The sequence below is a fragment of the Thermostichus sp. OS-CIW-30 genome, assembly GCF_054060215.1.
The window spans coordinates 1-57,392 of sequence record NZ_JBSSCZ010000025.1 but is presented as its reverse complement, the minus strand read 5'-3'; the positions used below and the strand labels follow the sequence as shown (position 1 = coordinate 57,392).

Here is a 57,392-nt window from a genome sequence, read left to right as displayed (position 1 = left end):
GTCGGAAGCAGGAACCCGCCGAGACGACTGCGCAAGGAGCCATCCATGCGCAGCGTGGTAGGAATCTCCGGCCTTCAGGCCGGGGAGGATGTCAAGATTCCCGTTTGCGACAGCTTCAGCCCCTTTCTCAAAGGGAGAGAGGAGTTGAGGCGATGCACAGCCCGACTGGGAATGCTCCTCTTGGCTCAATTGGCTGATGAACCAGAATCCAGCCCCTGGAGTTGCTCCCACTGGGCGGGGGTAAAGGTGCGCAGGGCTAAAGCATGTAGGCGGCCATCCTGCAGGTAAGCTTTCAGGGCCTCATTCACCAGCCGGTGCTGTTTGATCAGGGGCAAGCCCTGGAATTGTTCCGCCACCACAATGGCCTGGAAATGGTGGCCATCGCCGACCGTGTCTTCCACCTGTACTCTCGCACCGGGCAGGGCGGCCCGTACCAACGCCTCAATTTCTCGTGGATCCATGCGCTGTTGTTCCCGTTGTCTCGTCGCGTCAGCGTTGCGGAGCAATAGTGTGTCCAAGCTCGAGATCCCGCCTTGGATCTCGACCTGCTCATCCATTACCCTAGATGGTTCCGGGGCAAAACGGGATCTCTTCCGGCCCACTGCAGGCGGTGGCCAGGCTGGGATGGCTCAGCACCAAGACCTCGGTGATGGGACCGCGTTTGTGGCCCTGGGCGTTGATGGCACGGCTGGCAGAGATGGTCTGGATGGGGTAATCCCGGTACAGTTCCCGCACAAAGGGGCAATCGGAATTGGAGAGCAGCACCTGCACGCCTCGGTCGGCCAATGTTCCAAACACTTCTCGCAGGCGGATCTGTTCCGCTTCGCCGAAGGCAAACCGGCTGTAGGCTGTGAAGCTGCTGCTGGCAGAAAGGGGATAGTAAGGGGGATCCAAATAGACGAAATCCCCGGGTTTGGCTCGTTCGAGCACCTGCCAAAACGGCTGCACCGCGATCTCCACGCCTTGCAAAACTCGTGCCACGGCCCGTAGGTTCTCCGCGTCGCAAATGCGGGGATTACGGTAACGGCCCAAAGGGACATTGAACTCTCCCCGCGAGTTTTCCCGGTAGAGGCCATTAAAACAGGTCTTGTTCAGATACAGCAGGCGGGCAGCCCGTTGCGCCGGATCTTCAAATCGAGCCGCGCGGATGGTGTAGTAATAATCCCGGCTGTGGTGGGCTTGGTGGTGGCTGAGCAGGGCAATGATCTCCTCCACGTGATCCCGCACGCAGCGATACACATTCACCAGCTCAGGGTTGATATCCGACAAAACAAAGTGTCGAGAACCCGATGGGATCCCTTGGGCCAGATGAAAAAAGACCGCTCCACCCCCCAAAAAGGGCTCGTGATAGGTGTTCCAGGTGCGAGGGAAAAAGGGTTCGTATTGGCTGAGCAGTTGCCCTTTCCCCCCTGCCCATTTTAGGAAGGGACGCGCTTTAATGGCTGGTGCTGCCGGAGTGGGTTCGCAGGAGTCGGGCGCAGGATCTTCCCGCCGCAGGGCATGCCTACGTCCAAGAGAACAAGGGTGGGTCAGCGATCCGGATCCTCTTCCAGCAGCTTTTCTAGCGTCTCGATCCAATGCTCCAGCTCCTCCAGCGCCTGCAACACTCCCTCTGGGTCGCTCAGATCCGCCTGCAGCATCTGGGTGGTTTCTGCCAAAGTCAGGGATCCGGGCGGGCTGGCCAACCAACGAAGGTAGTGGGGCAGAAAGTTGCGCGGAGAACTGTGATAGCGGCGGTGACAGGCCAAGGCCACCAGGCTGGCAAGGCTAGCCTGATAGGCACTAAAGGGGTGGAGAAACAGCTCCGGCATCCCCACCCAGTAAAACTGGTGTTCCGGCAACAGTTCCACCGCATCTCCGCACAGCTCTTGACACAGCTTCAACCACTCTTCGCTCACCCAAAGAGGATAGGTTGCCACATTTTCCCATGCGGGGAGCCCCGACCGATAGAGAATCAGCTCCAGCCGACTGATCAAGCTCTGGTAAAACACCGCCTGCAACTGGGCTTCCAAATGGTGTATCAACAGGGCCTGGGCCAACTGGAGGCTGCCGGAGCGTTCCCGCCAGCGCTGCGGAGCAGTTTGCCCCTCTGGGTCGTAAAGAGCAGGCCTGCCCATGCGAGGGGATCCCACTGCTGAGGCAACCAGGTGATCCAGGAGTATTTGCTGCAAAAAGACGGTGTGAGCCTGCACCCCCCACGCTCGCGGCAGCAGTGCGGAACTCCCCTGCATCTCCTCCAGATCCAGCCAAACTTGGGGATCCTCAGGCCGGAGCCGCTGGCTGATGATAGCAAGAACCTTCAACAGGAGCTCGCTCCCGCCGGATCCCGTTTCTCCTGGTCTAGACGAGGACTCTGTTTCGCTGACGCGATTGGGCTTGTCTGCCTCGATTGCCGAGCCGACTTCTAGCAGCCAGGGTTTGGCCTGGGCCGCACACTCGGGGCAGAAGTCCTGCAGGGCTGCCCAGATTAGAGAGGTGGCCTCAGCAGAGGTCAGGGGCGGCACGGGATCCCCCCAGGGCGCATGCAGATCGCAGATGCGAATGGAACGTCCCATTGTTCTGCTTTTGAGGCGGTAATAGTGCTGGAACAGGTCAAACCGATCGCGGATCCCTTCCAATAGGTTCTCCAAAAAGGTCTGAGTCAGGCCCTGGCGGGCCAGATACAGCTCGGCAGCAGAGTCATAGCCCCGCCATTGGGCCTCCCACAGGTGGTCGCGGATCAGGGTGCTGAGGATAAACCCACCCAGATCGGCATGGGCTTCTAGGTGTTGGACTAGCCGCTGGTAGGCCACCCAGCGGATCTCCGCGCTGGCGTGAGTTTGTAAGCTCTGCAGCTGGACAAGAGTGTGCTCTGGGAGCGCAGCAGGCGAGTTCAGGGTCACTTGCCACAACTGCCGCCAAGCTAACCTTCCTGTTGGGTACTGTTGGTGGAGCAGGCACTCCAGAGGCTCCGGTTGTTGGTGACCCCGCTGCTGCAGGAGGCGACACAAAAACTGGCGAAAGGGGCGCAGCTCCGGCTCGGCACAAGCAGCGGCCAAGGGATCCGAGGGCCGATCCTCTCGCTCCTGCGGCGTCTCAGCTGCGGGTTCGCCGAGGGGAACGGCGGTCAGGGATTGCAGTTCCAGGGGGAAAAACAACAGCTGGCTCTGCAGGGAGATGACCCGCTCCAGATCCCTCCAGCTGGGGTCTGCCTTCGTCCAGGCCATCTCTGGTTCGGCCTCAGCCGGGATCGCTGTTGGGAGGCTGCTGCTCTCGCAACCCTCGGCAAGATGGGCTGCCAGGGCGAGCGCCTGCGTCAGCTCCGACAACTCCTGCAGCGCCACCGCCAGCTCTGGCGGGCTGAGCTGGACCACCTGCCCCCGGTAGCGCTGGGCAAACTGCTGCACCTGCTCCTCCAGTTCATTCCAGGTTAGGGCGCGCTTTTTCCCAGAGCCAGAGAAACGCTCGAAAGGGGGTTCAGCAGCAGGAAAGACCACCGGCATCAGCCTCCTAGAGATGGGGTCGTCCCTCTGTTGGCTTGTCGGCAGAGGGGTGTGCCCGCCTTTTGACCTCTGCCAAAGGGCAAATGGCTGGGGAAATCTGGGTTGGAGGTGCAGGCTGCGATCAGAGGGATCCGGATCCCTGCTATCCCCCCCTGGGGGTTCCCATCCTGGTCAGAACATAGCCTCACCGCTGCTGTACTGCGCAAAGGCGGCAGCAACAGCCAACCCAAGCCTGAGCCATTCGGCAAGCTCGGATCCGGGATCCCGCATTCATTAAAGACTGCGACTGCGAAAACCGACGTGCCTCCTTGGGGGCAGGAAAAACCTGAGATGATTGTGACATTCTCCTTGGGCAAATGCAGCCGGCAGCGTGGGGATCCCAATTTCGGCCAGGATACGTGTTGGGACAGAATAGGCCTGCGGCCACTTGTGCAAAGGGTAAAAGAACTATCCGAGGGAGGTGACAGCATTGTTTGCCCAAGTCACTGCTGCCGCTCTGCTGGGACTCCGGGCCGTGCAGGTTACGGTGGAGGTGGATGTGGGCGGTGGCTTGCCCCAGATCACCTTGGTGGGACTGCCCGATACTGCCGTTCAGGAGGCCAAAGAGCGAGTGCGGGCGGCGATCAAGAACTCCGGCTTTGCTTTACCCCAGCGGCGGATCATCGTCAACTTGGCCCCTGCCGATCTGCGCAAAGAGGGCCCCAGCTTCGATCTGCCCATTGCCATCGGGATCTTGGCGGCCTCCGGGGTGATCGAGGGGGAAGCGCTGGCCAACACCCTGATGGTGGGGGAATTGGCCCTAGACGGCACCCTACGCCCGGTGGCCGGGGTTCTGCCTATTGCCGCCAGCGCTGCCGAGATGGGGATCCGCCGCCTGGTGGTACCCCAGGAAAATGGGCCGGAAGGAGCGGTGGTGCAAGGGATCCAAGTGTATGGGCTGCCCTCCTTGGCGGCGGTGGTGGGCTGGCTGCAAAACCCAGAGGGAGTTGAGCCGGTGCGGATCCAGCCAGAACAGATGTTGCCAACCGAAACGGAACCCCTGCTGGATTTGGCCGATGTGAAGGGGCAAGAACATGCCCGGCGGGCTCTGGAGATCGCGGCAGCCGGCGGGCACAACCTGTTGCTGGTGGGCAGCCCGGGAGCGGGCAAGACCATGCTGGCGCGGCGACTGCCCGGCATTCTGCCCCAGCTGCAGTGGGAAGAGATGTTGGAGATCACCCGCATCTACTCGGCAGCCGGCCTGTTGCGGCAAAACCTGCACCTGGGACGCCAGACCCCCCTGATCGCCCAGCGGCCCTTTCGCGCTCCCCACCATTCGGCTTCGGCAGTGGCGCTGGTGGGTGGCGGCCCCTACCCCAAGCCCGGGGAAATCTCGCTGGCCCACCATGGCATCCTGTACCTGGATGAGCTGACGGAATTCCGGCGGGAGGTGCTGGAGGTGCTGCGCCAACCCCTGGAAGATGGCAAGGTTACCATCTCCCGCGCCCGCGTTTCCCTAGAGTTTCCCGCCCAAACCACCCTGGTGGCCTCCACCAACCCCTGTCCCTGCGGCTTCTACGGGGATCCCGTTCACCCCTGCACCTGTACGCCGCAACAGCGGGAGCGCTACTGGTCCAAGCTCTCCGGCCCGCTGCTGGATCGCATCGACCTGCAGGTGCGGGTCAACCGCCTTAAGCCGGAAGAAATTGTCCGCGCCCAGGGCGGCGAATCTTCCCAAGCGGTGCAGCGGCGGGTGGAGCGGGCACGACAACGGCAGCGGCAGCGCTTTCAAAACGAGCCTGGGATCCACTGCAACGCCCAGATGCAATCCCGCCACCTGCGGCAGTGGTGCTCCCTTTCGGATCCCTGTCGCAAGCTCTTGGAAAGCGCCATCCAAAAGTTGGCCCTGTCTGCGCGGGGGAGCGACCGCATCCTCAAGGTGGCCCGCACCATCGCCGATCTCGAGGGCGCGGAGGCCATTGCCCCCACCCACATTGCCGAAGCGATTCAATACCGCAGCCTGGATCGCGCTCGGCTGTAAAGCCCAAGCGCTCGGCGCCGCTGACGCGACCACCCCCAGCCCCCCTCCCAGATAGGGTTTCCCTCACTGCCAGAGCTCCGGCCTGTCCTACGGGATCCCACCCCCTGTTTTGTCGGGAAAAAGCTGTCCCCCCTGCACCTGAAGGATTTGGGCGGCTTTGAGCCAGCCGGCGTCAAAGGATCCCAGGTGGGTGGTGGTAACCAAGGTTTGCACGCGCTCCTGAATGGCTTCCAAGAGCTGGTTTTGCCGGTGCAGATCCAGCTCTGCCAGCACATCGTCCAAGAGCAGCAAGGGCGGATCCCTGACCACCTGCTCGATCAGCTCCAGCTCCGCCAATTTCAGAGCCAAAACCAGAGTGCGCTGCTGGCCTTGGGATCCATAGGCGCGGGCGGCAACTCCGTTAATGCACAGCTCCACTTCATCCCGATGGGGGCCCACCAGAGAGCTGCCCAGGGAGTGTTCGGCGGCGGCTTTGGCGCGGATCTCGGCCAAAAACTGGGCTTGGATCACTTCGGGGCTGGCCTGGGGATCCGGCAGGGGCACTTGGGGTCGATAGGTAAGGGTCAGGGTTTCCCGTCCACCGCTAATGACCCGGTGCCAGTGAGCAGCCAAAGGCTCCAGCCGTTGCAGCAGCCGGGCGCGGCGGCGCATGATCCGGCTACCGGTGGTGGCCAGTTGGGCATCCCAGAAGGCCATCTGCGAGAACTTGTCGCCGGCAGCTGCGGGATCCTGCTTCAGCAGGGCGTTGCGCTGCCTGAGGATCTGGCGATATTGCTCCACCAGGCCGAGATAAACCGGCTCCAGTTGCAGCAACACCCCGTCCAACCAATGGCGCCGCGTCTCCGGAGCGCCCCGCACCAGCTCCAGATCCAGGCTGGAGAACACCACGGCATTCACCTGTCCCAAAAAGTCCGCCTGGCGGCGCAGCACCTGCCCGTCCACCTTCAGGGATCGCCTGCCGCTGCTGCGCAGCTCCATCACCAGCTCATGGGCCACACCCAGCCGTTCAACCGTGGCGGCAATCTGGGCTTGTCGCTCCTCTTGGTATACCAGCTCCCGATCCCGGCTGGCCCGCCGCGAGCGCAAGGTGGCCAACAGCTCCACCGCTTCCAGCAGGTTGGTCTTGCCCTGGGCGTTCTCCCCCACCAGGATGGTTTTGGGCGCGTCAAAGGTGATCTCTTGATCCCGGTAGTTGCGAAAGTGCCACAGGTGCAGGAAACGCAGGTACACCAAGGGAGATGTAAAGACGCGATCAGTCAGTATTCGAGAAGAACAGCCCCCGCTCTGGGGGCTTTCACTTTAACCCAACTCCAGCAGGGGCCAGAGAAGATAGAGGGGTTAACCCCGGAAACTCAGCCAGCAGGGATCCCTTCTATCCCCAGTTCCGGGTAGGCCAGATCAGCGCCTGGTCAGGGTAGTCATCCCCCCGAGGCGCTCAGCCGCCAACAGGTGTAGGGCAGCGCGGGCGGAGTAGCGGGCAGCTTTGCTACGGCTGTAGTCGGCGAAGGTGTAGCTGCTGGGATCCGTATTCACGTTGCTCAACAGGTTCTGCACTTGATTCTGCAGGTCAGAGACGCTGCCGGAGTTGATGTTGGCGAAGGCCATCTCCGCTTGCAGCCGGCTGAGGTACTCCTGAGCCCGGAAAGGGGCCTCGAAGAAGGAACGGCCAGGGCGGCCCATAAAACCCAGCTCCGCCTCATAGAGAACTTTGGCTGCTTTGGCTAAGTTTTCCGCTGCTTTGGCCTGCTCGCGGGCGGCGAAGAAGTTCCCCGCCTCAAGTGAGGCTTGGGCGTTGGTGAAACTCTCCTGGCCGTGTTCCAAAAGGCGGGCAGCCTCTGGGGAAGACCCCCGCTGAGAGAGGAAGCTGGCTTCGGCCAGGTGTCGCTGCGCCTTAGCCAGATCGCGGCTGGCTCGCTCAAGATCCCGCGGGCGCTGCCAAGTTGGCTGTACCTGAAGGGGAGCTGTGGCTTCAGGAGCAGAGCGTCTGCCCCGCTGGGCTTGCGCCGGGGATCCCAGCACCAGGGGGGTGAGCAGAGCCAAAATCGGCAGAGAACAACCCAGAGCGCGAGCAAAAGAGGAACGAATCGTCATTGGTCATAGACTCCAATCGACAGGACAAGCCGGTTTGGGTTATCGCGGCTCATCTTGAGAATGGCGGAGAAAAATGACGTTGAAGATGACAAGGGCAGCTCTACCGTAAATATCGATCCCTCTCCCACTTGGCTGGCCACTCGCAGGGATCCCCGATGGGCGGTGACGATCTGCTGGGACAAGGCCAGGCCCAGACCGAACCCACCCGTATGGCGAGCACGGGTTTCATCCACCCGGTAAAACCGCTCAAACAGATGGGGCAGATGCTCGGGGGGAATGCCAATGCCTGTATCCTTGACGTGGAGGTAAGCGCGCTGGCGCTGGCTTTCCAGGCTCACCTGCACTGTGCCGCCTGCAGGGGTGTACTGCAGGGCATTGCGCAGTAGGTTCTCGATGGCCTGCCGCAGCAGGGCAGCGTTCCCCCGCACAAGCCAACCCCCAGAAAGATCCGTCTCAGGCAGGTGGCATTGCCAGTGAAGGCCAAGGGCCTCAGCTTGGGGGCGGTATTGCTCGCTCAGCTCCTGCAACAGCGCTCGCAAATTCAGAAGCGGCAGATCCTCCAGGGGCAGGGATCCCTGCTGGCGGGCCAACTGCAGCAAGGTATCGATCAGCACGCTGAGGCGGCGGGCACCGCTCACCACCTTTTCCAGGCGAGGTTGAGCTTGTTCCGGGGCCAGCAGAGCCATTTGAGCATTGCTCATCAGGGCGGCCAGGGGGGCGCGCAACTCGTGGGAAGCATCGGCAGTGAAGCGTTGCAACTGCTCGTAGGAGCGACGAATCGGCTGCATCGCCAGCCCCCCCAAGATCCAGCCGGCCCCGCCGATCAACGCCAGCGTCAGCGGGATCCCGATCCCCAACCCCCAGCGCAAGCGACCCAGGGTAAGTTGCAGCGGTTCCAGGGGCACCGCCAGTTGCAAGTAGCCCAGTAGCTTTTCCTCCTGCTGCACCGGCAGCGTGAGCTGGCGCAACAGTAAGCCGCTCTCTCCTTCCACCGTTTGGAAACCCAGTTGGAGATGGTGAGGCGGGCCATCCAAGTCAAACAGCTCCAGAGGAGGCCGGGATCCCGTGTACTGGCGCAGGGATCCCAAGCTTTCCCTTCCGGTGCCGGGAGCAGGATCGAACCAGCGCACATAGGCCAAGTGATGGTCGAGGGGTTGGGTTTTCCCCCCCAAAAAGGGCACCTCGTTCAACACCAACCGCCACTGCCCCTGGCGCAGCTCGTACTTAATGGCTGCCGCCATGATCCCGGCCTGAACCTGCAGCTCCTCGTCAAAAGCCTGCAACTGGTTCTCCACTTCCAAGCGGTAGAAGACGGCGGCAAACACCAGCAGGATCCCCCCCATGACCCCGGCAAAGCTGCGGGCCAAGCGACGGCGGCTGTGGTGAAACACCAGGGATCCCGTCCCTCTTGTCGCAGCCTTCTGCCCCAGGTGCGGCTGAAGGGGGTGTGCCAGGGAAACCCAGTTCCAGCCCAGCCATGGGAGAGAATGCTTGTGTTCAGCTCTTTTCACCTCCATCGCCACCCCCTAGAAACTGCTTTCATGGGTTCTCTTCTGGAGAGGCTATGCGCAGCCGGTACCCCTGGCCATACACCGATTCCAGCCAATCTTGGGCCTCCACCTCTTTTAACCGTAGCCGCAACCGCCGCACCAACGCAGCCACGGCATTGCTCTCCGGCTCACAGCCCCATTCCCACACCGCCTGCTCGATCTGGCCCCGACTGAGCACCTGGTTGGGATGGCGCATCAGGTATTCCATCAATTGAAACTCCTTGCCCGAAAGCTGTACCTGCCTCCCCTGCCGCTCTAGGGTCAGGCTGGCCAAGTGCAAGTGCAGGGATCCCAGGCTGAGGCTGTCTCCTTGCCATTGGTGGGAACGGCGTCCCAAAGCCCGCACCCGTGCCAGCAGCTCCACCAGATCCACCGGCTTGACCAAATAGTCGTCCGCCCCCGCATCCAACCCCTGCACCACATCCGATGTTGCGTCTTTGGCAGTTAACATCAGCACCGGCGCACATCCCCCCGATTGGCGGTATTGCCGACAGAGCTGGATCCCGCTTGGCCCCGGCAGCATCCAATCCAAAATCAGGAGATCATAGGCTTTCTCCTCCATCAGCCAGGCAGCCATCTCCCCTTCCTTGGCACAGTCAACCACGTGGCCGCACTTGGACAGGGCAGCCTGTAAAAGCTCCAACTGTTCCGGGTCGTCCTCCACCAGCAAAATTCGCATCGTCCTGTGCGCCGTTGACCAAGACGGCCAGTTCCCACTGCCCAGGCTAGGATGGATCACGGAAATAGCCCTCTGCAAGGGAGAGAACAACGGTGGGGTGGCCCAAAATCCATCGGTGGCAAGATCTAGGGTTTGATTTTTGGCTGGTGCTGCCCTTGGCAGGGCTTCTTTTTGTGGCGGGGGGAGAGTGGGTGACGGGCCAAGCGCTGAGCCGTCCTCGCCGGCTAGAGCAACCTTTGGCGATTCGCAGCCAGCAACAAGCCACCTTGGCTCTGGATATTCTTTCCATTCAGGCGGAGATCCGCCGCTCCCGTGGCTACACTAAGGTGGAGGTGACTACCACCAATCCCCACCTGCGCAAGCTGGAATTTGAATTTCCACAACTGGATCCAGACCAGGTGTCGGCTCAGATTGCCCAAGAGCTTGGCCTTGCTCCCGAGCAAGTGCAGCGCCTGACCCGCTATAGCTTGGACTAGAGCATGACTCTAGTCAATAATAAGCTCAACTATACTGAAAATAATGTATAATATGTTCAGTACGGATTACTACCAGTTGATCTTTCTGTTTACTTTCGAGTCTGCCAACATGGTAGCCAAAGCAAAGCAGAAAATTGGTAGTAAGACGACACGGAAACTGCGCTTTGGGTATTCTACTCAAAGCTTTGCGGGATACCGCCATTCTGTTTGGAAACAAACAGAATGCTATCGCTGCATAGTTGAACAGTGATGTTCAGCAGTGTTCAGCGTAAATGTATCAGACACTCCAAGTCCGTTCAAAAAATGCGGGCTAACTGCTCGCAGGCAACTCTAATTTTCTCCAAGCTACCGGGATTGACCAAGCCGTAGTAGTCAAATCCATAAACTTTCCCAGTTTGGACGGCTTGCAACCGATTCCAAAAGGGGCGGGAACGGAAAAACGCCAAGGGATCCGCCGCCTCCGGGTTGACCACCAGCAGAACTTCTGGGTTGGCTTCCAGGATGCGCTCTGCCGAAAGGGTGACGTAGCCCCGAAAAGGCCCTTGGCTTTGCAAGGTAGCGGTGAGATTGTCCGCGCCAAAGCGTTCCAGCAGATCCCCGGCCCAGCTTTGCCGGTTGGGAGAAAGAATCGGCTGGGTGCCCACCAAGAGCAAGGTTTTGGGTCGAACGCGGGGCAGTTCCTGGGGCAAAAGGGATCCATACTGCCGCAGCAAGGGATCGGGATCCGCCCCCAAAGCAGCAGCCAGGGTGGCAATCGTCTCTTCCAAAGCAGCCCAACTGTCCACGCGGGTGAGGTAGGTGGGGATCCCCAGCTCCTGCAGCCGTTCTGCCAGAGCCTCGTGAAAGCCACTGGCCCCCACCACCCAGTCCGGTTGTAGGGCCACAAGCTGCTCCAGGTTGGGTTGGTTGCCCAGCCCCAGGCGGGTCAAGCCTTGGAAGCGGGGATCCTCCTCCAACAAACGACCGGCAGGGATCCCCACCAACCTATCGGGGGCCAAGCGATAGAGGATATCGGCAGTCAAGGTGGTGAGGCTGGCTACCCGACGAAAAGGACTCTGTCTCGCTGACAGGAGTGGCTCCTGAGGGATCCGACCTTGGGCTTGGGCCAAACGCCCCATTCCCCAGGCCCCCACGCTGGCCAGACCAAAGGCGAACAGTTGACGGCGAGAAAGACGAGACAGCATAGACAATCTCCAAAACAATTCCCAAACAGCAATCAATTGAGGGTGAACTGGATGGGCACCACCACCCAAGACTCGATGGGGGCGTTGTTTCTCAAGGCCGGGCTGAATTCCCACCGCTGCACCGCCTCCTGCGCTGCCCTATCCAGGGCGGGAAACCCACTGGAAGAGGCGATCTCCACCTGCTGCACCTGCCCCTGGGCATTGACCTTGGCCCGCAGCAGCACCTGCCCCTGTTGGCCGAGACGGCGAGCTTGAGGAGGGTAGGGGGGCGGAGGATTGCGACCGGGGATCGGGCGGGCCAGGATGTCCGGCTGAGGATTGGCAGCCACTGCCGGTGGGGAGGGGCTGGGGGTGGGAGCCGCCGTTCCAGGTGTCGGGGCAAAGGAATGGAGTTGAGCTGCACCTGTCCTGCTAGGTGTCCCGGTTTCAGGATCCCTTGGCCCCAATCTGCTCTCGCTGCCGGGGGAAGGCGGAGCGGCGGCAGTCTTTACGCTGGAACGGATCCCTTGGATCAAGGGGGTAAAGCGGGGCAGAGGGGTGCTTGAGGTAACCGGGGCGGAGGTGAGTGGAGTCGCTGTAGAGGTGGGGGTAACCGCCGGAGTTGGGGTGGGCTGTTGTGGCGGAGGAGTGGGTTGCGGGGTGGCTGTCGGTAATGGGGTCAGTGGAGGAGTAGGGGTGGGTTCTGGCTTTGCCGTGGGAATGGGTGTAGGGGTCGGTGGAGGCGTAGGGGTCGGAGTTTGCAGGGCCAGCAAAGATTCAGCCTCCGGGATGGCTGGCATCTCGATCTCTTGGGGCACAGGCTCCGGTGGGGATAGATCGTCTGCAGGGGGCGATTCCGGGGCCGGGCCGGGCGGCTCTGCTGTTGGCTCTGGTGGGAGAGATTCTATGGATTCTGAATCCGGTTCGAGCAACTGTGGCTCGGGATCCTCCAGCAAAAGCGTGACTGGGATCCGGAGTTCTGCGTCTGATAAAGGCCGGGATCCCCACCAAGCCAGCCCCAGCAGCGCCATCAGGTGCAAGAGGAGGGAAATCAACCCCTCCCGGCGCAGCGGTCGGGGATCCCTGGCTCGCAGGTGGAGGACGGTCCCCGGCGGATCTTCCCCCTCCTGGCAAGCTGTCCAGAGGGCAGCCCAGCTATAGCCGGCCACCCAAGCCTCTTGCAGCAGCTCCTCGGCACACTCCAGCCAGCCGCTCTCTCTTGCGCCAGCCCAAAGCCACAACGCCAACCAAGCCAGCCCCGCCTCCCAGGCCATGCCCGCCTGCTGCCAATACCACCCCTGCAGTCGCCACAAAAGCTGGGGACAGGACTTCCGAAGAAGAGAGAGGGATCCCTTGGGGGTGCGGGCAGGTGGCTCGGCAAGCATCGGTTAGAGCAGGATCCAGAGTAAACACGGCCTCAGGTCTTGGCCCCTAAAACCGGGTGGAAAAACTGAGCGCAGCATGCCGTCCCGGCTGGGCCCGCCGTTCCACTTCAGGGCCGACAAAGAGAGAGCGGGTTTCGGAGTAGAGAAAATACTTTTCATCAAAGAGATTGAACACCCCGAAATTCAATTGCCAGTTGTCGTCCAGGTTGTAGTAGCCCAGCAGATCCACCACGGTGTAGCCCTTGGGCACAAACGGAATTTGAGGTGGAGCGTTGGGGTTCGGTTGCACTACCTCCCGTTGCGGGTCGCGGGGATCCGCCACCAGCGTGGCCACCAACCTGGCTCCCCAGATCTGGCTGGGATCGTCGTAGTGCAGTCCCAGTACTGCCGTCAGTGGCTCAATGGAAAGGAGGGGTTTGTTTTCGGTGAGGTTATCCCCCACCGCCCAGGCAAAGCTGCCATTGAGGCTCCAGCCGGTCAAATCGGGGCTGAAGAAGTACTGCCCGGTGGCTTCTACACCATAGATGCGGGCCCGACTGACGTTCTGGCTCTGAAAGAGAGTCACCGGTGGAGGTGGCGGGCTCCCTGGCGGGCCGGGGGGTGAAGGCTCGGATCCCACCTCCCGGAAAGCCTCGATAAAGTCGTTGTAGGTGTTGTAGTAGGCGGCCAAGCTAAAGCTGGCCTGGGGGTAGATCCCCCGCAACCCCACTTCAAAGCCTTGGCTAGTTTCCGGTCGCAAGTTGGGATTGGAAAGGGTGCGGTAGCGGAAGAAGGGGCTGACCAGGTTGGTGAAGCCGCTGTTGATTTCGTTGTACTGAGGGGCCCGAAAACCGGTGTTGTACTGGGCCGTAAAGGTGAGGTTGGGATTAATCCTCCACACCAGGCCCACCTTGGGAGAAATGGCATCGGCAAACAGGCTGGCGGCTTCTGCCCCACTTTTCAAGAAGGCTTCGTCAGGGCTGGGGGTGAGGCGGTAGGTGTCGTAGCGGATGCCGGGGATGAGGGTAAAGTTGCCGCCCCCAAAGTCGATCTCATCTTGCAAATACAGCCCAAAGCGCACGGTATCGGAGTCGGGAAAATCTTTGGTGGGAAAAGTGTCCGGGGGGATGTTTTGGGTGACTGCCCCGGTCAGCAGGTTGGTTTGGAAGCGGTTGCGGGGACGTTCGTTGCGGGTGGTGGAGATCTCCATTCCATACACCAAGCGGTGGGAGAGATCCCCGGTTTGGAAGCGGCTCTGGGCCTGTACGCTGGCTCCCAGAATGTTGCTGACCAGCTCGTTGAAGGTATCCCGACGCACAGGCACGGGCCGACCTTGTACCGTGAGGGTGCGTTCTTCCACGCTGGGCTCCTGGGTGCGGGCCGGCTGGTAGTAGATCTGGACGGTGGCCAGCTCAAAAGCGGGGGTATCGGGGTTGGCGTAGCGATATTCCAAGCTGAGGCGGCTGCGCTCGGTCTCAATGGTCTCCCTGAAAAAGCGGATGCCGGGATCCAGGTTGCGGGGCGAAAAGGTGGTGGTGGTGCGGTTGTGGAAGTATTCCGCCGTCAGGGTGAGGCTGTCAAAGGGACTGAAGCGATAGACCAGCTTGGCCAGAACATTGTCTCCCTCCACCGTCTGCCGATCCTTGAAACTGGGATCCGCCTGGATATCCGGCTCTCTGGCGTCGCGGCGAGTGTAGATGAGCAGGGCCTCTAAGTTATCCTGCCGACCCGCCAAGCTGAGGGTGTTGACGTACCCTTGGTTTTTGCTGTCGTACTGGCTGGACAGGCCCACATGGCTGTCCCGTTCCCCCAGCAGATCGGCTGGATCCAGGGTGGTATAGGTCACCACACCCCCCAGCGCGTCGCTGCCGTAGAGGGTGGAGGCGGGGCCGCGGATAATTTCTACAGTTTTCAAGGCCTCCAGCTCAAAGGTATCCCGGCCAATGGTGAAGGGGCCGAAGGAAAATCGCTCCGGCTGGCGGATCCCATCCACCTGGATCAACACCCGGTTGGCGTCGAGGCCGCGGATGTTGAAGTCCTGCAGGCCGTAGCGAACGCTGCGCCGCACGCTCACCCCCGGCTCGTAGCGCACCAGATCCTGAATGTTTTGAACCAGCTCCCGCCGCAACCGCTCCCGGTCGATGACGGTAATGCTGGCGGGCGAGTCGGCCAAGGTGCGCTCGGTGCGAGTACCGGTTACGGTGACCTGTTGCAGGTTAAAGATCGGCGTGCCTTCCTGCTGGAGAGCCCGAAGCTCGGCCTGTAGCCGCTCCACCTCTGCCTGATCCCCCCGCTGGCGGGCAGCTTCGATTTGCGCCTTCAGCTCCCTAATCTGCTCTGGCAGGGTGGTCGGTGCAGGGGTGGCCTGGGCCAACAGCGGCGGAGTTGTCGAATCAGGGATCCGGGCATTGGGCTGAGCCTGGGACAGGGATCCCCAGCCCACTCCCAAACTCAACCCCAAACTCACCACCCGCCACCAACGACCGTTCATGCGCATAACCTCTCAGACTCCTCAAATCCACCCCAGGAAAAACTCACTGCAAAACCGGACAAACCCTCCCTCAGCACCCTGACACCGGCAGGGAGAGGAGCCTTGCTGCCGCTGGAGCTGTGCTGCGCAGGGGGCAAAGCTGTGGCCCTACCGGAGTCGAGATCCACTCCACCTCCAGGCCAAACACCTGTCGCACCCGGCTGGGGGTCAACACCGCCAAGGGAGACCCCAGGGCCTGCATCTGGCCGGATCCCAGCAAGGCAATCTGCTCGCTGTAGCGAATGGCCAAATTCAGGTCGTGCAGCACCGTAACTACCGTCAGGCCCTGCTCCTGCTTCAGCCGTTGCAACAGCTCCAGCAGCTCCAGTTGGTGGCGCAGATCCAAAAAGGTGGTGGGCTCATCCAACAGCAACACCTGCGGCTCCTGCACCAAAGCCAGCGCCAGAAAAGCCCGTTGCCGCTCTCCCCCCGAGAGGGTTTCCACCCGCCGCAGCGCCAGGGATCCCAGTCCTGCTTGCTCCAGAGCCCACTCCACCCGCTGCCGATCCGCCGGCGTCAACTGCCACGCCCACCAGGGCTGGTGGGGAGAACGCCCCAGACTCACCAATTGCCGCACCGTTAGCCCTGCCGGGAGCCGCTGCTGCTGGGGCAAAAGAGCCAACTGCCGGGCCACCTGCTTTGGAGTGAGTTGAGCGTGCAGATCCCGACCGCCCAAGTACACGCGCCCAGCTTGGGGAATCAGAACCCGACTCAACAGTCGCAGCACCGTCGATTTGCCCGAACCATTGGGGCCGACAATGCTCAGCCATTCCCCCTGTTGCACGCTGAAGCTCACCTGTCGCACCACCGTCCGGGATCCGTAGCCCCCGCTCAAGTCCTCGACCTGCAGGATGGGCTCTCTCATCGCCCCGCCCCCTGCTGCCGCAGCAGCCAGCCGAAAAAGGGAGCCCCCATCACAGCGGTGACAATCCCCACCGGCAGCTCTATCGGGCCCAAACGGCTCAGGATGTCGGCACCGCTCAGCAGGGTCGCCCCTGCCAAGGCAGAAAGGGGCAACAGCCAGCGGTAATCGGATCCCACCCCCTGCCGCACCATGTGGGGCACCACCAAACCGACAAAGCCGATCACCCCCCCCACACTGACAGCGGTTGCCGCCAGCCAAGCCGCCACCAGACCAATCACCACCCGCGTCCGCGCCAGAGGGATCCCCAAGCTCACCGCCATCTCTTCCCCCAAGCTCAGCAGGTTTAAAGCCCGCGCCTGCCCCCATCCCAATCCCAAGCCGACCAGGATATACGCCCCGGCCACCTGCACCTCTGGCCAGCCCCGCCCGCTCAAGCTGCCGATCAACCAGGTGAGAGCCACCTGCACCCGGTCATCTGCCATCAACAACAAGGTGGAGCTAATGGCCCCAAACAGGGCGCTGACGGCCACCCCCGCCAAGATCAGCCGCTCCACCGCCAGTCCCGAGGGAGTACGCGCCAACCCGTACACCAACACGGTAGTCAGCACCCCGCCCACCCAAGCGGCCAGGGGCACCCAAGCCGTCCACTCTCCCAAGGTGAGCAACCCCACCGCCGCCAGGCCCGCCCCCGCCGAAATGCCCAGCAGGTAGGGATCCGCCAGCCCATTGCCCAGCATCCCCTGCAACAGGGCCCCTGCCATCCCCAGAGCCGCCCCCAGCAACTGGGCCAAGAGCGCCCGCGGCAGCCGCAACTGCCAAACAATCGTCTGCCGAATGAGATCCCCCTGCCCCCACAGGGCTTGCCAGAGTTCTGAGAAAGTCATGGGAACGGATCCCAAAGCAATCGAGACCAAAAGTACTAGGAAAATGAAACTCAATAGCAAACAGGTCAAACCGATTGGCGAGAGCAGCCGCTTTCTTTGCCCCCAGCCTCTGCCCCCCTCAACCTCTGTATACGGACACTCGCGATCGACCAGCACCGGGAAAACCTCTCGAGCTTTGCCCAGGAAGAGAGCCTTCTGGGGCCAAGAAACCCCCTCCGCCCGCAAGGGAGGGATGGAAAACCCAGCCAAGTTGGCCAGGCCTCCCTCCCGAGCTTTATTGAAAGTCAAACTCAACAAAACGTAGTCGCTAGAATAGCAAGGCTTCTTGGATGTTGCAAGTCAGTTTCAATAGCTTGTGCCTAAATTTCTCCCTCTTGCGCTTCAGGGCTTTTGGACAAGACCGGGCAGCGCCTCTGCCCAGCCATTCAGAATTACCTCAGGGGGGATCCAACTACCCTGAGCGAGGTCATGGCAACCAACCGCGAAATGGGAATCAGGGGAGAAGGGCTGGGGAAACGTCTCAAACTTCATCTAGACCTGGATCTAGAATGGCCCAAGCTGGTCGGCCCGAGTTGGCTAGACTCCGAACCTTCAGCCCATTGCTTGCCCACGTTTTGATGCCATGAGTTCTTCCGCCGAGCCTACTTGGGATGCCTTAGAGGTGGATCCCGCCCTGCTCACCCCCATGATGCAGCACTATGTGGAGCTGAAGCGGCAGTATCCCCACGCCATCTTGCTCTACCGCCTGGGGGATTTCTACGAGATGTTCTTCCAGGACGCCCAGCGGGTGTCGCGGGAGCTGGAGCTGGTGCTCACCGGGCGGGAAGCAGGGGCCATAGGGCGGGTGCCCATGTGCGGGATCCCTTACCATGCTTTCGACCGCTATGCCGCCCAGTTGGTGGCCAAAGGCTATGCCCTGGCCGTCTGCGACCAGATGGAGCCGGCAGATCAGGCCAAGGGCTTGGTGCGGCGGGAAGTAACACGGGTGATCACCCCTGGCACCGTCCTCGAAGAAGAGCTGCTGCAGGCGCGGCAGAATAACTACCTGGCGGCCATTGTGCAGCTCAAAGGATCAAGGCAAGCTCCCTGCCGCTGGGGCCTGGCCTACGCGGATGTCTCCACCGGCGAGTTCTGGGTGTGTCAAAGCGAGGGGCAAGAGCAACTGGAGCAGGAACTGGCCCGGCTACAGCCGGCAGAGGTTTTGCTGCCCACCGAGGAGGGGCTGGGACTAGGCCTCATCCGTCCAGGGGATCCCCAGAAGCCCCTGGGTCTCCCCAACCAATACGCCTATACCCTGCGCCCAGCCGAACCTTTTGAACTGGCGGTGGCGCGGGAGAACCTCATGCAGACCTACGGCCTGCGCTCTCTGGAAGGATTGGGCTGCGAGGGGCTGCCCCTAGCTATTCGAGCGGCGGGGGGGCTGTTGCACTATTTGGAGGAGACGCAAAAGAACCTAGTGCAGCCCTCTCCTCAGGGGGGCCATCCGCTCCTGCGTCCCCCTCGCACCTATCAGCTCACGGATTACCTCATCTTGGATCCCCAAACCCGCCGCAACTTGGAGCTCACCCAGACCATCCGAGAGGGGGCTTTTGTCGGATCCCTGCTCTGGGTGCTGGATCGCAGCCGCACAGCGATGGGGGGGCGCACTTTGCGGCGCTGGTTGCTGCAGCCTTTGCGGGATTCGGAGCAAATCCGCCTTCGCCAAGACACCATCCAAGAGCTTTTGGAAAACCCTTCTCTGCGGGCCCGCCTGGGATCCCTTCTGGACTCTCTGTACGACCTGGAGCGGCTGGCCAACCGCGTCGGATCGGGCACCGCCAACCCACGCGAGATGGTGGCCTTGGGATCCTCCTTGGGCAAACTGCCCCAGTTGGCCGAGCTGGTGGCTGAGGCCAAAACCCCCCTCCTGCAGAGCCTACAGCAAGTGGATCCCGCCCTGGTTGAGCTGGGCCAACGCATCGAGCACACCCTCCTGCCCTCCCCTCCCCCTGTGCTCACCGAGGGGGGCCTCATCCGAGCCGGCGTGGATCCCGAGCTGGACAGGCTGCGGCAGCAGGTGGAGCAAGACCGCCAGTGGGTTGCCCAGTTGGAAAAAAGCGAGCGCGACCGCACTGGGATCCCCACTCTCAAGGTGGGCTTCAACAAGGCCTTCGGCTACTACCTCAGCATCAGCCGCGCCAAGGCCCACCAAGTCCCCAAAGAGTACATCCGCAAGCAAACCCTGACCAACGAAGAGCGGTTCATTACCCCCGAGCTCAAAGAAAAAGAGGCCCGCATCCTCACAGCCCAAACCGACATCAACCAGCGGGAATACGAGCTGTTTGTGCAGTTGCGCCAAGAGGCAGGATCCCGGGCCGAAGCCATCCGCCAAGTGGCCCAGACCCTGGCTGCCGTCGATGCTCTGTTTGGCCTGGCGGAAGTGGCCGTGCAGCAGGGATACACCCGTCCCCTCCTCACAACAGACCGCCGGCTCATGATCGAGGAGGGTCGCCACCCGGTGGTGGAAAAATCCCTGCCTCAGGGCCTATTTGTCCCCAACTCGGTGCAGCTGGGATCCCCCCACGGCCCGGATCTCATCGTCCTCACCGGGCCCAACATGTCCGGCAAGTCCACTTACCTGCGGCAAATTGGGCTCATCCAAATCCTGGCCCAGATGGGCAGCTTTGTCCCCGCGCGGCGGGCAGAGTTGGGCCTCTGCGACCGCGTATTTACCCGCATTGGCGCTGTGGACGATCTGGCTACCGGCCAGTCCACCTTCATGGTGGAAATGAACGAGACCGCCAACATCCTCAACCACGCCGGCGAGCGCTCCTTGGTGCTGCTGGACGAGATTGGCCGAGGCACCGCTACCTTCGATGGCCTCTCCATTGCCTGGGCGGTGGCGGAATACCTGGCCACTCAGGTGCGCGCCCGTACGGTCTTTGCCACCCACTACCACGAGCTCAACCAACTGGAGACCTTGCTGCCCAACGTGGCCAACTTTCAGGTGGTGGTCAAGGAATTGCAAGATCGCATCATCTTCTTGCACCAGGTACAGCCTGGGGGGGCAGATCGCTCCTATGGCATCGAGGTGGGACGCATGGCTGGCCTGCCCCAGCCGGTAATCCAGCGGGCCGAACAGGTGCTGGCCTTGGTGGAAAAACACAGCCGCATCGGCCTGGGCTTGAGAAACCAAGGGAAAAGCCAACCTGCCCAGAAGAACTGCAAAAAAGAGCCCGCTCCCAATCGCAGCCCCGATTCCGCCGTTGGGGATCAACTGTCTTTGATCCCAGCACCTCTCTCTCCCGATTGGCCTTAGACTCCCCTACCCCTAATCCAGATCCCGTTCTTGTAACCCCAGGGCTGCAGCCAGCCCATCCAGCTCATCCCGATGCCCCTCCACCCACAGGTGGGATCCAGAAGCCGTTGGCGTTCGTTCCCAGGACGAGAGCGGGACAGAGTCCTCGTCGGCTTCCTGCAGTTTCAGGCGGATTTGCTCCGGGCGTTGGTTGCGCTGCCGGTAGTACCAACCCGCCCAGGGGGAGGCCAGCACCAACATCCAAGGCCAAGCGCCCCACCCCGGCTCAAGGGTCTGCAGCACCAAGACCAAACAGGCCAGCCCCGCCCCCGCCAGCCCCGTCAAAAAAAGGGCCAGCCCCACGCTAGCCTGACCCTGCCCTGCAAAGGTGGCGATCCCCTCGGCATCGGCGGACTGGAGACGATAGCCGCGCCCTTCCAAGTGCTCCCGTAGAGCGGATCCCATTTCCTCCAGGCTGCGACTGCTGAGATAGACGCGAGTCTCAACGCGATCTTTGCCCGAAGCTCGCAGGAAAAAGAATAGACCGATGGCCAATAGAGTCGTCAACGCCAAGGTTGAAACCTTTTCCCCCGTCAGCGGGGCTATGGCCAACCCAAGTGCCTGAGCAGAGCCCAGTCCGCCCAGAGGAAGGGGGTTGACCTGTTCGGGGAGTCTGGCTCCCCCACAGCTGGGTGGGATAGGTGAATGGGAACAGTTCATCGAATAGAATCGAATAGATTGGAATAGGCAAAGCAATCTACACGCTACCTTTGAAGTTTAGACCCTCTAGGATGGATGGGTTACTTCCCCCAAGGACGACCTGCCGGGTTTACCCTGAGGACCTGAGGACAATACGCTTTTTCGCAGTGGCGGTGACGGTTGAACTGGGGGGATCCTACGCTGGCTCTCATGTCTCTGGGCTGAGAAATGCAACTATAATTAAGTTATGATAAGGGGCTCACGCTCTCCGTGTGACCCCTCCGCTGCTACTTCAGCCTTTCCCTATGGGGCATGGGCAGGAGGTCCGGTTGAGGAAGAGGTCAATGTATGATTTCCTCTGACTGCTGTAAGGCGTTGAGCAGGCGCGAAGTTACCGTTGGGGAACACTTAAGCTTAACTTGCTCCACATCACTGACCATTCCTCTCTCAGCCCACTGAACTGCCTACCTCTGTCGCTACATCAGCAACACCCTACATGTCTAACTACGAACCCGAACTCAACGACATTTTGTTGGATGGCCCCGCCGATCTCCTCGATGCTGCCGAAGAAGCAGAGGTGGATCTGGCCGATGGCGAGTTTCTGGAAGAGGAGCCAACCCGCCGCTCCACTGATCTGGTGCGCCTCTATTTACAGGAGATTGGTCGTGTTCCTCTTTTGGGGCGCGATGAAGAGGTGGCCCTGGCCCAAAAAGTCCAAGACTACATGAAGCTCTTGGATTTGCGCCTGCGCCTGCAGAAAGAGTTGGGACGGGATCCCACTCTTGCGGAATGGGTGGCCAAGGCTAACCAGTACCCCGAGTGGGCGCAACTGACCCCTGAAAAGCTGCAGCAGATTCAGCGAATTGGCAAGCGTGCCAAAGAGCACATGATCAAGGCCAACCTGCGCCTGGTGGTGTCGGTGGCGAAAAAATACCAAAACCGCGGCTTGGAGCTGTTGGATCTGATCCAAGAGGGTACGCTGGGCCTGGAGCGAGCGGTGGAAAAGTTTGACCCGAAAAAGGGATACCGCTTCAGCACCTACGCCTACTGGTGGATCCGGCAGGGCATTACCCGCGCCATTGCCACCCAAAGCCGCACCATCCGCCTGCCCGTTCACATCACCGAGAAGCTGAACAAGATCAAAAAAGCGCAGCGCAAGCTCTCCCAGGAAAAGGGCCGTACTCCCACCATCGAAGACATCGCCTCCGAGCTGGAGATGACGCCGCCTCAAGTACGCGAGCTGTTGGTACGGGTGCCCCGCTCGGTTTCTCTGGAAACCAAGGTGGGCAAAGACAAGGACACCGAACTGGGGGATTTGCTGGAAACTGACGACATTTCTCCAGAAGAGACCATGATGCGGGAAGCCCTGCATCGCGATCTACAGCAGTTGCTCTCGGATCTCACCAGCCGCGAGCGGGATGTGATCCGCATGCGTTTCGGCTTGGGGGATGGGCGCACCTATTCGCTGGCGGAAATCGGTCGCGCCTTGGATCTGTCGCGAGAGCGGGTGCGGCAAATTGAGGCCAAAGCCCTGCAGAAGCTGCGTCAGCCGAAGCGACGCAACCGGGTGCGGGATTACCTGGAAGCCATCAGCTAGTTCCGGCTTGCCCACTGGCTCCCCCAGCGTCCTACCCGTTTCCGCAGTCGGGCTGCTGCCCACTCTACTTCTGGGATCCGCAGGTAGAGAGCTCCGGCGGCGAACAAGCTTAGACCTAAACCCGCGGCCAGCCCGGCCCAAATGATGGCGGTGAGCAGGGGAGACCCCACAATCTCGTAGGAGCGCAGTTGGGTCCACAGCCAATGGCTCAGTCCCCCGGCCAGGACGGTGCTCCCCAGCAATGGCAGTAGGGCTTGTCCCATCTCCCGCCAAGGGATCCCTGGCAGGCGCTGGTGGAGGCGGATCCCCAGTCCGATCACGGCTATCAGGTTGACGCCGGCGGTGGCCAGGGCAATGCCCGGCGCTCCAAAAGCCTGCAAAAATAGAAAGTCCAGTAGGGCATTCAGGCCAATGGCCATGCTGCTAATGCGCAGAGGCGTAGCCCCATCCTCCAGGGCATAGAAGATCCGCACCAGCACATCCCGCAGCAGGTAACCGGTCATCCCCAGACCATAGGCCATGAGTAGGGCTGCCACCTCTTGTGTCACCTCCGGCGTAAAGCGCCCCCGCTGGTAGGCCACTTGGACAATGGGCTCGGCCAAAGCCACCAACAGCATCGACAGGGGCAGGGTCACAATTGCCGTAAGCATCAGCCCTTGGCGGATACGCTGGCGCAGCTCCGGCCAACGGGATCCATCCCCTGCCAACTGGGCATAGAGAGGCATCAAGGGCACCAGCACCATGTTGGAGAGGATCCCCAGCGGCGTTTGTACCAGAAGCTGGGCATATCCCAAGTTGCCGATGGTGCGATCCCCAGGTACGAAAGAGGCAAAAAACAGATCCACATAAACATTGATGTGGATCATCCCGGAGGAGATCACCGCCGGCAACATCAGCAAGCCCACCGCCCGTACCTGCGGGGATCCCCACTCAAAGCGCAGGCGCGGTCGCCCCAGCCCTAACCGCATCTGGAGCGGAATTTGGGCCAACCATTGGGCAATGGCCCCGATGAGCACGCCCCAGGCCAGCAAAGTTGGGATCCCCGTCCATCCCAGCGTGACCAGGATCCCGATCACCGCCAAGCTGGAGATCAGCGGGCTAAGGGCAGGCAAGGCGTAGTGTTCGGCAGCATTCAGCGCTCCAAAGCCGATGCCAATCCACCCCGAGAGCAAGGCCAAAGGGGCCATGATCCGCAGTTGCGCAGCGGCCAGAGCATGGACTTCGGGGCTGGCTCCCGGCGCATTCAGGCGCACCACCCAGTCCGCTCCCCACCAAAGGCCCAAGCTGACCAGCAGGAGCAGGCAGCCTACCAAGGTGGAAATGGATTCCAGCCAGGCAGCCGCATCCTCCCTGTCCCGATCCCGCTGCTTTTTGAGGACACTGACGATGGCGCTGTGAAAAGGGCCGTTGATCCCTCCCAGCAGAATCAACAGAAAACCGGGCAGGATGTAGGCTACCCCGAAGGCGCTGTACTCCGGCCCCGAGCCATACACTGCTGCAATCAAAGCTTGGCGAACGAAGCCTACGCCCTTGCTGAGCAAGGTCGCCCCGGCCACCAAGCCCGCCACCGACATCAACGAACGGGATGGCCCTGCTGAAGGAGATCCCCCAGGGATCTCTTCCTGAGTGGCAGACTCCTCCATTACCTTGTGTCCTGCACCCCAACCACTGCCTCAACAACAAAGTAAACTACCCGACTCCGACCGCTAAAGCGGTACGGAGCGGGCTTTCGGTAGCCCTGCAGTTGGCAAGCCAACCACGAACCTCTAGGCTGGTTTACGACAGCCCCCAAGAGCGCAATCACATTCGCACCATTCAAATCCGCATCCCCTTCCCATCCACAGTGCCCACACTTGAACGACTTGCCACTGCGGTAGGATTGCGCAGGATCGGGATGGATGTGTAAACACTTGTGACAGGTCTGCGACGTGTAGGCGGGCGGAACAAGAATCAGAGAAACCCCTGCAACCCTCGCCTTGTACTCCAGAAACTGACGTAGTTGGTAGAACGCCCAACTGTTGGTCCTACGCCGCTCGGCTTTGCTGCGTGGCTGTTGATTGACCCTTTCCCGGATCCCTGTCAGGTCTTCCAGAGCAATAGCGCTGTTGGTAGCTTTTGCCCTAGAGACAATAGCTTTGGAGATGCGATGATTGACCCACGTTTTTGCTACGCAACGCTGACGCGACTGAAAGCGTCTCTCCTTGCCAGACAGCCGTTGCAACAGTTCTCTGCATCTGCGCCGCGAACTGCGGGTGCCCTTACTGGCTTTGCGTTGGAGTACCGCCCTCAGTCGGGAGTAGTGGTCTCGGACTCTGTTCAACTGCTGTCCATTCCAGTTGTCCCCGTCTGACGTATGGGCAATATCTGTCCTTCCAAAGTCCACCCCGATCACCTTGTCGGTATCTTGTTGCTTGGGTGGCTTTTTCTCTACGCAAATCTGGATGTAGTAGGAGCCATCCTTCCGCTGGACTAGGGTGGCCGATTTGGGGTTAGAGCCAGCCAGCATTCCCCTCTGGTAGTTACCAATGGCTAGCTCAAAGCGTTCTCTCCCTTCAACCGTGGTCAGCGACACCGTCCAGTCTTTTTGACGGAACGAAAAGATGCGAGCGTCGTAGGTAACAAAGCCGCTCTTAAACTCCTTGACGGGACGCTTTTTCTGCTTAGCCACTTTGCGGGAACCCGCTACCCGTCTGCACACCTGTTGGTCGCGTAAGCGGGACGTAGTCCTTGCCAAGTTACTGGACAAGCCAAACCGGGCTCGAATCTCGTAGTAGCAAAGGGATTGCAGCTTGACCGCGTTGACGATCTTCTCCGGCGTGTTCTGGTTGACCCAATTCAAGGCTTGGCCAAAAGCCTCCAAAGTCGCGTCCAATTTGGCGGCTTGCGACGGGGACACCTTGAGCTTGCAGGATATGGTCAGGACTTGGCTCATAAGTTCATTGTACTTCATCAAAGCGCATTCCTCCCGGCACTGACCCTACGGGTACAGTGCGGGGCTCCTGCGATTTCTAGCTGAGGCAGTGCTACAGCCACGGAGCCCAACCGTGGTGCCGAGCGGACAGATTCTGACGGCTTTGAATCGCTGCAGAGGGATGCACAAACTCATGGGCAATGCCTTGATAGGTCAGTTGCAAAGGACTCCGTCCCGCTAATGTGAACAGCAAGGGCCCAGAAGCACCACCGCTCACAGCAGCTCGTCGATCAGCCGGAGCACCTGGTGCAGCTCAGCACCGGGGATCCTTTGATGTTGTTCCAGGTTGATCTCCACCAACTGTTTGAGGGCGAGGAGCTTCAGGTTGACCTCCACCGCCGCCACCGCAATGGCTTGTGCTGCCGGCAAATAGCCACTGGCCCCCAAATCCAAAAGGGCAGCCCGCCGCAGATGGATGTTGTCGTGATCCAACACCGACAGCAGGCGCTGGGCAAAGGCCGGATCCCCGGTGAGACGATAGCAGGCCCGCGCCGCCGCACATTGCAAGCGAATGGAAGTGTGCTCTAGGTAGGGACAGATTGGCTCCAGAGCAGCGGTCACCTGCAGTTGTCCAAGAGCCTCGATAATGGCCTCTAGGGCGGCCTGGGCTTCCGTCTGCAGTCCTCGCTCCACAAAGCGCAGCCCTTCTAGCAAAGCGGATCCCAGCTTTTCCACTTCGTCGGGATCCCTATTGAGGTTGTTGGCAAGGGCAATCTCAACCAGCGCCTGGGCAGCCGCTGCCACCACTTGGCCATCAGAGCAAGACAAAGCCGCCTTCAGGGGAGGGATCCCGGCGAGGGATCCCAGTTTACCCAAAGCACGAGCAGCGTTGCGCCGCAGCGGATATCCCCCTTGAGCGGTGCGATCCGTTTCATCGGCCAGGGCCTCGATCAGGGCCGGGATCCCTTCGGCAATGCGCATGCGTCCCAGCCACCAAGCGGCATAGTAGCGTTCCCCCGGATCCCCGTGGCGCAGCTTGGCGATTTGTCCAGCCGGGGTGAGATCCACCGACGGATTGGGATCCAGAGGAACAGCAGTGGTCATGGAATCAACAACGGAGAGGACACCGAGAAGGGATTAAGCGCTGCGGACACTGACGATCTTGGCGCCCGATTTGAGCAACCGCTGCATTGTTGCCGACAGTTGATCGGCAGAGACGAAAATCTGCTGGTTGGATTTGCGCACTCGGCTGGAAGTGGCCAGCGCCGAAGGCGGATTCAGCAGTCGGGTCACTTCCACACAGAACATGCGATCCGACTGGCCCGTTGGCGGCCCCAGGTGTTTGGAAATGGGGCTGGGCGGCAGCAGGCCCCGCACCCCAATGCGGCGAATGGCCGGGGTAAACCCGGTGGCCAAAGGCATCATCAAACGGGGTCTGGGCCCTTGGGAGCGATCGTTGTTGGCGTAGCCCCCGTAGAGAGCGAAGAGATTGGTAAAGTCGCGGGTGGAATGAGCCTTGCGGTATTCAAACCCACGCGGGTAGGGGACGATGTTGTCTCCAAAAGCTTCTAGGTATTCTGGGCTGTCGATGTAGGAATCGATCTCCGCGCTGTGGCCGCCAGATTGGTAGATGTCCAAATGGCGGGCGATGTCTTTGGGGCTGGTGGGAGCGCGTCCCAGCAGATGCTTGAAATTGAGCTCGATGGCCCGGGTTTGCGAGTTGGGGTAGAAAAACCGCTTTTTGTAGGCTTCGGACTTGGCGATCAATCGCACAAACTCCCGCACCGTCAGGCTGCCCTGGCGCAGCAGCGATTCCGCACTGGCTAGCTCCTTCCTATCGGCCCCAAACAAATGGTCGTTGCCCAGCACCTGACGGTAGATGGCCCGCAGCACCGCATTGAGCTGATCCTGGCTGGCGTTGGGGCGCAACTCCAGTGGGGTGGTCTCCGTAATGCCCCGGATCCCCATCCGGCTTGCCGCTGTAATTGCACTCATGCTAATTCCCCCGATTGAACTGAATGGACACAGATTGAGAACAAGCTTGCGTTTAGGGTCATTTCGATTCAAGCTAGGACATTGCACCCACACCTAAAGTGTTGGTTGCGTCGTCGCGTCGGCGTTGCGGAGCAATAATGCAGGGGGCCAAAAGGCTTTTCAAGGACTCCGTCCCGCTGGCGCGATCAATAGCCCAGGCGTCTCACCCTAGCCTGAAACGACTGTAGAAATCGAAAACTAAAATTAGAAATCAAAAATCGGCAGCCCCAAGCTGCAGAAGAGCAACAGTGGCGCCTTCCTATTGGGGAGACTGATCCGCAAACCCACGTGGTCAAACGTATCTCTCCGCAACGTAGCAGGCTCACCACCGTTGCCCTCAACAACCTTCCCTCGCCATCCCCCCTGGTTTATGGGATGAGCCAACTGGCTAGCCGGCGTCGCCCTTTTAGAGGGATCCCAAGCCAAGGGTTTAGCTGAGCGCGTTGATGGCGTAGTCGATGTAGGTGTTGGCCTCGGTGGCCGCTTGCCCGGTCAGGCCGTGGTTGGCTTTGATGTAGCGCAGGGCTTCGATGAACCAACTGGGGGAGAGCTCAAAAGCGGCGTTGATTTCGCGGATCCCGGCCAACTGATACTCGTCCAGAGGACCGGTGCCACCGGCTACCAAGCAGTAGGTGATGTAGCGCAGGTAGTGGCGCACGTCACGGGCGCACTTGTCCTTGCCAGCTTGGGTGTGGCACTGCCCACCGGGTTGGGTGGTGTAGGGGAACTTGGCGTAAACGGCTTCGGTGGCACCGCGCACCAGCTCGTCGGCACGGCTGCTCAGAACTCGGGCGGCTTCCATGCTGGCGGCAGCCCGCTGAAAACGGCCATTGATGGCCTGCAATTCGCTGTTGCTCAGGTAGCGCCCTTGGCTGTCGGCAGTGGCGATGGCGTCAACAATTGGGGTTTGCATGATTCAAAACGCTCCTTTACTTAACTCAAGCTCAATGCAAAAAACAAAGCAAAAGATTCAAAGTCTCAACTGCAAAATCGCTGCAAAACAGGTTACTTTTCCAGGGATCCCCTGCCAACCCGAGTTGTCTTAGATCCCAGAGAGGTCTTCATAACTGGATCCGGACACAACAGAAACTTCAGTCCACAAGGGATCAAACCACAGCAGCGGCAGCGCGATCGAAGTAGGATTCGATTTCGGCAATCAGAGCGCTGCAGTCACCCCGGGTGATGCCGTTGGGGTCGTTTACCACCGCCACCGCAGCCTTTTTCATCTTTTGGATGCCGTTGGCCACTGAGCTGCCGGGGGTGCCCAAGGCTTGATAGGTTTCCCGCAGGCCGTTCAAGCAGCGCTCGTTCAGCACACTGGCATCTCCGGCTGCCACTGCGTAGGTGATGTAGCGGAGAATAATGTCCATGTCCCGCATACAGGCGGCTACGTTACGACTGGGGTAGGCAGGGCCACCGGGAGCGTTCAAATTGGGCTCCTCGGCGAACAACTGACGGATGGCATCGGTCACGATCTTGGAGGCATTGCTGGTGAGGCGGTTCACAGCATCCAAACGCTTGTTCCCCTCAGCAATTACCTGCTGGAGAGCGGCAAACTCGTTCTCCCCCAAAAAAGCGCCTTTGGAGTCAGCTTGGGCAACCACTTTGCCAAATACATCGTTCATGGTTTTGAATCTCCCTAGCGAAAGTAAAAGAGGTTATGAATCCACATTCCCTGCAGCGGACAAGAGAGCACCTGCCGGCCAGGAATGCAACACCGCTTGGATCCCCAGTGCCGAGAGGTGCTGTTTAACTCACAGAACCGCCGACGGGATCAAAGCCGATAGAACCAAGATGAGCAAGCGAAGCTCGCCCCCAGAGCCAGGCCACCATCTACAGGATCGGACTTGGACAAGAAGCCTCAGCCGCTGCTGGCAACCTCAACTGGCAGACGAGGAGAAGCTGGCTCGCCTTGTTTCCAGTCTTTTTCTACCGCGAAGGCAAGAAGCGATGAAATCAAAAAATGTAAATCGGCTTTACCTCGCGCAAAAGGTCTTAGATCGGTTTCCAACCTGCTTCCCATCTCGGATCCCAGGCTGTTCTCCCTGTCCTTCGCGGGAGTAGTTTTTTACAAAAGAGAATGTTTCTTTGCCTAGCTTTACAACATGAACAAAGATGTCAGCCCCGATCGCGGCTTTGCAGCTTGCAAGGGATCCATTTTCAGTATCGGAGCGAACATTCTCATAAAGGATACATAATTTAACACTTGATTCCCTAAGATTTTCGGTACACACCTTTTACAGAAGTTCTGGATGCCCGCTTATGCCTATTGGGTTGGATCGCACTCCTTCCCCAGAGCTGCTGCAGATGGCGCGTTGGCTGGCAGGAGACTTCAGCAACCAAGAGCAAGCCTGGGAAAATCCACCGTTTTTCGCCCAGATCCGGGTGGCCTATCGCCCCTTGCCGGCCCACGTTTTGGGCGGGATCGGCTTTTATGTGGAGCAAGCCTACAGCGGCCATTTGGAGGATCCCTATCGGCAGGCGGTGGTGGAGTTGACTCAGGCGGGCGATGGGATCCTGATTCGCAACTATCGCCCTTTGGAGCCGCAGCGGTGGCGGGGCTGTGCTCGGGAGAGGGCAGACCAACTGAGTCAACTGAGGGCTGCCGATCTGGCCTATCTAGAGGGGTGTGATGTGCAGGTGAAGAGGCAGGGATCCCTCTTTGTCGGCGTGACGGAGCCGGGGTGCCGGTGTTGCGTGGTGCGCAACGGCCAAGCCACCTATTTGCAGACCACCTTGCACCTGAGCGAGAGCGAGTTTTGCAGCCATGACCGAGGGATGGATCCCATCACCCACCAGCAGGTTTGGGGAGCCCTGGCGGGCGCTTTTCGCTTCCAAAAGGTAGTCGATTGGCAGGCAGAGCTGCTGCTGTAGGCTTCGGCCCAGCCAGCCCTGCAACCCCACAGTTGACGACGGTATTGCGCACTCTCCCTCAGTCGGCCTTGTGTACACTGTCTTTGGCCGGGATCCAATATTGCCGCGCGATGCTTCCGGGTTCGAGCATGCTGGCAATGGGAATGTTCTTTGCCGCTTGCAGACAGGATACGCTCCTTATCGGCTTAGTGTGGGTGTTCAATGCAGGCGAGGTCGGGCCCAAAGGATGAGCCACGGTCTGGGTGGGCTTGGCACAGCCCTTGGGGAATGGTGATCGCCCTGGTTGGGATCTTGACCTTGCTGCTGCTCGGTGCCGGCTGTTCTGGCCAGGGGGAATCTGTGGCTTCCCCCCCTGCGTTGATCCCTCTCCCGCCTCAGCCGGGAACCGAGTCGATTCCCATGCCGGTGCGCACGCTGGGCAACAGCCGCTTTAAACTGCTGGGCTTGAACGTGGGGGTGGCCGGAGCCGGTGCAGAGTTGCTCCTGGATACGGGCTCGGCAGGTTTGCGCATTGTAGCGACGGCGGCAGGTCGCTTTGGCCTGGAACGGACGGGGATCCCTTCCACTGTGACGTTCGGAGATGGCACGCAATTTATCGGGGTGTTGGCCCGCGCCCCCTTCAGCATAGGAGGGATCCCCAGTCGGGAGCCGGTAACGATTCAGTTGATCGACCGGATCACCTGTGTGGACGCCCTGGTGGCCAGTTGTTCAGAGAACTTGTTTGGAGAAGGGCGGCCCTTCGCCGGGATCCTAGGCACGTCCTTGGATGAGCGCAGCCCCGACCGCGAGCTGTTTAGTCCGCTCACCCGCCTTCCGGGCAATTTCCGCTCTGGGTACATTATTCAAACGGGGGGCTTCAACTCCACCCAGGGCCTGTTCACGGTTGGCCTAACGGCTGCCAACACCGTCGGCTTCAATTTCCGGCAGTTTCCCCAGGTGGGAAGCTTTCCCGACGGCACACCCATCTGGCGGGATGAGGCTTTGCAAGTGGCCTACAGCATCAGCAACACTTCTATTCAAAATGCTCTCAGCCCCACCGTTTTTGACAGTGGTTCTTCCGACATTTTTCTCAATGTCAGGCTGTTGGGGGCAGCTCCCTTCTCCACCTCGACCTTACCCCCTGGGGCAGAGTGGCGAGCTGTGCTGGAGGGGGCTTTTGACTACCGCATTCGGGTTGGCTTTCCCATTACGCCCAGCCGGGATCGGATTTTCGTCAACGGCAACCAGGGGGTGCAACTGTTGGGCATGCCGCTGTTTTTCAATATCGACGTTGCCTTTGATATTGAAGGCGGTCGGATCGGCTTTCGCCTACGTTGAGACGAAGTTGTTTTCAACATCCAAAAGCATTGGGATCACTTGCGGAGAAGAACTTGCCATGTTCGGCCGAGCCTTGAAAACCGGGAACAGCACGCTGCACAGATGGCCTTGGGTTTGGGGACTGCTGTTGTTGTGTTGGTTGGGGCTAGGTGGGCCAGGGTGGGCCGTGAGCTTAGGGGATCCCTTGCCCGAATGGGCACAGCCCATGCCGGTGGGGCGACAGCGCTTGCGGGGGGTGGAGCAATACCGAGGTCAAGAGCAGATCCGCGCCTATGGCAACGAAGCGGGACGGGTGTTTTGGATTCAAATCCACAGTCATTCAAACTTACCCCCGGATTACCGGGAGTACTTGGGCGAATACCAACACTTTCCGGTAGAAGTCGTAGAAGTGGTGCCCTTGCGAGCCCGACGGCTGCGCTTCCGCCAGGGGGATCGCAGTGCTGAGTGGCAGGTGGTGGGCATGAGCGGTCGGTTTCAGGCGGAGGCGATCAGCAGAGATTTGGCTCCGCCAGGGTTGTTTGGAGATCCCTCGTGAAGAGCAGGAGAATTAGAGCTTATCCTAGAGATCCTAGAGAGAAACTTGAAACTAGAGTCTGCCAATGAATTTACTCCAGAAGAAAGTTGAGGTTACTCTTAATCGCTTCTTCGTCAAGGAGCTAACTCAAGAAGAGCTCACCTTCTATGAGTATAGTTGCAGGCCAAACCCTCTTCCAGATCTAGGAGAGGAGCAGAGGGCTCTCTCCAAGATTTGTAATCAGCTAGGTGTAATGGCTGTTCGTCTGGGAAATCGCATCATAACCCGAGAAAAAGTTCCGGCCAGTAAACTCAAAACAGAGGAATGGGAGTTGGAAGAGCTTGGTTCTAAGGCTCTAGATTGTACAGACCCTACAGAGAGACAGGCTCTAGAAACTTTCGAGCGCAAGAAACTAGATTGGAGTCTAAGATCTAAGTACAAAAGAACAGAGATTGAGCGATCAACAGGAGGAGGATTGATCTGGTGGGTTACGGGTCTGGAAGGAGTAGAACGGATTGAGGACTCGGAAGGAGTAAAACCACTTTGCGGAGATGGGTGGGAGGTTCACAGAGGAAGAGAGCTAGACGTTGTTATTAGACAAGATAAGAAGCTCTATCTAGAGATCGACATCCGATACCATTTCTACAGCCCATGGACGCTGCATGAGTGGCTGGAAAATTACCCAGATGTCTCAATTGAAATTGTACGAAACACATACAGGACAAAAAATAATAAATACCCAACTTGGGAGTATCGAGGCATTATTTCCAATCAGTCGCCAAGGGAAGTATGGTTAGCGGAGCTAAACACTAGCTTAGCGGATTATCATGTACAGAAGTACGGAGCAACTCCAGAAGAAGTTGATGGCTCTCTGGTGGTTCAAGTGGTCTCGAGAGAACGCAATTTCAGACAAAAGGCAGAGCCTATCCTTCATCTATCGCGGAGACTGTCGCCTGTTTTAACTTTGGAGATGCTAGCAAGTATAGAAGATCAAAGATGGACTGGCAAAAAAGTTAGCTCCTTGGTTAGCGAGCACATCAGAAAAAGTTTAGAAGAGAGATTGAAAGAGTCTAAAGAGACCGCAAAAACTATTATAGAAAATGTCTACAATATTTCTGACTTTCAGGCTGATCCCCTAAAAGCAGAAGGATACATTATGCCAAGTCCAAGGCTATTGGGGTTTGGTCATAGACAAGTCCAAAACCCCGCGAGAGTTAGGTACCAAGGATGTGCAAGAGTTGGCGAGACAAAGTTTGGACTTCTAAATCTTGACGATAATAAACGTGAGTATCCTACTGAGGTTCGCAAGTGCCTACTTGAAGTAGCTAAAAAGAGCGGAGCAAGAGTTGAAATAGACTTTTACGCAACCCGTCAAGATTTGCCTGAAGGCGACCTTGCTCAACAGAGGTTTTGGCAAAGCTGGGCCGACAAAGGGATCAAAACCGTTCTGGTTGTCATGCCCTTGTCGCCTAATGAGCACAAGCAAAAGATCCGCTTGCAAGCACTTCGAGCAGGAATAGCAACTCAGTTTATGATTCCTGGAGCTGACCCCTACAAAGCTCTAAATGTCGTACTAGGACTTCTGTGTAAAGCTGCGTGGCAACCCGTGTTGCTTGAACCCCTCGATCATCCTGAGTGCTCCGAGCTTACCATTGGTTTTGATGTGGGGACGAATCGAGAGCTTTACTACGGAACCTCTGCCTTCGCGGTACTGGCCAATGGTCAAAGCTTAGGCTGGGAGTTGCCCGATATACAAAGAGGAGAAACTTTTTCCGGCGAGGCAATTTATCAAACCGTGTCCAAGCTCGTCAATAGATTCTACAACAAATTTCATCGATACCCTAGAAAGGTTCTTTTGATGAGGGATGGCTTAGTTCAAAGAGGCGAATTTGATAAAACAATTGAGGAACTAAGAAAAGAAAAGATTGCTGTGGATATTGTTGGAGTGCGCAAAAGTGGCACAGTCAGAATGGGAAGAGAGGAAAAAGGAAGCTATAGAGACGCTGCAATGGGCACTGTCATTTTTGACCATGAACGAAGGTCATTTATGCTCGTAACAAGCCAGCCCATTAAGAAGTCCTCGGTGCCAATTGGCAGCGCAAGACCGCTGCGAGTTGTCCATGAACACGGCAACACTCCTTTGGAAGTTCTGGCTATACAAACTTACCATCTCTCCCAGCTTCATCCCGCCAGTGGTTTTCAAGCCTGTAGGCTTCCTTGGGTATTGCACTTTGCCGACAAAAGCAGTAAAGAGTTCCAGCGCATTGGCAACAGCATTTTTAGTGTGCTGCAGAACATAAACCGAGAGAAGTTGATTGCCGTCTAGCCAAGGGAGGGGATCCCCACCTGCCGGCCTTGCTAGGATTGGGGGGGTGGTTGGTGTTGCGGCTATGGAGATGAATGAGGTCTGGAAGACCTTTCTGAGCAATCCTGTTCCGTTCTGTGGCGGTTTTCTCAGCGGCCTGCTGCGTTTGGATGTGAAGCAAGATCCGCTGCGCAGTTGGCTGGAGTCCCAGGGGCTGAGGGTGGAGGAGCCCCCGCCTTCCGGTCGCTCCGACGGCCCCCAATCCATTTCCATTGAATAGGCGTACTCAATCGGCGGGCAGAGAGTAGGGATCCCTTCCGAACGCTTTCTCTCAGGTGTGGGAAGCGCTCTGATCCGGGCACAAGCAGCGACAAGAAGGGCAGCAAGAGCGGTGTTGCGAGGTGAGCTGATGTTCCCTGAGCCCTCCCAATTTAGGAAGCGGCAGGGATCCCTTCGAGGCTGGGGCTATCTCGGCGGGGTGGTGTTCCTGGCAACGGGACTGGTCGGTCTGCCGTCAGGGGATCCAGCCGTGGCCCAATCGGCTCCCTCTTCTCTTGCCAGCCCTAAGCAGGATCCCCAAGCTTGGCTGGAGCGCTACAACGCCGCTCTAGAGCAATTGCCCCCTTTGCCCAACTTGCAATATCGCCAGCAGGTGCGGGTGGAGGGATCCCAAACCTTCACAGCCACGTTGGATGTGCTCTACCGCCGCGACGGCAGTTGGCAGGCTTGGGTAGCCGAAGGGGATCGCATCCGCCTCTTGGATTCGCGCCAATTGGAAGTGGTGAACCAGTCGGATCTGCTGCAGCTGTACTCGGTGTATGTGAGCCGACCGGAAGCCCTCTTGCCCTCGGTGAGCTTTTACTTGAAGGCGGATCCCAGCCGCTACCGCGTCCTCTCCTCAGAACGGGTGGATTTGGCTGGATCCCCTGTCCAGCACTTGCGCCTAGAGCCCATTCAGGAAGGCCAGTTGCGGGAGCTGTGGCTGGATCCGCAGTCGGGGCTGCCGCGGCAGGTGTTGCTGTTTTTGTCGGGGGTGTGGGGGCAGGCCTATGTCCTGATGGGGTTTACGGCGGTGCCAGCTCCCGAGGGAGGGGAGCGCTACTGGCTGCCGGAGAGCACCCGCATCAATTTGGGCTATGGCTTTTGGACCCTGGAGGGCCTGAACCGCCGCGTGTTCAGGGGATCCCTGTCCATCCAGCATGACTACCAGGACTACCGCATTTTGCCAGAAGGGACGCAGTTGCGCTTTTTGCCTTCGCAGCCGCCGGTGGATGCGCCGCCGGTGGTAGCCGGCCTGCCGGGGAGCGCTCCTCAAGCGGAGTTGGGAGATGTGCGGGCCTTGGGAGTGGATGAGCAGGGCAACCAGCAGTTCAGCATTGGCCTGGGCCGGCGCTCCAGCCCGGACAATTCCTTGGAAGACCGAATCGTTGCTTTCAACCTAACCCGACCCACCAGCCGCAACGCCCTGACCCAAATCGATACTTTAGCTCTTTTGCCTCTGGGGAATGGCCAGTTGCCCATCTATCTCTTCCAATTCGACACCGGTCGCCCCCTCTCGCCCCTGCAGGGGGTAGAGCGCCCGCAGGTGGATCCCAACGAGGTCTTCGCTCCTAAGCCGCCAGCCATCAAACTCTTTGGAGATTAGCTCCCCAATGCTGATAGATGCTGCCTATGGGGTGATCCCCATCCTGCCCCACCCACCCGCCCAGGAAGCTCCCAGACTGGGCTCTTCTCATTTGTATCTGCTCATCCAGCACCAGAAGGGGCATTGGGCTTTCCCAAAAGGGCACAAGGATAGCTCCGAAAGCGACCTGGAGGCGGCGCAGCGAGAATTGCGAGAGGAAACCGGCTTGACCGACTACCAGCTTCTGACCCTGCCCGGCCAGTCTGACCCTTTGACGCTGCAGGAAGCCTACACCTTTACGGATCCAGAGGGGAACCGAGTGGCCAAAACCGTTACCTACTACGTGGCCTTGCTGCCGCCCCAATTTCCTCCCCCTGAGCTACAGGTGCAACCAGAGGAGGTGGCCGCCTACCGCTGGTGCTCCTACCCCGAAGCCTTGGAGCAGATCAGCTTTGAAGAAAGTCGGCAACTGCTGCGCCGCTGCCAAGCCCACCTGGAGCAGCTTTGGAAATTGGAGAAGACCTAAGTTCCGTATTTTTACGGAAGAGGTTTATCGGGGTTACCTTTATTATCTTGTCCTGCAGGCTTTCCGTGGGAAGTTCCCGAGTAAGAAAGCCAGCAGACAATCTGAGGGCTAGCCTTCACCTTTAGAGATTGGCTGATGAGCAATAGTCATCGATCTCCCCAGGAGGAGAGTTTTTCTGAATACGGATTGAACGCTGAAACTGCCTTTGAGTTCGTGCAGCCTTGGCCGTCTTGTTGGGCTTGGCTCATCTATAAAGATCTCGTCTGGGTCAGGGCTGGGCTTGAACTGTATTCTGGAAAGCATTTTTTCACCGGCTTGTGGGGTAGCTAAGACTTCAGTCGTGTCATCAACCTCAGCGCAGGAAATTGTCCGAGCACGTCCTCTCGACCCATGAACCGTCCCCCCGTCTGTACAGAAGTCTCGGCCCATCTGCTGAACGCAGAGGTCAGCTTCACAGGAGTTGTTCGGTATTTCAGTGCCTTGGACAAAGGGGAGGGGCTGGGCACTTGGTCATTGGTGTTTCACCAAGGTCGCCTGGGGTTTGCTCACCACAGCTTGGAGCCCTTGGAGCGCTTGGATCGCCACCTGCGTCGGCTCAGCCATCAAGTCTTTTCTCTGACTCGCCAAAATTGCCTACGCATCCATCGGCAGGTGGAGGCGCTATTGGCTCAGGAGACTGGGCCTCTACCTGCAGACCTTCTGGGGCTGAGTTGGATGGTAACGGAGCAACTGCTGCCTTGGGAAGCTGCGCGCAGGTTGAATGCTTGGATCGGCGAGGAGGTGCTGCAAAATCTGTTGCTGGTTCCAGGGGGCTTTCAGCAGGAGATCATCCCACTGGACAACGTGCCCACCCTGGGCCAGTGGGATGGGGGATCCCTGCTCGACCTGATCCAAAAGCGGCTACGGGCATGGCAATCTTTGGGGCCTGAGATCACCTCCCCCTACCAACGGCCCTACTTTGCCAGCCGGGCCCAGGCAGAACGCCTTCCCGCCGAGCAACAGGAACGGCTAGGCCGGTTACTGAAGGGGTTTAGCTTCCGCCAGTTGAGCGCCCTTCTCGATCAAGACGACCTCCAGATCGCTCGCCGCCTACATCCTCTGGTCAAAGCCGGTATCCTTGTCCTGCGGGATCCCCAGCCCCCCTTTGATCGGCTGCCCAAAACCTACTCGGCCAAGCTTGAGACAGAATCACAGCCCTCAGAAACTCCCACCGTCCCTCTTCACCTGGCCAACGGGCTTGCAGATCTAGGCCCATCTCCCCAAGCCTCGAAAACCTGGATTGTGGCCTGTATTGACGACAGCGAAGCCATGCTCAGCGAGTTGCAGCGGTTGTTGGAAGGGCACAACCTGGTCATTCACACCATCAGCGACTCTTTGAAAGCCCTGATGAAGCTGACCACCCTCAAGCCAGATTTGATCCTGCTGGACGTGGGTATGCCCAACGTGGATGGCTACCAATTGTGCAGCCTCATCCGCAAATCCTCCGTGTTAAAGGATGTGCCGGTGGTGATGGTCACAGGCCACAAAGGTCTGATCGATCGGGTGAAGGCGCGCCTGGCCGGTGCCACCGATTACCTGACCAAGCCCTTTCGGCAGGAAGAATTGCTGCAGATGGTGTTTCGCTATCTCAGCTAGGGATCCCTCTAAAGGTTCGTCGAAAAAGAGATAAGGAGATGTCGATCATGGTGAAAGTTCTTGTGGTGGAAGATGTGGCCTCGGAGCGACAGCTCATCAGCGATTACCTCCGCTCAGAAGGCTATCAGGTGGTAGCGGTGGCCAACGCCCAAGAGGCATTGCAGCAGATCCGCAACGACAAACCCGATGTGGTGCTGACGGACTTGGTCATGGAAGGCATGAGCGGGCTGGAATTGTGCCGCCAAATCAAGAAAAACCCGGAAACCCAAAAGTTGCCCGTTGTGGCCTGTACTTCTAAAAATCAAGAGCTGGACAAACTCTGGGGCATGAAGCAAGGGATCGATCTTTATCTGACCAAGCCTTTTACCCGCGAAGACATTTTGCGGGCCGTGAAATCAGTAGTGCTCAGCCCGAGCTCATGATTTTTGCCACTCCTGTCCTTGCTGAGCTGCGCCTCCAGTTAGGATCCCTGTGATTATCACGAATTGTTCTTAGGAGATGTCTTAGAATTGGCAGAGCGAGAACGGCAATGGCGGTAGCTTTCTCCCCACACAGCCCTACTTCTACCCGTACCGGCGAGCTGTACTTACATCTACAGTTGGGGGTAGACTGTCGGGCCCTTTTGCCCATGGCATTTGCCCAGGAAGCTCTAATTGTTGTCCCGCACCACTTTACCCTTCTCCCCAACCAGCCCGCATGGGTGCTGGGCTTGTTCAACTATCGCAATCGCATTCTCTGGGGACTGGATCTGCCGCAATTTCTCGGCCTAGAGCCCTTGGACTTTGGGCAGCCCGAACACCACTTGGTGGTGATGCGCCCAGAATTTGGGGGCTCTGCATCGCCAGTGCGAACAGGCTTGGGCCTGGCAACCCAACACGTGAAAGGAGTAGCTCGAGTGCCCGCCGAGGAGATCCAACCCTTAACAAAAGCCCAGGCAGCACAAAACAACTTTCGACTGGAGAACTTCTACGACTCTTGCAAAGGGCTGGTGTTGGAAGGGGATGAGCCTCTCTGGGTGCTCGACCCTCTTGCCATTGTCCAAAAGCTCAACTCAGTTGATTCCTCGGCAAACCCTTGATCTTGGCGACCTTTTCCCCGACTTACCCTCACTTAAAGGCAAAATTCTATGGTTTCCTTCCGTCCCCTCTTTCTCAGGCCTGCTCCATCTTCCCGGCCCCAACGCAAAGTCGCGGGATCCCGCCTGGCCCTGGCAATCAGTTTTCCTCTGGGCATCAGCTCCCTGCTGTTTGCCGTCTCTGCCGGCAGCGTAGCCCGCACCTATTTCGAGTTCGAGCCGGCGATCTCGCGGCAGTTCACCCTGCAAAACCTGAGCGATCAGGTGATCTATTTGGATGAAGTCTTGACCATGTCTGCCCGCATGGCCGCTGCCAGCGGGGATCTGTCCTGGGAAGAGCGCTACAACATCCATGTCCCTCAGTTGGATGAGGTGCTGGCGGAGATTCAGCAATTGGATCCCGCCTCTTACGAAGCCTATGCAGCCAAAACCACAGCAGCCAACATCAAGCTGGTGGAGTGGGAAGTGCAGGCTTTTGATCTGATTCGGGCCGGCGAGCAGGAACGGGCTTTCAACTTGCTGCACAGCCCTGAGTACGAAGAGCAAAAGCGCATCTACGCCGAAGGGATCAACCAAACCCTGGAGGCCATTCGCAGCAACATTCAGGCCAGCGTCCAGCTTTACGAGCAAGATCTGCTGCAGGCTTTGATCTTTTCCGGCATCAGCTTCCCGATTCTGCTGCTGAGCTGGGGGATCATTTTGATCCTGGTGCGCAACTTTGTGCGGGAACGCAACGCCACCTACGAGCGACAAGTTTCCGACACCCGACTGGCCCAGCGGTTTGCCGATATTGCCCGGATTCGCCAAGAGCAAGAGCTGATCGATCCCCTAACTGACTTGTTGGGCGAGATGCGCCAGCGCTTCGGTGCCGAACGAGTGGCCTTCTATCGCTTGACCGCTCCCGAAGAGGCGCAGGTTATCGCTGAATCTCACGACAGCCGCCTGCCCGACACCTTGGGCACCCTCCTCCGCAGGATCCCGGCTCCGATCCAGCAGGCTCTCCACGGCGGGCAAGTTTACGCTTTTGGCCCGGTGCCTAGGCCAGATCTGGGCGCCGACTACCTGCAGAGGCTGGCCACAGCCCAACTGAAAGCCGAGATGATAGCGCCGGTGGTGCGTGGCGATGAGCTTTACGGTTTTTTGGCAATAGGCCGCGCCCAAAGCCAGAGCTGGTCTGACGAAGAACAGAAAACCTTGGCAGAGCTGGCCAACCGCCTGGGTCAAGCTTTGGGTAACCTGGGGGCGCTGGAGCAAAAAGCCGTGGCCGCCCAGGAACGGGAGCGGTCGGAAGCGCTGCAAAGAGAGCTGCTGCAGCTTATCAGCGAGGTCACAGAAGCCTCGCGGGGGGATCTCACGGTGCGGGCGCAGCTAACAGCCGGACAAGTTGGCATCATGGCGGACTTTTTCAACGTCATTATCGAGAGCTTACGCGACATCGTGATTCAAGTGCAGCAGGCCGCCGGTCAAGTCAACCAATCCATTGGTCGTGACGAGGCAGCCATTCGCGAGTTGGCCGAAGCCGCTCTCCGACAGGCCACCCAAATCGAAGAGACCTTGCGCTCTGTCGAGCAAATGACGCTCTCAATCGAGGAGGTAGCCGATAAAGCCCAACAGGCCGCCACCGTTGCCGAATCTGCCGCCGCCACGGCCATCAACAGCAGTTTGACTATGGATCGCACAGTGCAAACCATCCTGCAACTGCGGGAAACGGTGGCCGAAACGGCCAAGAAGGTGAAGCGGCTGGGGGAATCTTCCCAGCAGATTTCCAAGGTGGTGTCCTTGATCAACCAGATTGCGCTGAAAACCAACCTCTTGGCGGTGAACGCCAGTATCGAGGCAGCCCGTGCCGGCGAAGAAGGGCGAGGTTTTGCGGTGGTCGCCGAGGAAGTCGGGGCACTGGCGGCCCAGTCGGCAGAAGCCACCCGCGAGATCGAGCGCATTGTGGAAGGGATCCAACGGGAAACCGGCGAGGTGGTACAGGCGATGGAAACCAGCACCGGCCAGGTGGTGGAGGGAACCCGCTTGGTGGAAGCAGCCAAGCAGAGCCTGGGACAAATTGTGGAAGTCTCGCGGCAGGTGAACCAGCTCTTTCAGGCCATTGCCCGCTCCACCGATGCCCAGGCAGATGCATCTCAAACGGTGCGCCAGTTGATGCAGCAAATCGCCAACATTGCCGCCCAGACGGCGGCAGCCTCGCAGCAGGTGGCCAACTCTCTCCAGGCTACGGTGGCGGTTGCCCGTCAGTTGCAGACTTCTGTGTCCACCTTCAAGGTGGGGGAGGCGGTTTAGCATGGGGCCGAATCCCACTTCCCTCGACCCACGCGAGTGGCAGGTTAGGCTGCAGTTTTTGGACGAAGCCCAGGCTTACCTCGACACCCTGGAGGCAGGGGTGTTGGGCCTGGGATCCCAGAGTTTGGATCGCCCCCGTTTGGATCGCTTGCTGCGGGCTGCTCATTCCATCAAGGGCGGGGCGGCCATGATGGGCTTTCCGGTGCTTAGCGACTTGGCCCATCGCCTGGAAGATGGTTTCAAGATCTTGCAGGTGGATCCCCAAAAAGCCGACCCCGCAGTGGAGCGCAACCTCTTGGCGGCGTTGGATTGCATGCGCCAAATAGCCCAGCAGCACCGCCAGCAGCGGCTTTTGGACGAATCTTGGCTGGCAGAGCGGGTGCAGCCTCTTTTCGATCAATTGCGAGAGCAGTTGGGAGAGTTGCAGCCTGAGGACAACGTCCAAGTCCTGGCAGCAGAGGCCGGGGGCGATATGCGGGTGCTGCTGTTTGCAACCGAGGTGGAGGCCTGTCTGCAGCGGTTGGAAGGTGTGCTGGCCCACCCCGAGCAGCCCTGTTTGCGGGAGGAGTTTCTCATTGCTGCCCAAGAGCTGGGGGCGCTGGGGGAAATGTTGGATCTGCCTGCCTTTGCCACCCTGTGCGGCTCAGTAGTCCAAGCTCTGGAGACGCTGCCGCCAAATGCCAAGGAGCAGGTGTTGCCCGTTGCTCAGGCGGCTTTACAAGCTTGGCGACGCTCGCAGGCCCTGGTGCTGGTCGGTCAGGTCGCTCTTCTCCCCAGCTCCTGGGATCCGGCAGAGCCTCCAGTTTCCCCCCCGCCAGAAGCCCCTCCCCCTGCAATGGCAGGAGCCACCGAGCTGCCGGATTCGATTCCAGCCGGGGCCAAAAGCGCTGCCGAGATGCTACGGGTGCCGGCTCGCCCTCTGGAACAGTTGGGGGAGCTGTTGGGAGAGCTCATAGGGGAGCGCAACCGCTTAAACAGTCGCCTGCAACGGCTGCGGGAGCTGGTCAGCTTGTTCAAACGGCGGGTTCGCACTCTAGAAGAAACCAACAGCCGCCTGCGCAGCAGCTACGACCGCGTCGCTGCCACCGTGCCTGCTTCTGTGCTCTTGAAAAAAGAAGGGGATCCCGGCCTGACCTTGGCCGATACCTTTGACCTCTTGGAGATGGATCGCTATGGAGAGATGCACCTGCTGACCCAAGAGGTGATGGAAACCGTTGTGCAAATTGATGAGGTAACCCACGATATCGACACCACCCTGCAGGAGACCGAAGGCAGCGCCCGCCAGCTCAGCCGCCTCTCCAGGCAAATGCAAACCCGTCTCGACCAGGTGCGCATGCAGCCTCTATCGGATTTGACGGATCGCTTCCCCAGAGCGCTGCGGGAGCTGAGCTTAGCCCATGGCAAGCCCGTGGAGCTGCGGGTCTTGGGGGGATCCACCCTAATCGAGCGCTCGATTTTGGAGGCCTTGGCGGATCCCTTGTTGCACTTGGTGCGCAACGCCTTTGACCACGGCATCGAGGCTCCAGACACCCGCCTGGCCCAGGGCAAGCCGGCCAAGGGCCTCATCGAAATTGCCGCCAGCCAACGGGGCAACCGCACTCTGATCACGGTGCGAGACGATGGGGCAGGGATCTGCCTGGATAAAATCCGGGCCCGCGCCTTGCAGATAGGGTTTTCCGCTGCCGACCTGGCTGAGGCCAGCTCCCAGGAGCTGCTGGAGTTGATCTTCCAGCCGGGCTTCAGCACCGCCGAGCGAGTCAGCGAGCTATCTGGACGGGGAGTGGGTCTAGACGTGGTACGCACCAACCTGCAACGAATTGGCGGCCAGGTGCAGGTGGAATCTTGGCCGGGACGGGGCACGCTGTTTACCCTCACTCTGCCCGTTTCTTTGAGCGTCACCCGCGTGCTGCTGACAGAATGCCAGGGGTTGATGTTGGCTTTTCCGGCCAACGCAGTGGAAGAATTGCTTATCCCCCCGCAGTTGCCTGCCGATTCCTTTCTCTGGGAAGGGGAGCAGATCCCTTTAATTCCTGTGGGCCACTGGTTTCGCTTCGCGCGCTGGCAGCCTCGCCGGGAAATTGACGAGACCCCCCTTCTCGACCGACCTGTGGTGCTGCTGGTGGTAGAAGACAACCGGCCCTATGGCCTGTTGGTGGATCGCTTTTGGCGGGAGCAAGAGGTAACTCTGCGCCCGGTGGAGGGAGGTCTGCCTCTGCCGTCGGGATTCTCCGGCTGTACGGTTTTGGCCGATGGGCGAATCGCTCTTTTCGTGGATCCGCCTGCCCTCTTGAGCTGGCTGCTCGCCCAGCGGGATCAGCCCTGTCAGTCGGCAAGGGATCCCCTTCCCCAGCCCAGGTTTGCCGCCCAGCCCACCCTGCTGGTGGTGGAAGATTCGGTCAACGTGCGCCGCTTCTTGGCCATGACCCTAGAAAGAGCAGGGTTCCGGGTTGAACAGGCTCGCGACGGACAAGAGGCCCTCGAGCACTTGCAGAGAGGAATTCCCATCCGAGCGGTGATTACCGACATTGAAATGCCGCGGCTGGATGGCTTTGGCTTGCTGGCCCAGATTCGTGCCCACCCCCTGTATGACCAGCTTCCCGTGGTCATGCTCACCTCCCGCAGTGGCGAAAAACACCGCCAACTGGCCCAGCGGCTGGGAGCCAGCGCCTACCTCTCCAAGCCCTTCCAGGAACAGGAGCTGATCCAAAAGCTGCGGCAACTGCTGCAACCAGCCTCTTCGGCACCTTCCACCGGCGTTTTGATGGCGAGGTAGTCCATGCCCCTGCTTTCCCCTCTGCGCCTGCGTCGTCTGGCTCGGCAAGAACAACTGAGAAACCGGCAGACCTTGATTACTTTCCAACTGGGCTCCTACTGCTTCGGCCTCCCTGTTGATCGGGCGCGGCGAGTTTTTAGCTGGGCAGAGTTTCAGCTTGCTCAGGAGGGCGGCCCCCAGCTTTTGGATACCGGTCGTTTGTTGCTGGGCCGAGGGATCCCTTTTCAACCGGAAGGGGTTATTCTGTTGCAGCCAGGCAGTTCTGAGGACGGATTGTCCGACCAGATCGACAACCCAGAAACAGGGGCTCTGCCCATTCCCACTCAGCCCCTCCTGCGCCGTCTGCCCTCTTCCCAGTTGCAGCCTCTCCCCAGCCGCTATGCAGCTCAGGCCCGCCAACGGGGTATTGTGCAGTGGATCCCGCCAGCCGAAGGCCAGCTCCCCCTGTTGGTGTTCGACCCTCATCTCTGGCCTGCCTGTTCTTGAGAAGGGAGAAGGGGCAGTTGCAGCTCTGGATTCTCCACGCGGGTTAGCTCCCAGCGAAAGGGATCCCCACCCCGTCGCTGCCAATTCAATCGGAAGGGTTGCTCCAAGGCGTTCACCTGATCCCGCGTCAGGTTGGCTAAGGGGCCGCCGGATCCCTCGATAACAAACCAGAGAGTGGCCTGTCCTTGGCGACTGGGATCCCCTAGGTCGAGCTGCACCTGCAGCGCTTGGGGTTGGAGGCGCAAGCGAAAAAATTGGCCGAAGATCTCGCGGCTGTAGGCCAGCGCCCGCTGCTTGTTCAGGCCCCAACCATCGCTATAGGCCTCAGATACCAACATCTCCACCTGATCCCAGTTGCGCTGCTCCACCGCCCGCAGCAATCTCTGGGTGTGGGCCCGGATTTGCCGCTCGGGCCGCCCGTAGTGCCAAAAGGCGCCCCCTGCAATGGCCAAAACGACGGATCCCACCACCCCCCAGCGCAGCCAGGGGGGAAGGGGTGAAGGGGGAGAAGAGACAGAAGCAGACAAGGGATCCCTCTTGGGCAGTAGGGGGATTGCTCCCTCTAGCCTACGGGATCTACATGTGAGAAGATCAAAGTCCCATCCCCAAATCTGTGCAGCCTTTGCCAGGCACAGCACGCCCCCGAAGTTTAGCCAACCGGTCATGACCAAGTCCACCGACCGCCTGCTGCTGGAGTTTGAGCAGCCTGTTGCCGCCCTGGAGCAACGAATTCAAGAAATTCGGGCCTTGGCAGAAGAAAACGACATCGATGCTTCTGAGCAGATTCGCCAATTGGAAGCCAAAGCCGAAGAGCTGCGCCGCGAGATCTTCAGCCAGCTCACGCCGGTAGAACGGCTCCAGGTGGCCCGTCACCCCCGCCGCCCCACCACCCTGGATTACGTACAGACCATCTGTGACGACTGGTTTGAGCTGCACGGGGATCGCCACGGCCAAGACGATCCGGCCATTGTGGGCGGGTTGGCCAAGCTGGGGGAGCAGCCGGTGATGATCCTCGGCCACCAAAAGGGCCGCGACACCAAAGACAACATCCACCGCAACTTTGGGATGCCCAATCCCGCCGGCTACCGCAAAGCCCTGCGGCTGATGGAACATGCCCACCGCTTCGGCCTGCCCCTGCTCACCTTCATCGACACGCCGGGGGCTTACCCAGGCGTCAAGGCGGAAGCTGAGGGCCAAGGAGAGGCCATTGCCACCAACTTACAAACCCTCTTTCGGCTGGAGATCCCCATCATCTGCACCGTCATCGGCGAAGGGGGATCCGGAGGAGCATTGGCCATTGGCATTGGCAACCGCATCCTGATGTTCGAGCACGCCGTCTACTCCGTGATCTCGCCGGAAGGCTGCGCGGCTATTCTCTGGAAGGATGCCAAGAAGGCTCCCCAAGCGGCGGCAGCCCTGCGCATTACCGCCCAAGACCTGCTGCAACTGGAGGTGATCGACGAGATCCTGCCAGAGCCGGTTGGCGGCGCCCACCGCGCGCCCTTGGAAGCTGCTCAAACCCTCAAAGAGGCTCTTCTCAGGCATCTCAAGGAACTTTCTAGCCTGAGCGGGCGAGAATTGCGCGAGGAGCGCTACCAAAAGTTTCGCCGCATGGGAGCGTTTCTGGAGCTTTCTGAATAGACTTATGCATCCCTGATTTATAGTCGTTTCAGATTAGGGTGAGACACCTGGGCCATTGATCGCGCCAGCGGGACGGAGTCCTTGAAAAGCCTTTTGGCCCCCTGCATTATTGCTCTGCAACGCCGATGCGACCAACATTTTAGGCGTGGGTGCAGTGTCCTGGTTTGAACTGAAATGACTATATTTGGGGTTTAATTTGGGGTTTATTCGAGGGGAGAGGCCCTTTAGGAGCTGCTCTGGGATGAACTTCCGAAAGCACTCCGCGCCCTCAACCTGACCAAGAGGGGGCTAACTCCTACCAGGTTACCCGATCCCGCAGCTGCTCAATCCGGGCTGGGCCAATGCCATTGACCCGTTGCAGATCCTCCAAAGAGGAGAAGGGGCGGGCCTCGATAATGCGCTGCGCCAGGGCGGGGCCAATGCCGGGCAACTGTTCCAGCTCCGCCGCCGTGGCCGTATTCAGGTTAACGCGAGGGGATCCCCCAGGAGACGCCACCGGAAAAGCAACCGACGGGGAAGGGGATCCCGCCTCAGGAGGAAGAACGACCTCGACTTCCAGCAGCTCCGGCTCCGGTTCAGGCAAGGAAGCGGCAACGGGGACGGGGTTGGGGCAGCGACGGGACGCCTCTTCTGCCTGCTGTTGCAAGCGGCGGCTGGGGCCAAAACGGGCCTCGGCCATCAGCCGGTCGAACTCCCGCACAAAGTGATCCACCACTCGGCCATTGCGGATGATCAGGAAGTTTTCGTCGTTGAGGTGGTTGGCCGAGACCGACCAGTTGTTGGATCCGGTGATCACCGTGGCCTGAGGAGTGCCGGGATCGATGATGGCAAACTTATGGTGCAGCTTATCGCCGGGGGCGAGGTTGGGTATGCCTACAGACTGGGCCGGCAGCGTCCAGGGCAGGCGCGCCGCCTCCACCTGGCACTTTTCGTCGGGGAGCAACAGCCCCCACATCTCCAGGGTGCGGCTGTAGTCCCGGAAGGCAAAACCAGGGTCGAACACCCCGCGGATCTCTACGTTGCGCTCCTGGCGCAGTTGCCTGAGTTGGTTGGCAATGCCCGGATCCGTAAAGACGAACAGAGCCAGATCCACCTGTTGCCGGGCTTGGGCCAGGGTGGCGGCAATAATGCCGTTGGAGGTGGCTTCGTAGGGCAGGGAGCGACTGGCAGGAGAAAAGTGAACCCCCACAATGGCATCGTCAATGTACACCGTTTCCAGGGAACGCTTGAGCTTCTGCACGCCGAAGCGGCTATCGGTCAAGCCACCGGGGCCATCGCCCCACATGAGATCGAATTCCTCGGTGTAGAGGCGGGCCAGCTCCGGGCTGTCCAGCAGCAGCAGATGGTTGGCATTGCCGACACTGCCAGGCGCATCAAAGTCCCCGTGAATATCAGAGAGGGTGAAATTGGCCGAGCCGGTCAAGACTTTCTGCCCGTCGATCACCACAAATTTGTGGTGCATCAGGCCACTGCCCTTGGAACCATCGGCGGTATCATCCAGCCAGGGCACCCGCCCCCCATCCAGCAAGGCGTACACATCTCGGCTGGCAATCTCCTCGGGAGAAAACCGTCCATCGCGGTTCACATCCACCAGGTTGCGGTACTCCTCGAACTTGCGACGGCTGCGCTCGTCCAGCGCCCGCACTTGGTCAGGGGTGAGTTGGTGCCAGGCTCGCACGTAGGTGTTTTCAGTAATAAAACGCACCGGGATCCCGGCCTGTCGTCGCTCCACTAGGGCTTGGGCAATGAGCGGTAGGTTCAGCTCTTGCACGGCAATATCCACCGACTGACGAGCGGAGCGAATCTGGGAAATGATCAACTCTTCCAGGTTGTAGCCGTAGCGGCGGATCTGGCGGTAGGGATCCCGATAGGTGCTCTCCCGGCTTTGGTTGAACTCCACCCGAATGCGGGGGTGCTGCGGCAGAGGGGCAAGGGTGGGCAGCTCCTGCTCTTGGGGGTAGGGTCTGGGCCGAGGGCCGACCCAGTAGCCGATCAAGACCAGAATGAGAAGCAGAGCAACCCAGGGCAGCCAGCGGCGGAGTTGCCGCAACCACGACGGGATCCCGTTCATGGCCTTTCTCCTCTCCAGCAATCACACCCCCAGGATACTGAACTTTATCGCAGCCACTTCTACGCGAAGGCGATCCCTGCTCTGCTCTACAGCTAACCGTGCGAGAGCGGCTGCTACCCCTAAGATGATGACAAATGTTTTAGAGTATTAACTTTTGTTATGAACTACAAAGCCCTCACCCTTGGGCTGACGGCGGCTGCTTGCTTAGCCTTGGTAGGCTGTGCCAGTTCCAGCAGCGATACGGCCATTGCCCCGCCGACGCCTACCCCAACTCTCTCTCCCAGCCCTACGCCGCTGCCCAACCTCGTCGCCGTTGCCGCCGCCAACCCCGACTTCAGTACCTTGGTGACGGCCCTGCAGGCAGCGGGCTTGGTGGGGACTTTGCAGCGGGAAGGTCCCTTCACGGTATTCGCTCCCACCAATGCTGCTTTTGCCGCTTTGCCCCCTGGCACGGTGGAATCTTTGCTGCGACCTGAGAACCGGGCAGAGCTGGTGCGCATTCTCACTTACCACGTGGTTCCTGGCTTGGCTCCTTCCAGTGCCCTCAGATCCGGCCAGCAGGTAACGACTTTGCAGGGATCCCCCGTCACCGTCACGCTTCTTGAGGGCGGACGGATTCGCATCAACAACGCCAACGTGATCGCCGCGGATATTCAAGCTTCCAACGGCATCATCCACGTCATCGACACCGTCTTGATCCCGCCGCGTTAGGAATTGGGCCACCACTTCGGGCATCATAGAAGCATCGAGATCCAGCACTTTATTGGGGAGATTCAGCGTGGAGCGGCCTAAGTGGGTAGCAATCGTTACAGGGATCCTGGCCATTGCTCTGGGGGTGGGCTACTTGCTGCTGGTGCAGCTATTGGACTATCGCGGCGGCCAATTTTTGCCGGCACCACTGGAGCCGCCGGCGATTTTGGGAGAGGGGATCCCTGGCTCATTTGGCCGGTTGAGCTGAGGGTGTTTTTGACTCCCCGCTCCCTTCTCTGGTCTCTTGCTCAGCTACTTCTCAGCAAAGCTCTCGACAAAAAAGCTCTCGACAAAACTGTATGCTCAGCTACAGCAAGCCCTATGCTGGAGAAGCGACTCGGATGGCTCAGCAATTTTGGGTTGCTTGATTTGAAGATTTGGGCAGGCTGTGGGTTGGGATGGTGCTGTCGCGCTCCACTTGGGTGTGGTTGTGGGCAGGGCTGGGTTTGGCGGCCCTGAGCCAATATCTGCAATGGGTTAGCGGGATCTATAGCTTTATCGCCCCCCATTCGTTGCCGCTGGCGGATCTGGCAGTGGCCGGGATCCTGGGAGGGACAGCAGCAGCAGGTCTGGCAGCGCGCCATTGGTGGCAGCAGGCTGGCCGACGGCAAAGTACTCCAAACCAGCGGACACAACCGCTGCGGCGGGTTAAGTTAACTCGGAATCAGGTGCAAGCCGATCTGGAAGATGCCGATCGCCTGATCCAGAAGCTGCAGAATGACATCAGTCGCCGTGCCCTGCGTGCCAAGCTGCAAGAGATCAATCAGCGGCTTAACCAGGAGGAATTGCATCTGGTGGTGTTCGGCACCAGTTCCGCCGGCAAGACCTCGTTGATCAATGCCTTGATGGGCCGACCAGTGGGCGAAACAGCCCCCACCCTGGGCACCACCCAGCAGGGATCCATCCACACCTACCAATTGGAGGGCTGGAACGGCCCCATTTCCCTTACCGACACACCTGGGCTGCTGACGATTGGGGGAGCAGGTGAAGCGGAAGCCCGCGCCCTGGCCCAGAAGGCGGATCTGCTGATCTTGGTGGTGGCCGGAGACCTGCTGGCTTCGGAGTATGCCGAAATGCTGGAGTTGGCCCGGCTGGGCAAATCCGCCATCCTGGCCCTCAACAAAACCGATCAGATGCTGCCGGAGGATGTAGAGACCATCTTGGCCCATTTGCGCCGACGCACCGCCGGTGTTATCCCTGCCGAACAGGTGGTGGCCATCGCCGCTGATCCAGAGCCCCTCAAGGTTCGCTACTACTCCGAAGATGGCTCTGTGTGGGAAACTTGGGAGCCGCAGCCCCCCGAGACAGAGGCCCTCATTCAACAAATGGCTCACCTGCTGCAGCAGAAGGGATCCCACCTGCGCTTGGCCAATGCCTTGTTGCAAACCCGAACTCTCAGCGAAGCCGTCCAGCAGGCCCTCCAAGAAGAACGTCGCCAACAGGGTCGCCAGATCGTGGAACGGATGCAGTGGGCCACCGCTGCTGCCCTGGCGGCAAACCCTCTTCCTGCTTTGGATGTGCTGGCAGGAGTAGCCATTCAGGCGCGCATGATTGGGGAACTGCACCAGGTGTTTGACCGACGCATTACCTTACGCCGGGCCCAGCAAATCGCCCAGAGTTTGGCGCAAATGGTGGTGCAACTGGGGGGGCTGGAGCTGGCCACTCAGGCTTTGGGCTCTCTGCTCAAGGCCAGCCCCTTGATGGTTATGGGGATCCCCCTGCAGGCAGTGACGGGGGCCTATCTGACACGGGTGGCGGGGCTCAGTTACCTAGAGTGGCTGTCCTCTGGGGATCCCTGGCAAGAGGAAATCCTGCAAGAGCGGATTAGGCAGCAGCTCCAAAACCGTCATCCTCTGGCTTTTCTCACCCAACTGGCCCGCCAAGCCCATTCCAACAGCTAGTCCAAGCATCCATCTTTTCGCCGCCGCAGGCCCAACCTATCCCGTTCTACGCCCGCCGCAGAAAATCCATTACACTGAGTACAGCTTTTTCTAACTTAACTTTGTAGAAGTTCTGTAGATTAGCAGGCTCCAGGTCACACAAGAGAGAACATTTGTACCAGCCATACTCAGTGTTGCCGGAAAAAGTTGCACAATTTGTTAATCACAAGTCAAGCCCAGTCCATCATTTTGTAGTCTGCTGCCCTAAACTGGCTCCGTTTGCGCCTTATGTCTTCCATCAACCCGACCTTGCCCATTCAGTGGATCGACGCGGATTCGGGAGAGGTGGTGGAGGAATGTCCTTGGCAGAGTAGTCCCCATCCGGGCACCTACGTCCAACTGGCAGAGCAGCACTACCTGGTTCTGGAAAAGCGTCATTCCTACCGGCTCCGGCAAGGCAAATACCACCTGTGTGGGATCCGCGCCCTGGTGCGTTCGGTCACCCCACCTCAGGAAGCAGGGAATTGCCTGGGGGATCCCTCCTGTCGGTTTAATGCTCACTCGCCCTTGCTGCGTTGTGCCGTCAACCCCAGCGGGCCCTGTCAGGGCTGCCCCCACTACGAGTCGGCCCCGCGTTGCTAGCCCTCCAGCTCCAGAGCCAACACCTGGGTCAGCGCACGGTTGGTCTTTTCGCGAAACTCGGCCACGCTCACCCGTCCCAGCAAATACACGGCCAGCAACATCACCGCTGCCTCCACCCCAAAGACGGTGGCATAGGCAAGCACTGAAGAAGTGGGGAAGAGAATGCGCCCCAGATCGAGCAAAGCCCCGCCGAGCAAGGTGGAAACCGCCTGGGACATGGCCTGGGCCAGTCCCCAAGCCCCGATAAAGGTGCCTGCCGTCTCCGCTGCCGTCAAGTCCAACATGAGGCTAATGGCGCCATTGGTGGTGATCCCAGAAGCCAAGCCAAACAGGATCATACACAGCTGCAGCAGCCGTGGATTGCCTGTAAACCCTGAGGCAATGGTCAGCCCAAAAGAGATTGCCACCAGCAGGCAGCCCAGACGAGCCGTTGTCTGCTTGCCTAGCTTAGGCACGATGAAAAATCCGGTCAGCACAATCCCTGCCAAAATACCCAGGCTCCAAAAGGCATTGAGCTGGGTGCTCTGGGCCACCGTCATGCCAAACACCTCGCCGCCGTAGGGTTCTAGGATCGGCTGTTGGATAAACAGGCCCATGGTCATCAACACCAAGAAGCCGAAAAAGATCAGGGTTTGGCGGCTGGCGGTCAGCACCTTGATGGCCGTACCCAGGGTGATTTGGTCTTCTCGTCCGGCCAAGGTGGAACGGGATCCGTAGCGGGAATAGCGCTTTTCCACTCCCCAGGTGGCGATCACCCCCAGCAGGATCACCACGGCTGGAATGATGACGAAGAGGCGGTTGACGGTGCTCTGCAGGTTGTCTGGCTGCAAGCCCCGCAGCAGAACTGCCGAGCCAATGGCCCCGCCGGCAATCCCCACCATCAACATAGACCAGACGATCCCCACCAACTTAGAGCGGTTGTCCTCGTCTGACACATCCACCAGCAAAGCCGCAAAAGGCGTGGAGCAGGCGCTGAGGCAGAGACCATAGAGGGCAAACATCAAACAGGCCAAGCCTACCCAGCCATAGGTGGCTCCAGACCAACCCGTGGCCGCAAAGCTCTCCCCCAAACCCCACACCACCTGCACCCCCAGGAAGATACAAACGGCAAATAGAACCGATCCCAGACGCACATAGCCGGTGCGATGCAGGCCAAACAGGGGCTTGGCATCCGAGAGCTGCCCAAACCAAACCCGAGCCGGGGAGACCAACTGGTGCATGGCTAGGGATCCCCCCACCACCGTTGCCGGGATGGCCAGCAGATCCGTGTCGATCATGACGCGGTTCAGCACTCCCAGAGTGAGCAGCGACATCATTCCCAAGCCCATCTGAAACAGGCCCAGGCGGAACATGACATGCAGCGGCAAAGACTGAACCTGCACCTGAGGCTCTGGAGAAGCTGGAGTTACAGAAGCCACAGAAGCGTTGACCTCGGGATCCCGGCGAATATTGGCCATGATCTGGAATGATCTGCGAAAGCGCTACAGCCTCTTATCCTAGCCCAGGCAGCCTGGGATCCCGGCAAAAGCATGGGGTTGCCAAAAGCGAAACCGCCACGTCCTCTCCCCTTTTGGGAGCTATTGTCAGGGTATAGTCCCCCAATTTCCAATCCTCAGGAATATTGCTATGCGCGCCCCCATCCCCTGGCTGCTGAGTTCACTGAGCTGGGTGGGCATTTCCCTGGCCGCTCCGCCGATGGTGTCTACTTCTCAGGCAACCCCTACGGATTTTCCCCTCCACCAGTTCCTTTCTTCCCCCTCGCCTTCAGAGTGGGCAGAGTACTTGGCCTACAGGCAGGTGATTGACCAGACGATCTCCATGACCTGGGATCCGCAAGCGCGAGCCTTGGCAAAGCAGTATGGGCTGGATATCGTCAACATCACCTGGGAAGATACCGGACGCCACAAGGGATCTGCCCTTGGCCCCAACATCAGCGACATGACCATCCAGGTACAACAGCTCAACCCCAGAACGGGTCACTACGAGCTGAGCTTGATGCCGGTGATCCGCTACCCCAACTTTGCCGATCTGTCTGCCGACCTGCCCCTCGATAGCCTACAGGTGCTGGTGGGCAACGAAAAAGGAAAACCCCTGCAACCCGTGTCGCTGCGAGAGCTGCTGGGGAATCTGCGCCGCTACTTACATGATCCCGGCTCTTGGGCCGGCAACCGCAACTCCCTGCTGGCTCCACGGGATAGCCATGTGTTGGTGAGCGCCCAGGCCGCCTTTTTGCCTATCCCTGCCGGGGGATCCGCTCAATTCAACCCGGTGCTGTTCAACTACCAATCCCATCCCGGCAACCCAGCCGTGCTGGCAATCTTGGCCACCCACGAGGGCACCAGCATTACGGTGATCGAGAACCGCACCGAAGATAAGGTAGATAAGGTGGGCGGGGCTATTTGGGGCCAGCGCCTTTTCTTCAATCAAAACGGTGAACGGGCCAGCCTCACCGGGCAGCGCCTCAGCGATTTTCGGGCCGAGCAAGCCGCCAACCCAACCCCTCAGGATCCCCATTCGGCGGAAGTAGCAGAAGAAGCCCTGAACCTGGTGATGGTGATCCAAGTACCTGATACATTCACGCTGAACTCTCCTGAACATGGTTCAGGAAAGAAGCGATCGCATCCTGCCTATCTCTGTTCGCGTCAGCGGGACGGAGTCCAAACAGGAAGGCGGTATCCCGCAAAGCCCTGAGGAATACCCCCCGAGCGCTTTCCCCCTTCACTTCCCGGCAACCGTTGCGGTGGACTCAAGGATCAGGGGGAAACTTGGTCTACTATATCCCTCTCAATGACTTTTGCCAAACCGCCTAAAGCTCAGTAAATTCAGCAAAGTTCAGGGTTTTGGGGGTTAGAGGCATGCTCTCCAGCAGCGGCAGCCGCCGCGAAGGGAAGTTGAGGATATCTCTGTCAAGTTTTTCGGACCCGCAGCCGACCTGGCCGGCCTCAGCAATGTAGAAGCCGCTGTCATCGGACATGGAGAGGTAGAGGGCCCCTTCACCGAGATCAACAACCTGGACATCAAGCGGGATCCTCGCTTTCCCATTCGGGTCACGATCCAGTTCTACAAAGCCACCGACAATGGCGTGGTCTCCGCCGAGGACATGGCCCAAATCCACCATCAAATTGCCCGCGTCTACCGAGAGGCCGACTATGTGGGCAGCTTGGTGATTCAGCCGGATACAGGCCGACCTACGGAGTACAACCGCGACGCAGAGACAGAGCGCCCCTTTCCCTTTCCTTGGTTTCCTTGGTGGCCGCGACGCTAGGGCCTGCTGCGCATTTTTCCCACAACCTGCCGCCAGGTGGCAACATCTTCTCGCGCCTGGGTTTCTCCACTACACTGACTACTGACCTGACGCCAAGGGGAATGGGTGTCGGCCCGATATCCTCGGCAAGGTCAGGGTCTGCAGAGACAGTTGCCAAGGTCTCATTTCTTGAGGCCATGGTGCTTGTCTGTGCCAGCTCTTGCCCAAGGCAGTGGGGAGTTTTTCCTGCAACACTATGGCTGACGCAGTTCCCGTTCGGCGCTACGACCTGTTTGTGCAGGCTTCCCGGCTGCTGCAGCGCTACCGGCAGCTCACGCCGGAACTCCGTCCGATAGGGCTAGAGGTGGCCCTGGCCATCCAGTATCACCGCGCTCAGGCCGGATCGGGATCCCTGCTGCCTTGGGTGGGATCCCCTCGCGGACTGCCCTTGCAGCAAGTGGCCCAGCGCATTTGCGACCCGTTTTACAGCAAAACCCACCCTCTTTTACCGACCTTGCCCGAAACCGGCGAGCCTTTGGTGTGGCCTCTGTTCAACCAGGGGGAAAACGGTTTGATCCGGCCCCTGGCCCCGAGCAAAGTGGGCGGGAAACTGGCGGAACGGCGCTGGCTCAAAGCCTGCAACAGCCAGGAAGGGATCGGCTGTCATGCCTTGGCGGCCCACCTGTGGCAAGACGAGCGCTTTTTGGCCGAAGACCGGGATCTCTGTCCTTTCCGCCTTTATGATGGGCGCTACCCCTTGAGCGTGGATCAAGGGCGACAGACTTGCGGCTTTGACGATCACCCCTGTGGCTGGCAGCCGGGACACCCCAAAATGTTGCAGGTGGTGGGCAAAGGCAAACAGGCCGAGATCCTGCTCCCCCACTGGACGGATGACATGTGGGCGATGCTCATTCCCTCCCATCGTCCGCTGCCGATTTACCCGCTCTTGGTGATGCTTTACTTTGGCCAAGAAACTTTGCAAAAGGGGCGGAGCAGCCTCTCCATCGAGCAATTTCGTCTGGATTTTCAGTTTAGCCAGTCTCAACTGCGCCTGTTGTTCGACACCCACCCTGAGCACCCCTTGAATCGACACCTGCTTACCTGGGCTCAGCAGCCAGAGGTGGAGTGGGGATCCACAGAACTCTTGCCCCAGATGCCGCCCCTCCTGCATCAACCTGCCGGGGGCAAGGTGGTTTTGGATCCCGATGAGCCGCCCCAGTTCCGCAGCAGTGGGATCCCTCACAGCGCCGGGACAGACCCGCTGATGGCAGAACGCCGCCGTCGACGTCAGTTGGAGCGCAGCGAGCGCCACAACGAGATCTTGCACCAGTTTCGCCGCTGGTTCCGCCTGGCAGGATTGGAAGTCCGGGAGGATCAGCATACCTTTGACTTTTTGGCCGTGGCGGACGGGCATCTGCTTTTGGCCGAAGTGAAGCTCCTGCACCACAAGGATGCGGCAGAGGCTTTGCAGGAAGTGGTGGGACAGTTGCTCTACTATGAGCGCTTTGCCCTCGGCCCTTGGATCGAGCAGGGCTTTTCCGTTCAGAAGGCCGCCGTTTTCGATGGGCCACCGCCAGATCCCTATGTGCGATTTCTAGAAGACCTGGGCATTGCCACCTACTGGATCAACGAGCAGCAGATGATCGATGGGCCAGAAAACTCTTTACGCCTGCTGCGCCAGATGGGGGTGCGGGTACGACCGGATCCCGAATTGGGGGATTAGGGGAAAAAGCCTGCCCATGTTCTCCCCTGAGTTTTGACTCAGGCGGGGGTAACTTCTTGTCTTCTTAAGCGTACCTTAACTGCCCCTTTACTCAGATTCCTTCCTGAAGATGGTATCTATATAGACGGTAAAAATACGGGATCCTTTGGAGTTTCGGGAGGAGTGAAGCAGATGTGGTCTAGGGTTACTTCGCGTCGTGTTGCCCAATCAACTGCGGTGCTAGTTTTTGGTTTGGTGCCTTTGGTTTCTCTGCAAGGGTGCGGCTCCAGAAGAACTCCTTTGCCAATACTTACACCTGTGCCAGCACCGACCCCGACTTCAACACCCACAGCCACGCCAACACCGACGCCCACACCGACCCCGACTTCAACACCCACAGCCACGCCAACACCGACGCCCAC

At 59.4% G+C, this 57,392-nt stretch carries 47 protein-coding genes and 2 pseudogenes; 26 read left to right on the top strand and 23 right to left on the bottom strand.

The annotated features are described in order from the left end of the window. Nucleotides 1-185: 185 nt before the first annotated feature. Genes ACVWZF_RS11165 through ACVWZF_RS11155 form a run of 3 tightly spaced genes read right to left on the bottom strand, consistent with a single transcriptional unit; the run spans nt 186 to nt 3,482 of the window. On the bottom strand, nt 186-557 hold the full coding sequence (locus ACVWZF_RS11165; protein ID WP_414389652.1) for a BolA family protein: 372 nt from the start codon (nt 555-557) through the stop codon (nt 186-188). Between the two features lie 4 nt (nt 558-561). Continuing rightward, nucleotides 562-1,578, bottom strand: a complete 1,017-nt coding sequence (locus ACVWZF_RS11160; RefSeq protein ID WP_457411461.1) for a DNA adenine methylase — start codon at nt 1,576-1,578, stop codon at nt 562-564. Then, nucleotides 1,530-3,482 carry a peptidase M3 gene (locus ACVWZF_RS11155; RefSeq protein ID WP_457411460.1) on the bottom strand — a complete coding sequence of 651 codons (1,953 nt, stop codon included), beginning with the start codon at nt 3,480-3,482 and terminating at the stop codon, nt 1,530-1,532. Before ACVWZF_RS11155 ends, ACVWZF_RS11160 begins: the two co-directional genes overlap by 49 nt. Nucleotides 3,483-3,951: 469 nt before the next feature. Here ACVWZF_RS11155 and ACVWZF_RS11150 point away from each other — a divergent pair, with 469 nt between their 5' ends. Then, a complete protein-coding gene (locus tag ACVWZF_RS11150; RefSeq protein ID WP_011434260.1) occupies nt 3,952-5,502 on the top strand; it encodes a YifB family Mg chelatase-like AAA ATPase in 1,551 nt (516 codons plus the stop codon). Nucleotides 5,503-5,589: 87 nt separating this feature from the next. Here the strand turns inward: ACVWZF_RS11150 and recF are convergent, their stop codons facing one another. The 4 genes from recF to rppA form a co-directional block, all read right to left on the bottom strand. Further along, nucleotides 5,590-6,732 carry a DNA replication/repair protein RecF gene (gene recF, locus ACVWZF_RS11145; RefSeq protein ID WP_457411465.1) on the bottom strand — a complete coding sequence of 381 codons (1,143 nt, stop codon included), beginning with the start codon at nt 6,730-6,732 and terminating at the stop codon, nt 5,590-5,592. A gap of 168 nt (nt 6,733-6,900) precedes the next feature. Continuing rightward, a complete protein-coding gene (locus tag ACVWZF_RS11140) occupies nt 6,901-7,593 on the bottom strand; it encodes a DNA-binding protein (protein WP_457411459.1) in 693 nt (230 codons plus the stop codon). After that, on the bottom strand, nt 7,590-9,104 hold the full coding sequence (locus ACVWZF_RS11135) for a sensor histidine kinase (protein ID WP_202943703.1): 1,515 nt from the start codon (nt 9,102-9,104) through the stop codon (nt 7,590-7,592). The genes ACVWZF_RS11140 and ACVWZF_RS11135 overlap by 4 nt, the downstream gene beginning before the upstream one ends. 28 nt (nt 9,105-9,132) lie before the next feature. Continuing rightward, nucleotides 9,133-9,822, bottom strand: coding sequence for a two-component system response regulator RppA (gene rppA, locus ACVWZF_RS11130; protein WP_011434265.1), 690 nt, complete (start codon nt 9,820-9,822; stop codon nt 9,133-9,135). 92 nt (nt 9,823-9,914) lie between these two features. On the opposite strand from rppA, the gene ACVWZF_RS11125 reads away from it, so the two are divergent. Continuing rightward, the gene (locus ACVWZF_RS11125; RefSeq protein WP_011434266.1) at nt 9,915-10,298 is read left to right on the top strand and encodes a hypothetical protein; all 384 of its coding nucleotides are present in this window, start codon (nt 9,915-9,917) and stop codon (nt 10,296-10,298) included. Nucleotides 10,299-10,353: 55 nt separating this feature from the next. After that, nucleotides 10,354-10,537: pseudogene (locus ACVWZF_RS11120) on the top strand (hypothetical protein); the annotation flags it as partial. A 57-nt stretch (nt 10,538-10,594) separates the two neighbouring features. On the opposite strand, the gene ACVWZF_RS11115 reads toward ACVWZF_RS11120, so the two are convergent. The 5 genes from ACVWZF_RS11115 to ACVWZF_RS11095 form a co-directional block, all read right to left on the bottom strand. Next, a complete protein-coding gene (locus ACVWZF_RS11115; RefSeq protein ID WP_011434267.1) occupies nt 10,595-11,482 on the bottom strand; it encodes an ABC transporter substrate-binding protein in 888 nt (295 codons plus the stop codon). A 32-nt stretch (nt 11,483-11,514) separates the two neighbouring features. Beyond that, entirely contained in the window at nt 11,515-12,846 is a 1,332-nt protein-coding gene (locus ACVWZF_RS11110) for an energy transducer TonB (protein WP_011434268.1), read from the bottom strand. 46 nt (nt 12,847-12,892) lie between these two features. After that, nucleotides 12,893-15,316 (bottom strand): TonB-dependent hemoglobin/transferrin/lactoferrin family receptor, encoded by a 2,424-nt coding sequence (locus ACVWZF_RS11105; protein ID WP_238376808.1) that lies wholly within the window; start codon nt 15,314-15,316, stop codon nt 12,893-12,895. 70 nt (nt 15,317-15,386) lie between these two features. Next, on the bottom strand, nt 15,387-16,220 hold the full coding sequence (locus tag ACVWZF_RS11100) for an ABC transporter ATP-binding protein (protein ID WP_011434270.1): 834 nt from the start codon (nt 16,218-16,220) through the stop codon (nt 15,387-15,389). Then, nucleotides 16,217-17,260 carry a FecCD family ABC transporter permease gene (locus ACVWZF_RS11095; protein WP_457411463.1) on the bottom strand — a complete coding sequence of 348 codons (1,044 nt, stop codon included), beginning with the start codon at nt 17,258-17,260 and terminating at the stop codon, nt 16,217-16,219. Before ACVWZF_RS11095 ends, ACVWZF_RS11100 begins: the two co-directional genes overlap by 4 nt. Before the next feature lie 466 nt (nt 17,261-17,726). On the opposite strand from ACVWZF_RS11095, the gene mutS reads away from it, so the two are divergent. Continuing rightward, nucleotides 17,727-20,402 (top strand): DNA mismatch repair protein MutS, encoded by a 2,676-nt coding sequence (mutS, locus tag ACVWZF_RS11090; protein WP_457411457.1) that lies wholly within the window; start codon nt 17,727-17,729, stop codon nt 20,400-20,402. 12 nt (nt 20,403-20,414) lie between these two features. Here mutS and ACVWZF_RS11085 read toward each other — a convergent pair whose 3' ends face one another. Further along, complete coding sequence (locus ACVWZF_RS11085; protein WP_457411455.1) at nt 20,415-20,993, bottom strand: cofactor assembly of complex C subunit B; 579 nt, start codon at nt 20,991-20,993, stop codon at nt 20,415-20,417. Between the two features lie 583 nt (nt 20,994-21,576). On the opposite strand from ACVWZF_RS11085, the gene sigC reads away from it, so the two are divergent. Next, entirely contained in the window at nt 21,577-22,677 is a 1,101-nt protein-coding gene (gene sigC / locus ACVWZF_RS11080; protein ID WP_414332157.1) for an RNA polymerase sigma factor SigC, read from the top strand. Here sigC and murJ read toward each other — a convergent pair. The 6 genes and pseudogenes from murJ to ACVWZF_RS11050 form a co-directional block, all read right to left on the bottom strand. Beyond that, nucleotides 22,674-24,320 (bottom strand): murein biosynthesis integral membrane protein MurJ, encoded by a 1,647-nt coding sequence (gene murJ, locus ACVWZF_RS11075; RefSeq protein ID WP_457411453.1) that lies wholly within the window; start codon nt 24,318-24,320, stop codon nt 22,674-22,676. The genes sigC and murJ overlap by 4 nt on opposite strands. A 46-nt stretch (nt 24,321-24,366) precedes the next feature. Further along, nucleotides 24,367-25,609, bottom strand: a pseudogene (locus ACVWZF_RS11070) (RNA-guided endonuclease InsQ/TnpB family protein). 252 nt (nt 25,610-25,861) lie between these two features. Next, complete coding sequence (locus ACVWZF_RS11065) at nt 25,862-26,692, bottom strand: HEAT repeat domain-containing protein (RefSeq protein WP_457411452.1); 831 nt, start codon at nt 26,690-26,692, stop codon at nt 25,862-25,864. Nucleotides 26,693-26,725: 33 nt separating this feature from the next. Then, complete coding sequence (locus ACVWZF_RS11060) at nt 26,726-27,583, bottom strand: phycobilisome rod-core linker polypeptide (protein ID WP_011434279.1); 858 nt, start codon at nt 27,581-27,583, stop codon at nt 26,726-26,728. A 469-nt stretch (nt 27,584-28,052) separates the two neighbouring features. After that, a complete protein-coding gene (locus ACVWZF_RS11055; protein WP_011434281.1) occupies nt 28,053-28,535 on the bottom strand; it encodes a globin family protein in 483 nt (160 codons plus the stop codon). Between the two features lie 193 nt (nt 28,536-28,728). Then, nucleotides 28,729-29,247 (bottom strand): globin family protein, encoded by a 519-nt coding sequence (locus ACVWZF_RS11050; protein WP_011434282.1) that lies wholly within the window; start codon nt 29,245-29,247, stop codon nt 28,729-28,731. A 637-nt stretch (nt 29,248-29,884) separates the two neighbouring features. Between ACVWZF_RS11050 and ACVWZF_RS11045 the strand changes: the two genes are divergently transcribed. The 13 genes from ACVWZF_RS11045 to ACVWZF_RS10985 all read left to right on the top strand — a co-directional run bounded on the left by ACVWZF_RS11045 (nt 29,885) and on the right by ACVWZF_RS10985 (nt 45,040). After that, nucleotides 29,885-30,496: a CpcT/CpeT family chromophore lyase gene (locus ACVWZF_RS11045; RefSeq protein WP_457411451.1), complete on the top strand. Its 612-nt coding sequence runs from the start codon at nt 29,885-29,887 to the stop codon at nt 30,494-30,496. A gap of 339 nt (nt 30,497-30,835) precedes the next feature. Beyond that, nucleotides 30,836-31,813 (top strand): hypothetical protein, encoded by a 978-nt coding sequence (locus ACVWZF_RS11040; RefSeq protein WP_457411449.1) that lies wholly within the window; start codon nt 30,836-30,838, stop codon nt 31,811-31,813. Nucleotides 31,814-31,871: 58 nt separating this feature from the next. Further along, nucleotides 31,872-32,348, top strand: a complete 477-nt coding sequence (locus tag ACVWZF_RS11035; protein ID WP_041436850.1) for a hypothetical protein — start codon at nt 31,872-31,874, stop codon at nt 32,346-32,348. Between the two features lie 232 nt (nt 32,349-32,580). Then, nucleotides 32,581-34,653, top strand: coding sequence for an argonaute PAZ domain-containing protein (locus tag ACVWZF_RS11030; protein WP_238376813.1), 2,073 nt, complete (start codon nt 32,581-32,583; stop codon nt 34,651-34,653). A gap of 70 nt (nt 34,654-34,723) precedes the next feature. After that, entirely contained in the window at nt 34,724-34,912 is a 189-nt protein-coding gene (locus ACVWZF_RS11025) for a hypothetical protein (RefSeq protein ID WP_414374286.1), read from the top strand. 129 nt (nt 34,913-35,041) lie between these two features. Then, nucleotides 35,042-36,277 (top strand): LolA-like protein, encoded by a 1,236-nt coding sequence (locus ACVWZF_RS11020; protein WP_011434288.1) that lies wholly within the window; start codon nt 35,042-35,044, stop codon nt 36,275-36,277. Between the two features lie 7 nt (nt 36,278-36,284). Further along, nucleotides 36,285-36,782 carry a bis(5'-nucleosyl)-tetraphosphatase gene (locus ACVWZF_RS11015; protein WP_414329981.1) on the top strand — a complete coding sequence of 166 codons (498 nt, stop codon included), beginning with the start codon at nt 36,285-36,287 and terminating at the stop codon, nt 36,780-36,782. 390 nt (nt 36,783-37,172) lie between these two features. Further along, a complete protein-coding gene (locus ACVWZF_RS11010; RefSeq protein WP_011434290.1) occupies nt 37,173-38,417 on the top strand; it encodes a response regulator in 1,245 nt (414 codons plus the stop codon). A gap of 47 nt (nt 38,418-38,464) precedes the next feature. Further along, entirely contained in the window at nt 38,465-38,839 is a 375-nt protein-coding gene (locus tag ACVWZF_RS11005; RefSeq protein WP_011434291.1) for a response regulator, read from the top strand. Between the two features lie 107 nt (nt 38,840-38,946). Continuing rightward, nucleotides 38,947-39,495, top strand: coding sequence for a chemotaxis protein CheW (locus tag ACVWZF_RS11000; RefSeq protein WP_457411447.1), 549 nt, complete (start codon nt 38,947-38,949; stop codon nt 39,493-39,495). A gap of 48 nt (nt 39,496-39,543) precedes the next feature. Continuing rightward, on the top strand, nt 39,544-41,781 hold the full coding sequence (locus tag ACVWZF_RS10995; RefSeq protein ID WP_457411445.1) for a methyl-accepting chemotaxis protein: 2,238 nt from the start codon (nt 39,544-39,546) through the stop codon (nt 41,779-41,781). Between the two features lies 1 nt (nt 41,782). Continuing rightward, nucleotides 41,783-44,554, top strand: coding sequence for a hybrid sensor histidine kinase/response regulator (locus ACVWZF_RS10990; protein ID WP_011434294.1), 2,772 nt, complete (start codon nt 41,783-41,785; stop codon nt 44,552-44,554). Nucleotides 44,555-44,557: 3 nt separating this feature from the next. After that, entirely contained in the window at nt 44,558-45,040 is a 483-nt protein-coding gene (locus tag ACVWZF_RS10985; protein ID WP_414329976.1) for a hypothetical protein, read from the top strand. Here ACVWZF_RS10985 and ACVWZF_RS10980 read toward each other — a convergent pair. Then, on the bottom strand, nt 45,016-45,567 hold the full coding sequence (locus ACVWZF_RS10980; RefSeq protein ID WP_457411444.1) for a hypothetical protein: 552 nt from the start codon (nt 45,565-45,567) through the stop codon (nt 45,016-45,018). The genes ACVWZF_RS10985 and ACVWZF_RS10980 overlap by 25 nt on opposite strands. A gap of 136 nt (nt 45,568-45,703) precedes the next feature. Between ACVWZF_RS10980 and ACVWZF_RS10975 the strand changes: the two genes are divergently transcribed. Beyond that, entirely contained in the window at nt 45,704-46,681 is a 978-nt protein-coding gene (locus tag ACVWZF_RS10975) for an acetyl-CoA carboxylase carboxyltransferase subunit alpha (RefSeq protein WP_414390463.1), read from the top strand. Nucleotides 46,682-46,976: 295 nt separating this feature from the next. On the opposite strand, the gene ACVWZF_RS10970 is transcribed toward ACVWZF_RS10975, so the two are convergent. Then, nucleotides 46,977-48,752, bottom strand: coding sequence for a phospholipase D-like domain-containing protein (locus ACVWZF_RS10970; protein WP_457411442.1), 1,776 nt, complete (start codon nt 48,750-48,752; stop codon nt 46,977-46,979). A 159-nt stretch (nt 48,753-48,911) separates the two neighbouring features. Between ACVWZF_RS10970 and ACVWZF_RS10965 the strand changes: the two genes are divergently transcribed. The 4 genes from ACVWZF_RS10965 to ACVWZF_RS10950 all read left to right on the top strand — a co-directional run bounded on the left by ACVWZF_RS10965 (nt 48,912) and on the right by ACVWZF_RS10950 (nt 52,024). After that, on the top strand, nt 48,912-49,463 hold the full coding sequence (locus tag ACVWZF_RS10965; RefSeq protein WP_011434299.1) for a fasciclin domain-containing protein: 552 nt from the start codon (nt 48,912-48,914) through the stop codon (nt 49,461-49,463). A 67-nt stretch (nt 49,464-49,530) separates the two neighbouring features. Further along, entirely contained in the window at nt 49,531-49,710 is a 180-nt protein-coding gene (locus ACVWZF_RS10960) for a hypothetical protein (protein WP_011434300.1), read from the top strand. A gap of 190 nt (nt 49,711-49,900) precedes the next feature. Then, the gene (locus ACVWZF_RS10955; protein WP_083757669.1) at nt 49,901-51,403 is read left to right on the top strand and encodes a GTP-binding protein; all 1,503 of its coding nucleotides are present in this window, start codon (nt 49,901-49,903) and stop codon (nt 51,401-51,403) included. Between the two features lie 267 nt (nt 51,404-51,670). Further along, nucleotides 51,671-52,024 carry a DUF6464 family protein gene (locus ACVWZF_RS10950; RefSeq protein WP_457411441.1) on the top strand — a complete coding sequence of 118 codons (354 nt, stop codon included), beginning with the start codon at nt 51,671-51,673 and terminating at the stop codon, nt 52,022-52,024. Here ACVWZF_RS10950 and ACVWZF_RS10945 read toward each other — a convergent pair. Then, nucleotides 52,021-53,481, bottom strand: a complete 1,461-nt coding sequence (locus ACVWZF_RS10945) for a BCD family MFS transporter (protein WP_457411439.1) — start codon at nt 53,479-53,481, stop codon at nt 52,021-52,023. The two genes, ACVWZF_RS10950 and ACVWZF_RS10945, sit on opposite strands and share 4 nt — an antisense overlap. 169 nt (nt 53,482-53,650) lie before the next feature. Between ACVWZF_RS10945 and ACVWZF_RS10940 the strand changes: the two genes are divergently transcribed. Beyond that, complete coding sequence (locus tag ACVWZF_RS10940) at nt 53,651-54,715, top strand: hypothetical protein (RefSeq protein ID WP_011434304.1); 1,065 nt, start codon at nt 53,651-53,653, stop codon at nt 54,713-54,715. A gap of 115 nt (nt 54,716-54,830) precedes the next feature. On the opposite strand, the gene ACVWZF_RS10935 is transcribed toward ACVWZF_RS10940, so the two are convergent. Next, nucleotides 54,831-55,133: a hypothetical protein gene (locus ACVWZF_RS10935; protein WP_457411436.1), complete on the bottom strand. Its 303-nt coding sequence runs from the start codon at nt 55,131-55,133 to the stop codon at nt 54,831-54,833. Here ACVWZF_RS10935 and ACVWZF_RS10930 point away from each other — a divergent pair. Beyond that, nucleotides 55,125-55,289, top strand: a complete 165-nt coding sequence (locus ACVWZF_RS10930; protein ID WP_457411435.1) for a hypothetical protein — start codon at nt 55,125-55,127, stop codon at nt 55,287-55,289. The genes ACVWZF_RS10935 and ACVWZF_RS10930 overlap by 9 nt on opposite strands. A gap of 235 nt (nt 55,290-55,524) precedes the next feature. Continuing rightward, the gene (locus ACVWZF_RS10925) at nt 55,525-56,991 is read left to right on the top strand and encodes a hypothetical protein (protein ID WP_011434306.1); all 1,467 of its coding nucleotides are present in this window, start codon (nt 55,525-55,527) and stop codon (nt 56,989-56,991) included. Nucleotides 56,992-57,392 lie beyond the last annotated feature (401 nt).

Coding starts and splice junctions, on each gene's coding strand:
- sigC (WP_414332157.1), top strand. CDS start 21,577: ATGTCTAACTACGAACCCGAACTCAACGACATTTTGTTGGATGGCCCC.
- ACVWZF_RS11155 (WP_457411460.1), bottom strand. CDS start 3,482: ATGCCGGTGGTCTTTCCTGCTGCTGAACCCCCTTTCGAGCGTTTCTCT.
- ACVWZF_RS10950 (WP_457411441.1), top strand. CDS start 51,671: ATGTCTTCCATCAACCCGACCTTGCCCATTCAGTGGATCGACGCGGAT.
- ACVWZF_RS11030 (WP_238376813.1), top strand. CDS start 32,581: ATGGCTGTTCGTCTGGGAAATCGCATCATAACCCGAGAAAAAGTTCCG.
- mutS (WP_457411457.1), top strand. CDS start 17,727: ATGAGTTCTTCCGCCGAGCCTACTTGGGATGCCTTAGAGGTGGATCCC.
- rppA (WP_011434265.1), bottom strand. CDS start 9,822: ATGCGAATTTTGCTGGTGGAGGACGACCCGGAACAGTTGGAGCTTTTA.
- ACVWZF_RS11015 (WP_414329981.1), top strand. CDS start 36,285: ATGCTGATAGATGCTGCCTATGGGGTGATCCCCATCCTGCCCCACCCA.
- ACVWZF_RS11055 (WP_011434281.1), bottom strand. CDS start 28,535: ATGCAAACCCCAATTGTTGACGCCATCGCCACTGCCGACAGCCAAGGG.
- murJ (WP_457411453.1), bottom strand. CDS start 24,320: ATGGAGGAGTCTGCCACTCAGGAAGAGATCCCTGGGGGATCTCCTTCA.
- ACVWZF_RS11020 (WP_011434288.1), top strand. CDS start 35,042: ATGTTCCCTGAGCCCTCCCAATTTAGGAAGCGGCAGGGATCCCTTCGA.
- ACVWZF_RS11035 (WP_041436850.1), top strand. CDS start 31,872: ATGTTCGGCCGAGCCTTGAAAACCGGGAACAGCACGCTGCACAGATGG.
- ACVWZF_RS11060 (WP_011434279.1), bottom strand. CDS start 27,583: ATGAGTGCAATTACAGCGGCAAGCCGGATGGGGATCCGGGGCATTACG.
- ACVWZF_RS11010 (WP_011434290.1), top strand. CDS start 37,173: ATGAACCGTCCCCCCGTCTGTACAGAAGTCTCGGCCCATCTGCTGAAC.
- ACVWZF_RS11025 (WP_414374286.1), top strand. CDS start 34,724: ATGAATGAGGTCTGGAAGACCTTTCTGAGCAATCCTGTTCCGTTCTGT.
- ACVWZF_RS11140 (WP_457411459.1), bottom strand. CDS start 7,593: ATGACGATTCGTTCCTCTTTTGCTCGCGCTCTGGGTTGTTCTCTGCCG.
- ACVWZF_RS11105 (WP_238376808.1), bottom strand. CDS start 15,316: ATGAACGGTCGTTGGTGGCGGGTGGTGAGTTTGGGGTTGAGTTTGGGA.
- ACVWZF_RS11100 (WP_011434270.1), bottom strand. CDS start 16,220: ATGAGAGAGCCCATCCTGCAGGTCGAGGACTTGAGCGGGGGCTACGGA.
- ACVWZF_RS10995 (WP_457411445.1), top strand. CDS start 39,544: ATGGTTTCCTTCCGTCCCCTCTTTCTCAGGCCTGCTCCATCTTCCCGG.
- ACVWZF_RS11115 (WP_011434267.1), bottom strand. CDS start 11,482: ATGCTGTCTCGTCTTTCTCGCCGTCAACTGTTCGCCTTTGGTCTGGCC.
- ACVWZF_RS11005 (WP_011434291.1), top strand. CDS start 38,465: ATGGTGAAAGTTCTTGTGGTGGAAGATGTGGCCTCGGAGCGACAGCTC.
- ACVWZF_RS10985 (WP_414329976.1), top strand. CDS start 44,558: ATGCCCCTGCTTTCCCCTCTGCGCCTGCGTCGTCTGGCTCGGCAAGAA.
- ACVWZF_RS10925 (WP_011434306.1), top strand. CDS start 55,525: ATGGCTGACGCAGTTCCCGTTCGGCGCTACGACCTGTTTGTGCAGGCT.
- ACVWZF_RS10945 (WP_457411439.1), bottom strand. CDS start 53,481: ATGGCCAATATTCGCCGGGATCCCGAGGTCAACGCTTCTGTGGCTTCT.
- ACVWZF_RS11045 (WP_457411451.1), top strand. CDS start 29,885: ATGCCTATTGGGTTGGATCGCACTCCTTCCCCAGAGCTGCTGCAGATG.
- ACVWZF_RS11050 (WP_011434282.1), bottom strand. CDS start 29,247: ATGAACGATGTATTTGGCAAAGTGGTTGCCCAAGCTGACTCCAAAGGC.
- ACVWZF_RS10975 (WP_414390463.1), top strand. CDS start 45,704: ATGACCAAGTCCACCGACCGCCTGCTGCTGGAGTTTGAGCAGCCTGTT.
- ACVWZF_RS11000 (WP_457411447.1), top strand. CDS start 38,947: ATGGCGGTAGCTTTCTCCCCACACAGCCCTACTTCTACCCGTACCGGC.
- ACVWZF_RS10955 (WP_083757669.1), top strand. CDS start 49,901: ATGGTGCTGTCGCGCTCCACTTGGGTGTGGTTGTGGGCAGGGCTGGGT.
- ACVWZF_RS11065 (WP_457411452.1), bottom strand. CDS start 26,692: ATGACCACTGCTGTTCCTCTGGATCCCAATCCGTCGGTGGATCTCACC.
- ACVWZF_RS10965 (WP_011434299.1), top strand. CDS start 48,912: ATGAACTACAAAGCCCTCACCCTTGGGCTGACGGCGGCTGCTTGCTTA.
- ACVWZF_RS11110 (WP_011434268.1), bottom strand. CDS start 12,846: ATGCTTGCCGAGCCACCTGCCCGCACCCCCAAGGGATCCCTCTCTCTT.
- ACVWZF_RS10970 (WP_457411442.1), bottom strand. CDS start 48,752: ATGAACGGGATCCCGTCGTGGTTGCGGCAACTCCGCCGCTGGCTGCCC.
- ACVWZF_RS10930 (WP_457411435.1), top strand. CDS start 55,125: ATGGCCCAAATCCACCATCAAATTGCCCGCGTCTACCGAGAGGCCGAC.
- ACVWZF_RS10940 (WP_011434304.1), top strand. CDS start 53,651: ATGCGCGCCCCCATCCCCTGGCTGCTGAGTTCACTGAGCTGGGTGGGC.
- ACVWZF_RS11165 (WP_414389652.1), bottom strand. CDS start 557: ATGGATGAGCAGGTCGAGATCCAAGGCGGGATCTCGAGCTTGGACACA.
- ACVWZF_RS10990 (WP_011434294.1), top strand. CDS start 41,783: ATGGGGCCGAATCCCACTTCCCTCGACCCACGCGAGTGGCAGGTTAGG.